The organism is Micrococcales bacterium (assembly GCA_016703125.1).
Classification (GTDB): domain Bacteria; phylum Actinomycetota; class Actinomycetes; order S36-B12; family UBA10799; genus JADKAV01.
Genome location: JADJCR010000003.1, coordinates 1 through 57,671 on the forward strand (window position 1 = coordinate 1; position 57,671 = coordinate 57,671).

Consider the following 57,671-nt stretch of genomic DNA (forward strand, 5'->3'; position numbering starts at 1 on the left):
AGTTCAGGGCATCCAGTTCATGCTCGCCGACATGGCCATGCAGATCGAGGCGGCGCGGCAGTTGACCTACTTCGCGGCGGCGGCCGGTGAGCGCGGTGACGAGCGCACCACCTTCCTGGGCAGCGCCGCGAAGTGCCTGGCCTCCGACACCGCCATGAAGGTCACGGTGGACGTCGTGCAGATACTGGGTGGCTACGGCTACGTCAAGGACTATGCCGCAGAGCGGTTCATGCGCGACGCCAAGATCACGCAGATCTACGAGGGCACCAACCAGATCCAGCGAATGGTGATGGCCCGCAGCCTGTTGAGGTAGCCGCCTCAACCGCAGAGGTCGTCGCCGGCGGTGCGGGGCTGGTCGGATTGCGTCGGGTCCTTCACGGACACCTGCGTCAGTCCGGTGTAATCCGGTCCGACCGTCACCCGGAACGTCGACCCGAGCCCGGGGACCTCGACGGACCGGGTCCCCGGGAGGGCGGTCTGCAGGGTCTCCAGCGACACGTCGTAGCCGGGGTCGTACTCGATCGTGGTCTGCGTGTACGTCCCCGCGACCGGTGCGGCAGCCACCGAATAACCCGCCGTCACGAAGTCGTCGTAGGCGCGGGAGGCGATCTCGCCGGTGCGCGAGCACCTGCACTGATGCTCCGACGGGCCACGTCGACCCCCCGGGCAGGCGGCTTGGGGGATGGGGTGTCGTCGCGCAGGCCGTGAAGATGGCGGACGGCCGCTCACCACGACGTTGCCGATGGCGCCCATGGGCTTCTCGCCCACCACCGGCACCGTGCGGAACGTCACCTGTGCCGGGTCGATGTTCGCCAGCCGACGGGTCAATTCCATGACCTGTGAGTTGTCCAGACTCTGGTCCACGCGCATGCTGCCGAGCATCGGCGACGAATGGCCGTGGCCCGGCCGAATCAGCAGCACCGCGGAACTGGCTGCCTTGCTGACCATGCTGGCGATGAAGCCCTGTTGGCGCTTCATCCGGCCGATGTCCGCGGTGGGGTCGAACTCCCGGGCCCGTACGTAGGCCAGGGCGTCGCGGCCCTTGAGGGTCGAACGCCCCGCGGGCAACTCCAGCCCCGACGGCGGGTCGTAGATGTCCGCCGGCACGCAGACGTCGACGCCACCGAGGGCGTTGACCATCTTGACGAAGCCCGCGAAGTTCACCTCGAGATAGTGGTCGATCTGCAGACCCGTGGCGCCCTCCACGGTCTGCACCAGCAGCGGCGCACCACCGTAGGCATAGGCGCTGTTGAGCTTCTCCTCGGAGGCGTCGTGCGATTGGCCGTTCTCGTCGGTGTACGCGGGGATCGTGGCCAGCGAATCCCTGGGCAGGCTCACCACACTGACTGACCCGTCGGCTCCGACATGGGCCAGCATCATGGTGTCGGTGCGCTTGCCGTAGACGTCCCAGCCGGTGTGCAGCCGCCGCACCTGCCGGTCGGACAGGCCCTCCCGGCTGTCGGACCCGACTACCAGGAAGGTCAGGGGCTCGCCGGGGGCTGGCGCCTCACGCTGATCGGAGAAGGCGTCGATGCGCTGGACCTGGCCGGCGTAGTGCTGCACGGTCGCCCAGCCGGCACCGCTGCTGAGCAGGATGGCGGCGGCGGAAACCGTGGCGAGCAGACGCGCTGGGCGACGGAGCTGCACTGCGAGAGTCCCTTTCATCGAACGGGTTCCACCGTAACTTCGATCCCGCCGATTCCCGGGTATCCGGCCACGGTGCGTCTCCCGTACGCGGCCACGCAGTACCGTCGAAGGCGATGGCTCCCAACGACCTGCAGCCGCCCGTGGGAGTGATCATGCCGGTGCTCAAAGAGGATGAGCACCTGGCCGAGGCGGTCGCGGCCCATCACCGGTCAGGACTACGCCGGGGACCTGCAGGTCGCACTGGCGCTGGGTCCGTCGACCGATGCCACCGACCGCGTCGCCGAGTCGCTGCGTGCCCGGGATCCACGGATCATCCTGGTGCCCAATCCGACCGGCAGGACTCCCGCGGGGCTCAATGCCGCGCTGGCCGCGACGAGCCACCCGATCGTGGTGCGGGTCGATGGGCACGCCCTGTTGCCGAAGGACTACATCAGCACCGCCGTCGAGGTGATCCAGCGGACCGGGGCGGACAACGTGGGTGGCGTCATGGCCGCCGAAGGGGTCAGCGACTTCGAGCGCGCGGTGGCCTGTGCCATGCGCTCGCCGCTGGGGCTGGGGGCCGCGTCGTACCACACCGGAGGCCGGGAGGGACCCGCACCGACGGTGTACCTCGGCGCGTTCCGTCGCGAGGCGCTGGAGCGCGTGGGCGGCTACGACGAGGCCTACGTGCGGGCCCAGGACTGGGAGATGAACCACCGGATCCGCGAGAACGGCGGGCTGATCTGGTTCACCCCCGCCATGCAGGTCACCTACCGGCCGCGCAGCAGTGTGCGGGCGCTGGCCAGGCAGTACCTGCAGTACGGGCGGTGGCGCCGGGAGATCATGCGCCAGCATCCGAGCACGGTCAGCGCGCGGTACCTCGCGCCGCCGGCGGCCGTCACCGGACTGGCGATCACTACTGCTGCAGCGGCCATCGGGGGCCTGGCGGGGTGGCGACGGGCGTGGGTGGGTCTGCTGCCACTGGCCGGCTACGGGGCCGCCGTGGCCGCCGGGGGCTGGCTGATCAGCCGGGGCGAAACCACGGCCGTGCGGGTGCGGGTGCCGCTGGCCCTGGCGACCATGCATGAGCTGGGGTGTGGGCTTCTTGTCCAGCCCAGCCGATTTGCGGTCATGACCGACGTCTCCGCCGTCATCTGTGCTTACGGCGACCAACCCCACCTGCGCGACGTGGTCGCCTCCCTGCGGGCCAGTGAACAGGTGAGCGTGGAGATCCTGGTCGTGGACAACGGCAGCCCGGACTGCGCGGACCTGCCCGACGGCGTGGTCCTGCTGCAGCCCGGACGGAACACCGGGTTCGCGGGTGGCTGCAACCTCGGGGCCCGCCACGCCACGGGGTCGACGCTGGTGTTCGTGAACAGCGACGCCGTGGTCGATGCGCACTGCCTGGCTCTGCTGCACGAGCAGACCGCCGGCGGTGACGTGGTGGGGGCGACGATCCTCGTGGCTGACGAACCCGACACCGTGAACAGTTGGGGCAATCCGGTCCACGTCCTCGGCTTCTCGTGGGCCGGCGGCTACGGCCACCCCGCGGATCAGGCCGCCGGCGGGGCCGTGGCCAGCGTGTCGGGGGCCGTGTTCGCCATGCGCCGGGACACCTACCTGCACCTCGGGGGCATGGATGACGAGTACTTCGCCTACGGCGAGGACGTCGATGTCAGCCTGCGGGCCTGGCTGTCCGGCAGGCACGTCCGGGTCCTGACCGGTGCGCGCGCCTGGCACCACTACGACTTCTCCCGCAACCCGGCCAAGATGTACTTGCTGGAACGCAACCGGTTGATCACGGTCCTCACGACCTACCAGGCCCGCACCCTGGTGGCGCTGGCCCCGCTGCTGCTGGCCGCGGAGGCCGGCCTCTTGCTGCGCAGCCGCGAAGAGGGCTGGGCCGACCAGAAGGTGGCGGGCTGGCGCTGGCTGGCATCCCACCGGCGGTACCTGCGGGCCCGGCGCAACCGATTACAGGGCACGCGGCGGGTGCCGGACGCGCAGTTGCTGACCCGGATGACGCTGTCGCTGGACCCTCCCAGTCGGTTCGGCATGTCCATCCCGGCGAGGTGGCAGGCCGCCATCGACGGCTACTGGCGCCTCATCGGCGCATCCCTGGCCGGGGTGCGCCCTGGCCAGGTGGAACCCCGCGAGCACGCCGAGGCCGGGCATTAGAGTCGGGGCAATGGGTCTCAGCGTCGTCGTCGCCTGCCACAACGTGGCGGAGTTCCTGCCAGCGTGTCTGGATTCGCTGCTCGCCCAGCAGGTTCCGGCCACCCAGGTCATCCTGGTCGACGACGGTTCGACTGACGACACCAGCGGGATATGCCAGGCATACGCCGCCAACCACTCGGGGTGGATGGTCGTGACCGGACCCGGCAGCGGCCCCGGCGGCGCACGCAATCTGGGACTGGCGCACGTGACCGAGGAGTACCTGGCCTTCGTTGACGGCGACGATGTGGTGCCGCCGGAGGGCTTCCGGGTGCTCGCCAACTCGTTGCAGAAGACCGGGTCGGACCTCGCCGCTGGAGACGTCCTGCGCTACGACGGGGTGCACCTGCAGCCCAGTGGCCCGCACCGCAATGCGATCCTCGCCACAAGACTGCGCACCACGATTCACAAGACGCCGAGCCTGATGTACGACACCACGTCGTGGAACAAGGTGTTCCGGACGGACTTCTGGCGGGAGGCGGGTCTGTCCTTCGAGCCGCAGGTGACCTACGAGGACCTTCCGGTGATGATCGCCGCCCACGTGCGCGCCCGCAGCGTCGACGTGCTCAAGGCCCCGGTCTACTGGTGGCGTAGGCGCATCGACGCCGACGCCTCGATCACCCAGCGCCGCGGGGAGTTGGCGAACCTTCGTGATCGCATGGACGCGATCGCGAAGGTCGAGGACCTGCTGGCCGACGACGAGTTCCTGCGCCGCACGCACGACCGCAAAGTGCTCACGTTCGACATCCCGCTGTACCTGCCCTACTACGCGCAGGCCGACGAACAGTACCAGCGCCTGTTCCTCGAACGGGTCGGCGCCTTCGTCGCGGGGGTGGCCCCCGAGGTCATGGCCGAACTCCCGCCGCGCGACCGCGTTCGCTACTGGTTGATACAGCAGGGCCGTTCCGCGGACCTGCTGGAGTTCCTGGAGTTCGAGCGGGACCCGTACGCCGTGCGCAGGACGGTCCCCGCGGACGGGGTCACGTACGCGGATCTGCCGTTCCTCGGCGACCGGGTACCCGATGGACCTGTACGCCTGGGGCAAGGCGCAACCGGTGGCCTCCGAGGTGGAACGGGTGGCGTGGACCGAGGAGGGCCTCTTCGTCGCGGGCTACGCCTATCTGGAGGGCATCGACTCCGGTGGTCCGGACCAGCGCCGGCTGCGGATACGGGTGACCGGGGCTGACGAGCCGTTCACCGTGCCGGTGAAGTGGCACAACCGCGACGACCTCACCGCCAAGGAGCAGTCGGCGGAGGTCACGTACGCCAACGTCGGGCTGTCCTTCACCCTGGGCGTCGACCAGTTGCCCGCCGAGGGCCTGCTGCGGGTGGACGTGGACGTCGCGGCCCCCGGTGGTCGCCGGCGGGTGCCGCTGTCCGGCACGTTCGACGGGGCGGCGCACCTGCCACGGCGGGTGCGGTTGCCCGACGGCCGGGTCGCCGTCGTGCGCTGGCGCGGGGAGTCGTTGGGGGTGGCGGTGTATCCGCCGCGGCCCGTGGTCACCGACATCGAGGTGCCCGCCGACGACCTGCTGCGCGTGCATTTCGACGCGGTGATCGAGGGCGCCGAGGTCCTGGCCCGCCGGCGGGACGACTACGAGGAGGTCCGGGTGCCCATGGCGCCGACGGTCGACCTCGACCTGTCCGCCCTGCCCCCGCTGGAAGCGCTGACCCAGATCGAGTTCGACGTCCTGCTGCAGATCCCGGGGGAGGACGAGGCGCAACCGGCGGTGGTCAGCCCTGCGACCACGGAGCGGCTGGCCACGCCCCAGAACACCGAGTACTACGCGCGAGCCGGCATCACCGGGGGGATGCTGGTCTCCGTACGGGCGCCGCGGCCCCGCTTGCTGGACTGGAATCCGACGCGTGCGGGCATCCGTCTGCACGGTGACCGGCCCGACGGCATCACGACGCTGGTGTTGGAGAACCGCAACGGCGTGCGCAGCGAGTACCCGGTGCAGGTGCATGCCGACCGCTGGCAGGTGGACCTCCCGGCTGACGACGCGGAGGTCTCCGACGGGTTCACCCACCTCGCGGCGGGCCGCTGGAGCCTGCTGACGCAGGACGACGTACCCCTGCATGTGGCACAGGAGCGGCGCGAGAGCATGGTCGAACCGGAGTGGCTGCTGTTCAGCGGGGTCCGGGCCGGTGTGCGTGCCCGCCGCAGCGCTACCGCCTACCTGCAGATCGACCCGGCCGGGGAGATCCGGCCGCCGGGGTTGCACGGCCGCCGGCAGATCGTCGAGGACTACTACCCGAAGCGCCGCCGCAAGCGCACCCGTCGCGTCATCCTCTTCGAGAACTGGAAGGGCAAGCAGTACAGCGACAACCTGCGGGCCATCGACGAGGAGTTGCGCCGCCGCCGCGACCGGCGGCGCCGGGTGTGGGTGGTGCGCGACCACGGTGTGCGCATGCCGAAGGGCGTGGAGACGGTCCTGCGGTTCAGCCCGGAGTACTACGACCTGCTGGCACGGGCCCGCTGGGTCCTGGCCAACGACACCATCGATCCGAGTTACGTCAAACGCGACGAGCAGACCTATCTGCAGACCTGGCACGGGACACCTTTGAAGAAGGTCGGCCAGGACATAGAGAAGGTCAACTTCGCGCGCAAGGGATACCTCGGCACCTTCGCCGAGGAGGCCGCGAAGTGGGACTACCTGGTGTCGCCGAACGCTTACTCCTCGGACATCATGCTGCGGTCCTTCGGCACCCCCCGGCGCGGCCTGCTGGAGACCGGCTATCCCCGCAACGACGTCTTCTACCGGCCCGAGCGGGAGGCGCGGGCGGCTGCAGCCCGGCAGCGGCTCGGTCTGTCCCCGGACCAGCAGGTGATCCTCTACGCGCCCACGTGGCGCGATGACCGGTACGACGACCGGGGCCGCTACATCTTCGACCTGAAGCTCAACGTCGACGCGTTGCGCGAGCGGTTCGGCCAGACCCATGTCCTGCTCCTGCGCGGTCACCACCTGCTGGCCACACGCGCCGGCATACCGGCCGGGGGCGGCTTCGTGCGCAACGTCTCCGGGTATCCGGACATCGCGGACCTCTACCTCATCGCAGACGTCCTGATCACCGACTATTCCTCGGTGATGTTCGACTTTGTGAACACCGGCCGCCCGATGCTGTTCTTCACCTGGGATCTCGACGAATACCGGGACCGGGTCCGCGGCCTCTACTTCGACCTCACCGAGGACCCACCGGGCCCCATCTGCCGCACCTCCAGCGAGGTGATGGCCGCGCTGGCGGACCTGCCGGACGTGCAACAGCAGTACGCCGACCCCTACGGCCGGTTCCGGCAGCGGTTCTGTGCGTGGGAGGACGGGTACGCCGCAGCGCGGGTCATCGATGCCGGCCTGCGCTGAGCCCTGGCGGTCACGACGGGACGTGCCCGTCATGCTGCTGCTGACAGTGGCCACGCTGGTGCTGGCCTGGGTGTTCCGGGCGGTGCTGGTCACCTCCGACCCCTGGCACTACGCACAGGCCGCGCTGGATCTCGGTGGGCACACCTGGATCCCCTCCGGTCTCACCCGCTGGGGGATCATCCTGCCGCTGGTCGGCGTCGCTGCGATGTTCGGTGCCACGCTGCCGACGTTCTACGCCTTCGCGTTCCTGGCCGTGGCCGTGGTGGTGCCGGTCGTGTACGTGCTGGCCCGCTGGGTCGGCCCGCGGTCGTCTCCGCGCTGACCGTGGTGGCCTTCGTCGCCATGCCCCTGATGTTCGTGAACCTCAGCCGTGGCTACCCGGATCTCATGGCGGTCGCGCTCAACGGGTTGACGCTGATCCTCGTGCTGATCGCGCGGGACCGCGACCGGGTCTGGCCGTTGTTCCTGGCCGGACTTGCCGCCGGCTGGGCCTTCGAGGTCCGGGAGACCACGCTGTTCACCTGGCCGGTCTTCGCGGTGCTGATCTGGGGGCTGTCGCGACGCTGGTGGGGATACGCGGGAGTGCTCGCCGGGCTGCTGCCGTGGGCGTTGGTGGACATCGGCTTCTCATGGTGGACGCTGGATGACCCGTTGGCCAAGTGGCACGTTCTGACCGGTTCGGACCTCAATGACTCCACCTCGCCGCTGGACGCCTCCTATCTGGGCCAGCAGCGCTGGTGGTACCTGACCAGGCTCCCCGTGGCGATGGCGCACGAGCCGTGGGGCTGGGCGCTGCTGCTGGTAGCGGCGCTGGGGATCGTGGGCGGGATCGTGCTGCGCGGCCGGGTGGGACTGTACGTCGTCTGGGCGGTCCTGCCGGCGCTGCTGCTCGCCCTGCAGGCGGGGGTTCTGGACCCGCAGCACCCCAGCGTGCGGGTGGACGTCCCCCGCTACTGGCTGGCCTTCCTGCCGGGGCTGACGATCGCCGCCGTGGCTCTGTGTGCCGCGGTGGCACGGCGGTTCCGGTTGCCGGCGTGGGCTGGCGCCGGGCTCCTGGTGATGGTGCTGCTCGTGCCCGGTGTGCGGTTCGCCTCGACCGAACCCACCTTGTATCCCAACAGTGGGGATCTGCCCGAGCAGGTCGTCCGGGTGCTGCCTGACGGCGAGGTGTACACCGACGGCCGGACGATCCGGATCCTGCCCGTCTACCTCGCCAGTGCCGGGCGCAGCGCGAACCTGCGCGATTTCACCCGGCGCGGGCAGACACCACCGCCGGGTGCGTACGTGCTCATCTTCAGCGACACCGACGACACGTGCGAGTTCTGCAAACTGGACTACGACCTGTGGCGGGCCGAGGGGAATCGGCTGCCGCTCGAGGACTACCGGCTGGTCTGGGAATCCCGCGATCGTAAGGCCCGGCTGTACCAGGTGCGCTGACGAGGCGCGGGTCTTTCATAGACTCCTGTCCCATGACTGGCGCCACTCCCATCGAGCCCGGGGAACTCCTGCTGCACGTGGGGTTGCACAAGACGGGTACCACTGCGTTGCAGGTGGCGTTGGCCGACGCCCGCGCCGACCTGGAGGAGCACCAGGTCCGCTACCCGGGCGCGGGAACGTTCCAGCACCGGGCGGCACTCGCCGGGGCCGGCCGGCGCTACGGATGGCAGAACGACGGCGCGCGGGAGGTGCCGAAGAAGTACTGGGACGAACTCGTGGCGCAGTCGGCGTTCGACGGCCGCACAGTGGTCAGCAGCGAGTTCCTCGACGATGTCGACGAGACGACCGCGCGCCGCATGATCGACGATCTCGGCGGGCCGTCGCGGGTCCGCGTGGTCATCACCCTGCGTTCGATCGGTGCGATCCTGCCCTCGGCGTGGCAGCAGCGGCTGAAGGCCGGGTACACCAGCCCGTACCCCCAGTTCCTCAAGTTGGTGTTCGCCGACGAGCAGACACCGAAGGCGCGCAAGTTCTGGTTCCGCCACGACCAGGTCGCCCAGGTGCAGCGGTGGGCGGGTCTGGTCGGGATCGGCCGTACCTACGCGGTGATCATCCCCGATGGCGACCGCCGCGCCATCTTCGGCGCCTTCGAAGGGCTGCTGGATCTTCCGGGCGGTCTGCTGGCAGACCGGCAGATCGCCATCCAGAACCGGTCCATGACCGCACAGGAGGCCGAGTTCGTGCGCCTTCTCAACAAGGACGTGGCCGGCGATCTCACCTGGGACGAGTACACCCGAACCGTGCGGCGCGGCGTGGTCCTCAGCATGGTCGAGCAGCGCCGCCCCGCCCCGGACGAGCCGCGCATCCTCACCCCCGGCTGGGCTGCGGACAAGGCCGCCGACTACGGCCGGCGCTTCGCCGAGGGCGTGGCGGCCAGTGGTGTGACCGTGATCGGTGACCCCGAAGAACTTGCCCGGCGCCCGGCATCGGGTAAGAACAAGCGCCCTGCGTCGCTGTCGATGGATGCCGCCGTGGCCGCCACCGCGGGACTGGTCCGGCGCAGCACCGGCGGCAGCGGTGCAGAGCAGCCGGGCCGGGCAGAGGCGCTACGGATCCTGCTGCGCCGCCGGGGCCGCGGCGGCGAGGCGCCGGAGGGTGCCGAACCGCAGGCCTGACCTTCCGTAGAATCAGGTTCCATGGAGTCGACGATCACCCCCATCGGTGCGGGCGAGGTCCTGTTGCACGTGGGTCTGCACAAGACCGGGACCACCGCCCTGCAGGTGGCCCTGGCCGACGCCCGCGGTTCGCTGGAGGAGCACGGCGTGCGTTACCCGGGCAAGGGCCTGTACCACCACAAGGCGATCCTGGCCGGGGCTGACCGCCCGTACGGCTGGCGTGAGAACGGGGCCCGCATCACTCCGAAGAAGCACTGGAAGAAGATGCTCAAAGAGGCCGACTACCAGGGCCGGACCATCATCAGCAGTGAGTTCCTCGACGACATCGCCCCCGACATCTGCGCCCGGGTGGTCGACGACCTCGGCGGCCGCGAGCGCGTCAACGTCGTGGTGACACTGCGCTCGATCGGTGCGATTCTGCCCTCGGCCTGGCAGCAGGGCCTCAAAGCCGGCGTCACCACCGCGTACAACTCCTGGTTGAAGGTCATGTTCGAGCAGGACCAGACCCCGCGCGCCGAACGGTTCTGGTTCCGCCACGACCAGGTGGCGCAGGTGAAGCGCTGGGCCGACGTCGTGGGGCCGGACCGGACCTACGTCGTCGTCATCCCGGACGGCGACCGCTCGGCCATCTTCACCTCGTTCGAAGGTCTCCTGGGGCTGCCGCCGGGGTTCCTCGCCAACCGTGAGCAGATCATCCAGAACCGCTCGATGACGACCCCGGAGGCGGAGTTCGTCCGGCAACTCAACAAGGAACTGTCCGGGCAGATGTCCTGGGACGAGTACACCGTGATGGTGCGCCGGGCACTGATCCTCAACATGGTCGAGAAGCGGCGACCGGCCGCCGACGAGCCACGCATCCAGACCCCCCAGTGGGCCGCGGACAAGGCCGAGGAGTACGGGCAGCGGTTCGCCAAGGGCATCGCCGAACTCGGGGTGCAGATCATCGGCGATCCCGCCGACCTCGCCGTGCGCCCCCGCTCCGGGGACACCGACCGGCCCGAGGTGCTCACCATCGATGCCGCAGTGGCCGGTACCGCCGGGCTGGTGCTGGAGGCGCTGGCCGAGCGTCGGGCGCTGGAGGAGAAGGTGAAGACTGCCGCGGCTTCGGTGGAGGTGCCGACGCGGCGCAGTCGCTGGACGGCGCGCGGCGCGGCCCGGGCCCTCAAGCGCGGTTTCAGCCGCTGAGGGGTGGCCCGCCGCAAGGGTCGGGGCCACCCGGGTTCAACTCTCGATGTCGAGTTCCTCGAGGTCGCTGACGGTGCGGTGGGGCTCGGCCGGGGTGTTGGGGTCGCCCATCGTCAGGTCGTGACCGGTGAGCATGGTGTCACGCTCCTCGCGCACCCGCCGGCAGGCGTCCATCCAGGCGCGAGTGGCCGCCCCGGGGCTGGTGTCCCCGAAGTAATGGAACGACCATTGCTGCCGCTGCTCCGCCAGGGCCGGGTCGGAGGCCGCCCGGTCGAGCAGCGCGACGATCTCGCCGGCCCGCTTCTTGGTCACGAGCTCCGTGTCGGCGATGTACCCCTCCGTCGGCACCGGGGCCGCCGGATTCGTCGGCTTGGTGACGACGATCGGCTTGCCGGTGGTCAGCCAGTCGATGACCACGGCGCTGATGTCGGCGATGCAGACGTCAGCGGCCTGCAACTGCCAGTCGAAGGTCGGGCTGCTGTCGGCGATGTGACCGGCTGTGGGGTCTGCGGCATTCGCTGCGGCGATCATGGCGTCGACCTCCTCGCGGGCCGTGGCGTGCTCCTCGGAGAACAAACCGGTGCGGGCATGCGGGCGGAAGATCACCCGGTGCCGGGGGGAGGCCAGCAGCGCCCGCATCATGACCACCCCGTGGGAGGCCAGCGAGCTGTAACGCATGCTCGGGCGGTCGCCCTCGGTGGTGGGTGCGTACAGGACCACGGTCCGGCCGTCGTCCGGCAGCGCGGGACCAGTCGTGGCCGGTGGGGTGTCCAGTTGCGGGCGGCCGATACGGATGGTCTTGGCGGCGACGTCGTAGTTGATCAGGTGCGCGGCCAGCCGTTGAGCCGCGGCCTCCCCGGCGATGAAGGAGTAGTCGTAGCACTTGGTCTGGCCGGACACCATGTACGACTTGTCGCTCTCGCCATGGCTGATGAACACATGCAACATCGTGTTGAAGCGCATCATCTGGAAGTTGCGGGTGTTCTGGTTGACGTACAAGGCCATGGAGAAGCGTTGGCGCTCCACCAGGTTCTCCAGGTCCTCCACCCGGGCGGCGTAGACCACAGGGAACGGTGACTCCTCGAGCAGGTCGAGGGCAGCGGTGACCGAACGGCAGACCAGCACCACGGGGGCCTCGGCATCCAGTGTCTTGAGGGGTTCGTACCACTGGCGCAGTTGATACAGGTTGACGGGGCCGTCGGCGTAGTAGACGGCGGTCTGGAAGTGGTCCTCGGGGAGTACCCGGTCGCCGGTCATCGACTCCCAGCGCTCGACCATCGCGCCGGGGGGCTGGGTCAGCACCCGGCGGACGGCCCAGTAGATGTGTTTGGCCCTGCTTGCCATGTCGGGTCTCTCCTAGTGGCGCGCGTTGGCACGCGCCAGGTCGTCGTCGAAGTCGATCTCCACCGCGAAGAGGTCAGAGATGTCCACCGGCGTGAACTTCACGCCATAGCGTTCGATGGCCAGTTCGATCCCGCGCTCGAAGTAGTCCTGCTCGTCGCAGGCCGCCAGGCACTCGATGAGCCTCGCCTTGTCCTTACCCGCCACGAGGTTGATCCCGACGGCCTCGCCGAGGGCGTTCTGGACCTGCTTGCTCAACGCGTCGACGTGCCCATCGGCGTCGACGGTGTACTTGACCTCCTCCTCGGCGACGGTCGCGGTGTTGACGCAGATGACGTTGTCCCCGCGCAGGATGTGCGACTCGAGTCTGGCCAGCACCTGGGGGTCGAAGACCACGTCGCCGTTCATCCACAGCACCGGGCCGTCCGCGGAGAACCGCAGGACCTTCAGCAGACTCTTCGAGGTGTTGGTGGTGTCGAAGTTCTCGTTGTAGACGAACAGGCCGTCCGGGAACGCCTCCAGGATCGACTCGAGCTTGAACCCGACCACCGTCATCACACGCGCCTGCTCGCCGAACACCGAGGTGATGTTGTCGCGCTGCTGTCCCATGATGCTGCGGCCGTCGTCAAGCATGGTGAGGGGCTTGGGCCAGGGGCGGCCCAACCGGGTTCCCATGCCTGCGGCCAGGATCGCGACCTGGATCGTCATCGCCACTCCGTTCTCTGCACTTGGAGTCCATTGTGACGGGCCGGTGGGACCTGCGCCCGCACCGGTTCGGCGGTTCCGGGCAACGGGGCCACGGTTGCTCCAGCCAGGTCGTGCGCGAAGTTGCCGGTGCTACGTTCGCAGCGGAGCGGAAGGGCGGCGTGGGTGACAGCCTCTGTGGTGGTTCTCGGAGACGGTGAGCCACGTCTGCGTGACGTGCTGCCGGAGCAGCCGGTGGCCCCTGCGGGCGACGCCGCTGCGTTGCGCCGGGTCCTGGCTGGCGTGGGCGGTGACGTGGTTCTGGTCGATCCGGCCGCGGACTGCTCGGGGGAGTTCCCGGTGGCCGATGTGTGCCGACCGGGACGAACGGCGGTGCTCGTCGGTGCGGGCGGATCCGTCGCTGTGCGCGTCGCCGGGGGTGCGGTGGTCTCCGCGGGCACGACGCAGGCACCGCTGGCCGATGAGCAGAACCGTGCCGTCGGGTGCCTGCACGTCAGCGCAGCCGACAGGCCGGCCCTCGATCAGGCCCTCGCGGATGTGCCGAATGGTCCACCGGGCGGGCTGTGGGAGCAGATCCTCAGCGTGCTGGTGATGCGCGGCGTCCGGGTGGTCGCCGTCGATGCGGCGCCGTTCGCGATCGGGCAGACGCGCGTCAACCGCGACCCGGACCCCATCCGCCTGCAGGCGCGGCGCTGCGCGCGTGGCGGCGACGGATGGCTGTCCGAGCGGACCGTACGGCCGGTGTCCCGGCGCGTCACCCCGATTGCGGTGCGGCTGGGGCTGGCTCCGAACCTCATCACCGTCATCAGCCTGGCGGCCGGGGCGGCGGCGGTCGCGACGGCACTGACCGGAACGCGCTGGGGTTACCTCGTCACCGCGGTGCTGATGCTCGTCTCCCTGGTGCTGGACTGCGTGGACGGCGAAGTCGCGCGGTGGACCCACCGCTACAGCCGGGCCGGTGCCTGGCTGGATGCGGTGGGCGATCGGGTCAAGGAGTACAGCATCTGGTTCGCAGTGGCATGGTCGGTGGCCCAGCAGCGGTTCTGGCTGCTGGTCCTCGGCTGCCTGGCGGTGTTCACGGCGAAGCACTTCCTCGACTATGGGTGGTCATTGCGCCAGCCCCCGTGGCAGCCGCGGCCGGTGATGGTGGATGCGCTGCCCGATCCCTGGGCGCGCGCCGGTGTTGTGCCGCCGACCGTGCGGCCACCCTCCTGGCGGCGCATCCTGGGGATGCCCATCGCCGAGCGCTGGTTGCTGGTCGCGGTGCTGCTGCCACTGGCCGGGCCCTGGCCCACGTTCGCGCTGCTGGCGTCGCTGGGGGCGGGGTCGTTGCTGTACACGGTGGCCACGAGGATCCGGTGGAGCCACGCGGCCATCGACGCGGGCATGGCCGCGCAGGTGCAGGCCATCACCGACCCGGGTCCGTTGCTGCTGGCCCTGCGCCCGGCGCGGGTCGGATGGGCACCTGCCGCCGGGCTGGGCCTGATCGTGATGCTCGCCGCGTCACCCGGGACGCCCGGGGTGGTCCTGACCGGCTATGTCGTGGCGCTCGGGCTGTACGCACTTGCCTACGGTTCCGGACCGCGGGGACGGCTGGGCTGGATGGCGCCGTCCGTGGCGAGGACCAGCGAGATGGTGGTGCTGGTGGGCCTGGCATGGTCGACTCCAGCGCCGGACGCCGTGGCGGTGTTCGCGCTGCTGGCCGCGGCGGCGTGGCGGCAGTACGACGTGATCTACCGCATCCGCCACCAGCAGGTCCTGCCCGACCGCCCCGCTTGGCTCGCCCTGCTGGGCACCGAGGGCCGGGTGCTGGTCGCGATCGGGCTGCTACTGGCAGTGGGGCCGTCGGCCTGGCTGTGGCTCGCGCTCTACCTCGCGGTGGTGGCCGTCGCCGACTCATTGTGGAGCTGGTTGCGGGCCTGAGGCGTTTCAGACCACCGGCGGCCGGCCGTAGCGGGCCATCTCGGCCACCGTCGACCAGGCGATCGGACGGCGCGGTCCCGGGTCGGTGTGCCATCCCTCGCGGAAGCCCGACCACCAGGCCCGCCAGGCCAGCAGCTCGCGGCGCGACCGGATGCGCTGCACGGCCGTCCAAGTCCCCACATAGGGCAGCCCCACCGGCCAGGGCAGGTTGCGCCTGGCCAGCCAGACGCGGTTGCGGGCGTTGAGGCGGTAGTACTCCGCGTGCCGGCGGGGATCGATGACGGGGTGGTGGGCCACCAGGTCGCCGGCGTACCAGACGATCCGGTCGCAGTCCCAGACCCGCCACGCCAACTCGATGCCCTCGTGGGCGTAGAAGAACGGGTCGGGCCAGCCGCCCGTGCACTCGAAGACCTCGCGGGGGATGGCCACAGCCCCCTCCCACACGCTGAACACGGCGCTGGAATGCCGGGGATCACCTTTGTGCATGCGCGGGATCCAGCGCGTCGGATCGGTGGTCGCTTCCGGGTCGGTGACCCGTGGCTGGATGAGCCCGAAACGGGGGTTCTCGGCGAACATGCGGGACATCCGCAGCAGCGTGTCGGTTTCGGGCAGCCAGGCGTCGTCGTCGAGGAAGAAGATCATCGGCGCGGCCGTCGCGGCCACCCCGGCGTTGCGCCCGGCGGGGATGCCCACGTTGTCCGCCAGGCCGACCGCCCGCACACCGTCGGGCAGTCCGGTGGGTGCCCAGCCGTTGCCGACCACCACGATGTCGGTGGTGACCCCCCGTTGGGCCATGACGGAGCGCACCGCGCGATCGAGTTCCGCGGGTCGCAGCCCCTGGGTCAGCAGGACGACCGCGTAGTCGGTGATCGGTGGCATCAGCTCACGCAGTCGAACGACGTGTCGGCGGTCTTGGGCGCCGAGGTGTCGGTGGGGTCCTTCTTCTGCTTCTTGGTGATCACCGGGGTGATGCCCGAGTAGTCCGCACCCACTTTGAGGACCGTGCGGTTGCCCTCCTTGACCACTGTCTCGGTCGCTCCGGTGGCGTACGCCAGGGTGCGGGCGGCCTCGGCCTGATCGGGGGAGTAGGTGAGCCGGGTCGCCTCGATGTCGGTGTCGGAGGACCGGATCCCGACGACGTTGTACCCCTGGGCCTGCAGGTCGGTGGCGACGACGTTGCCGAAGCCGGGAGTGGGGGTGCCGTTGACGACCACGACGTCGATCGCCTCCGGGGGCACCGTCAGCGGGTCCTGGCCCGGCGGTGTCGTCGGGGGCTCCGGCCAGGGCTTGTCGTTGATGATCGCCTTGAACAGTCTGTTCGCCTTGGGCTGCTCCCACGACACCGTGGACATGTCGTCGTTGTAGACGAACGGCACGGTCACGAACGTGATGTCGGAGGGCCGCAGGTCGACCATGGTCTCGGCCAGGCCCTGGATGTTCTTCAGCGACGACAGGCCCTGGTCCGTGCTCAGTGCCTTGGTGCCGGCGTCGAGGAGTTTGAACATCTTCACCGGGTTGGTCAGCACGCCGGCGCTCGTGACCTTGCGGATCATCGACGAGATGAAGTCCTGCTGGCGCTGGATCCGCTGGATGTCGCTGCCGTCGCCCAGGGACTCGCGGGCTCGTACGAACGCCAGTGCGTCCTCACCGTTGATCGTCTGCTTGCCGGCGGGCAGGTTGAGGCGGGCGTGGTAGTCGTTGACGGGTTCCTTGAGGCACACCTCCACGCCACCCACGGCGTCCACCATTTTCTTGAAGCCGTTGAAGTCCACGACGACGAAGTGGTCGACGTAGATTCCGGTGAGCTCCTCGACGGCCTTGATGGTGCAGCCGGGGCCGCCGATGTCGAAGGCCTCGTTGAAGCGTCCGGTGTAACCGCCCTGCTGCTGGCCTGCTTGTTCTTGCACATCGGCAGTGTCACCAGGGAGTCGCGCGGGATGCTCATGCCGATGGCCCGGGTGCGGTCGCCGGACACGTGGAAAAGGATCGTGGTGTCGCTGCGCTGCCCTGCTATGCCGGCGTTCGTGGCGTTGCCGTACTTCTTGTTGTTGCCTTTGCCGGTGCGGGAGTCCGAGCCCATGACAAGGACGTTCACCGGCTCGGTGGGGGTCATCTGCATGACCGGGCGCTCACCGAGTTGGTCGCGGGTGTCCACGGCGGTGATGTTGCTGTCGAGGCGCTGGTAGAGCACAGCACCCGCAGCTGCGGCGCCGGTGGCCAGCAGCACAAGGGCCGAGGCGATGCCGGCGAGCACGCGGGGCCAGCGACGGCGTCGACGAGCGGCCATTGTCCTCCGATCACGGTGAACCTTCAGAGTACCGCGTGCATGGCGCCACTCCGGGCACCTGTAGCGTGGAATGACCTGTCCGCTGACCTGGCGGGTGCGCCCGGTGGATGCCCCGGGCGTCCGAAATGTGAACAGTTTGTGCGGGAAACCCCTTCGCCACGGCATGGGTTGCGTGATTCCCGTGGTGTGGTCTGATCCACTGTTGCCTCGGAAAGGTGGTGATTTGCGCGTGCGTTCCCGCTTCCCCGTCCTGCTCGTGCTGGTCCTGGGATTCACCCTCCTGCCCATGGCGGACGTCTGGGGCCCGCACCCGGTGCCCACCCGTGTGCAGACCCTGGATCTCGACTCGATCGCCGTGGCCGGTGGTCACGGCATGTCCGGTGTGGACCAGCCGACGGCCTCCCGCAGTGCCGTGGTGGAGACCAAACCCTTCGGCCTGGTGGGCCTGTCCTGGGACACCGCACCCCCGGCCGGTTCGACGGTCAAGGTGCGTGTGCGCGAGCAGTCGGGCTGGACCTCCTGGCTGACGATCCCGTACGACGCCGAACACGGCCCGGATGAGGGCAGTGACGAGGCCGGGCAGGCGCTCGCCGGCACCGACCCGATGCTGACCGGGGAGTCCGACGCGATCCAGGTCTGGGTCCAGACGCCGGACGGGCAGGCCCCCAGCGGCACACGGGTGCACCTGGTGGACACGGACAACGTCGACGTCCAGCCGCTGCCGCCGGCGCAGGCATCGGCCGCCCCCGGCATGCCCCCGATCATCACCAGGGCCCAATGGGGCGCCGACGAGAGCAAGCGCAACCGCGGACCGATCTACTCCAAGGTCGTGAAGGTCGGATTCGTGCATCACACCGTGTCCAGCAGCACCTACACCGAGGCGCAAGCCGCCGCGCAGGTGCGCAACCTCTACGCCTGGTACACCGAGGGCTTGAAGTACTCCGACATGGCATACAACTTCCTCGTCGACCGCTTCGGCCGGCTCTACGAGGGTCGCTACGGGGGGATGGACAAACCAGTCGTCGGCGGGCACACCGCCGGGCTGAACAACGACAGCTTCGCGGTGTCCGCCATGGGCAACTTCGAGGAGTTCAAGCCGGCCGATGCGCAAATGGATGTGATGAAGGAGTCCATCGCCAAACTCCTGGCGTGGAAGCTCGGGCTGAGCAAGCGCGACCCGGGTGGCAAGGACACCCTGATCAGCACCGGGTCGCTGAACTCCGGCTTCTGGGAGAAGGACGAGGTGGCCACCCTCAACCGGGTCTCCGGCCACCGCGACGCAGGAAACACCGCATGCCCCGGCAAGTACTTGTACGCCCAGGTCCCCGACATCCGGGCCCGTGCGGCGCAGATCTACCGCAACGCGGACTCCGAACCACCCCGCGATGAGATTCCCGACCTCATCACGCCCGATCCGGTGACCGACGAGTTCAACTTCCGGGGCGCCGGGTATGGCGACGGGGTCGGTCTGCCGAAGGCCGGTGTCCTGGGTCAGGCGCGCGACGGCAAGAAAGCGGCGGGCATCCTCAAGCACTACCTCGCGGGCGTCGCCGTCACCAGTGCCGACGATCAGCGGGTTCTGCGCGTGGGTCTGGCCAGGGCCAAACGGCTACTGGTGTCCAGCCAGTCGCTCGGCAAGGGCGGCGGGACGTTCCGGGTGGCCAAGGGCAAGACCGCGGTGATCGGCAACAGCCGCACAGACGTCCGGCTCGTCGCCTCCGGCGACGCGGTGCTCATCCAGCGCAAAGCCGGCAAGAAGTGGCGCAGCGCCGGCACGGTGCCCAAGGTGACGGTGAGGTGGGCCGGGACCCGCGCTGCCGGCAAGATGGGTCAGGCGCCGACGTCGGTGCGGGTGGGCTCCGACGTGTTGCGCAAGGGGACCGTGACAGTCACGAACGACGCCGGGCGGCTGCGGGTCATCGGCAATCTGCGGGTGCATGACGAGTATCTGCCATACCTCGACACGGTTTCGCGGGGCTGGCCGGTCCAGGCCCAGCGGGCCATGGCGGTCGTGGCCCGGACCAAGGCCCTCACCGCGGTCTGGAACCCGGATTGCGGATGCCATGTCAGTGACGCCGGTTTCGCCGGTCAGTCGGCGACATCGGCCAAGGGCTACGCCACCTGGCGCAAGGCGGTGGCCAGCACGAGCACCTCCGCAACAGCCGGCTTGACGGTGCAGTACGACGGGGCGCCGGTTGACGTACCGGTGATCGACTCCACAGGTGGGGCCACGCTCAACGCCGCCGACGTCTGGGGCAAAGACGTGGCGTGGCTGCGCAGCGCCTCGGACCCGTGGAGCCTGAAGAAGAAGAACACGACGTACTACACCTGGAACCTGCAGACGCGCCCGCAGGCCGCGGTGGCCCAACTGTTCGGGTTGTCCGATGTCGTCCTGCTCGACCTGCGCACCCGCTTGACCGGGGGTGCGGTGGCGACCGCCACTGCGACAAGTTCGTCGGGGCAGAAGGTTTCCATCACCGGTGAACAGTTGCGCACAGGTCTGGAACTGCCCTCGGCCTACATCGCTCGCAGCGCCACGCAGGCACCGGTCACGGCGACCGCACTGTCCACATCCCTGGCGGGCCGCCGCGGTGGCCCCCCGGTGGTCGTGCAGGCCAGCGACCCCACCGTGGTGGCCCTGGCCGCTGCGTTCGCCGGCGCGACCGGGCGTCCCCTGTTCGTGGTCCCGGGCAGCGGTCCGGGCAAGGCGGCCGGCGCGGCCATCCGCCCGGCCAAGTCCCTCACCGCCGTGGGTGCGTTCAGCGGCACGGCGGTCAAGAAGTTGTCCCGATTGGCCTCGGTCCGCAGGGTGACGGCGTCCGGGCCGGCGGCGCTGTCGCTGCGACTGGCGCGCCTGGAGCAGCGCAAGGACCGGCGGGCGGTCTTCGTCGCGCCCGCTGCGAACCCCGCCGCCATGGCCAGTGCCGCGATGGGTGCTGCCCGCGCCCGGGGTTACCTGCTAACGCTCACCGGCCCGCCGTCCACCCCGGCGCGCAAGTGGGTGGCCGCCCATGCCACCCGCAGCATCGTGGTGGCACCCAAGAAGGAGATCCCAGATGCCGTTGCCGGGCAGTTGCGCAAACCCGTGCGCCTGGGTGCCAAGGACGCCGTGGTGCGCTCGGCGAGGATCGCCGCCCTGGGGTCACGCCATGGCGAGGCCATCCTGGTCGACGTCACCCGAGTGATGGCCGCGGCCACGGCGGCGGCATCCCACCGGGCGGTCCTGTTCGTCACGGGCAAGGCCGGCAACAGCAAGGCCCTGCGATTCCTGCAGGGCAGTCCCGCGATCGCGACCCTGCGCAGCGTGGGGGCGGACCCGGCGGTGCTGACCGCTGCGCGCAGGGCCTGACCCGTCCCGGGGCGGGGCTACGGCACAGCGATAGCAGTGCAGGACTCCTGCGCGGCGTCTCCGTAGACCACCGACGCCCCCACCGCCAGCGGGGCTGCGATCGCGGCCAGCACCCCGACGGTGCTGACCGGATCCAGGTCCGTGGCCAGGCGCCCGCCGCCGGCCAGGCCCACCCGGGCCGCGTACTCACCGGCCAGACCCATGAGGGCCTGCGCGTCGATCCCGGCCAGTCCGCCGGGCCGCGCGGGCCGGGGGAGCACGGATTGATCCGGCATGCCGCGCACATCTGCCGGGAAGAACCAGTCGGCGCTCACACCGGCGGGAGCCGGGGCCATGCCCAGCGGGTCGGCCACGACCACCACGTCCGCGCCGGCAGCACTCCCGACCCTCAGATCGGCCGGTCCCGACAGGACCACCTCCGCACCGGATTCCCACACCGACACCAGCCACACCGCCGTCATCCAATGCAGGGGGAGCGTGATGGCCACCCGGGCCCCCTCGCCGATATCGCATTCCATCTGCAGGTGGTTCACGGTCTTGGTCACCCAGTTGTCGAACGTGATGTGCGACAGTTCGACCCGGCCCTGCGTGCAGTCGGTGATCAACGGAACTGACGGATGGGCGCGCAATGCCGCGGCGCGGGCTTCGACGACGGTGGACACGGGCGCATCCTACGCAGCCCGGGTGGCAGACTGACGTGATGCTGGAGTCGATTCTGCTGGTCGGGGGCAAGGGGACCCGGCTGCGGCCACTGACCATCAACCACCCGAAGCCGATGCTGCCCGTGGCCGGCGTGCCGTTCACCGAGCACCAGATCGCGCTGGCCCGGGCGGCGGGCGTGACCCGTGTCGCTCTGGGGACCTCCTACCGGGCGGAGGTGTTCAGCGACTACTTCGGGGACGGTTCGCAGTTCGGGGTGGCTCTGGACTACCGGGTGGAGGACGAACCCCTCGGTACCGGCGGTGCCATCCGCAACGCTGCCGACGCGCTCACCTGCGGCCCGGATGATCCGGTGATCGTCTTCAACGGCGACATCCTCACCGGCCTGGACATCCGGGCCCTGGTGGACTCGTGGCGACGTGCCGATGCCGATGTGGCGATATACCTGACCAGGGTCGAGGACCCCCGCGCGTTCGGCCTGGTCCCCACTGAGGGGGAGCGGGTGACGGCGTTCTTGGAGAAACCGCAGACACCTGAGGAGATCGTCACCGATCAGATCAACGCCGGCTGCTACGTGTTCCGGCGGCGGGTCATCGACGAGATCCCGGCCGGCCGGCCGGTCAGCGTGGAGCGGGAGACATTCCCGGACCTGCTCGCACAGGGACGCACGGTCGTCGGCCACGTCGATCCTGGATACTGGCTGGACCTCGGGACGCCGCTGGCGTTCGCCCGGGGCAGTGCCGACATCGTCCTCGGGAAGGTGGCCTCGCCGGCCCTGCCCGGCGTGCCCGGGGAGGCGCTCGTGGGCGAGAGCGCGGTGGTCGAGGGGGTCTGCGACGGTGGTACCGCCGTCGGTCGCGGCGCGCGGGTGGGGACCGGCAGCCACGTCACCGGGTCGGTGCTCTTCGATGGCGCCGAGGTCGGGCAGGGGTGTGTCGTGGAGGACAGCATCATCGGTGCGGGTGCCGTCATCGGCGACGGCAGCGTGCTGCACTCGGTGGTCGTCGGGGACGGCGCCCGGATCGGCGCCGGCAACGAACTGCTCGCCGGGGTGCGCGTGTGGCCGGGGGTTGCGCTCGGTGACTGCGCCGTGCGGTTCTCCTCCGATCAGTGACGCACGCACGGCCATGACCGGGCCGGGTTTGCTACACCGAAGATGTGGGTGACAACGTCGCGATCATCATGTCCGGGGCGGCCGCGCGGGGTGCGTTCCAGGCCGGTGCGCTGTCCAGGGTGATTCCGGCGCTGCTGGCAGCCGGGCACCGGCCGAGCCTGTTTCTGGGCACCAGCGTGGGCGCGATCAACGCGGCGATGTGGGGTGCCCTGAGCCACTTGCCGACCGACCAGGCCAGCGAACAGATGTTGGGCATCTGGCGGGACATGGACAGCAAGGGGATCCACCGGCATCCAGCGCGCACGCTGCTGACCGGGGACGGTCCCCGGCTGCTGCTGGCCATGATGGGCATCGGCAACGGTGCCTCGGCACTGCTGGACACCACTCCGCTTGCCACCCGTTCGACCCATCTGGTCGACATGGACCAACTGGCGAAAAACGTCGAGGACGGTCGTCTCGACGGGATCGGGGTCACTGCCACGCGCATGCCGCGCGCCGACGGCGGTCTGGGCGGCCGGGACCGCCCGCGCACTGTCCTGTTCATGCACGGCCCTTCCCTGCCCCTGCACAAGGTGGCCGATCCGGCCAGGGCGGTGGACCTGGCGCCGGGACCGCTGACGTCGCAGCACGTGCTGGCCTCCGCTGCGATCCCGCTGGGGTTCCCCCGGTGAGAATCGACACCCCGCAGGAGATGGCAGGGTGGTACGTGGACGGGGGAGTGCGGCTCAACGCCCCGTTGCGCCCAGCGATCGCGCTGGGCGCCCAACGCCTCGTGGTGATCGACGCGATGCCGAACGACCCCGGCAACCCGCTACCGCCCTCGCCCGACGGTGAGCCCATGCCGCCGCTGTCGGACATCGCAGCGATGTTGTTGGACGCCACGATCGGCAACGAGGTGGCCGAGGACATCCGCCTGCTGCGCACCCGCAACCTCATGCTGGCCCAGGCCATCGCCGCGAACGCCGAAGTGCGTCATTCGGACGGCACGCTGATGGGGGTCACGCCGTATCTGGTGGTGAGCCCGGAACCAGGGCAGTTGCGCGCCCTGGCCGAGGAGGTGGTGACCGCCAAGACCGCGGACCCGGTGCGCAAAGTGCTCAACTCGGTGCCGTTCGCCCTGAGCCGTTCGCTGCGGGCCTTGGGCAACAGCCCCGGGCACATGGAGTTGTTCAGTTACCTGTTCTTCGACCGGGACTACTTCCGGGCCCAGATCGAGGTGGGCATGGCCGCGGCCGATGCGGCCCTGGCCGAGGGCTGGCTGGAGTAGGGCGCGGGGTGCCTACCGCGAGTTCACCGCACCAGCCAGTGCTGCGTGTGATCCGCGGGTGGGCGCTGCGCGGCCGCGGCCACCGGCCACCCGACGGCCACCGCTCCCAGGGGTTGCCAGGAAGCGGGCACGCCCAACTCCCGCTGTACGACCGGTGGGCAGAACACGGTGCTGGAGATCCAGGCCGACCCCAGTCCGAAAGCGGCCAGACTGACGAGCAGGTTCTCCACTGCGGCACCCCCAGCCACCAGGAAAAGGTCGCGCTCGAAACCGCCGCGGCGGGCATCCGGGTAGGGGTGAGCGGCGCCCGCCAGTTCGCTGAATGCCAGCACCACCTCCGGGGCCTGCCACAGCACGTCGCCGCGGCGCAAGCGCTTGGCGACCGATTCCTCGGAGAACCCGTCACCGCGCAGGTCCGCGGCCCACTGCTCGCGCATCGCCGTGAGCACCTGCTCGCGCTGCTGGCGCAGGAGGACGAAGCGCCACGGCCGGGTGTGGTGCGGACTCGGTGCGGTGCACGCGGCCCGCACGGCCTGCTCGATCAGGTCCAGCGGAACCGGCCGGTCGGCGAAGGACCGCACTGTGCGCCGCGCGGTGACCGCGGACTGCCGGGCCAGCGACGTGCCCTCGGAGAACATGTCCTCCTCGCTGGGCCGGATGAGGTCGCGGGCGCTGGACTGCCCGGCGGCGTCGATGCCGCGCACCACGGCCACCGGGGTGCCGCCGGTCTTGCCCTTGACCAGATCCGCCGCCGCGGCGATCTCATCGGCCACGGCCACTTGGGTCATCTCGAGGGTCTGGCCGTTCGTATCGGCGGTTCCCCGCAGGTCACGCACGGCGGTCACGCCCGCCACGCCCAGCGCGAAGTCGGTCACACCGACCCGCCACGGCCGCCCGGCGGTGTCCGTGACAACCACTCCGACATCGGCCCCGAGGCGTTCCTGCAGTGCCATCCGCAGGTTCGCCGCACTGGCGTCGGGGTCGCGTGGCAGGCGCAGCGGCCGGGGGGTGTTGGAGCGGTCCACGCCGGCCGAGGCCATCACCACCCCCAGGTGGTTCTCGACGATCCGCAGGTCGTCGCGCACGGCCACCGTGCGGACGGTGTCGTCGGCGATCGCCGCGTCCCGGTCGGCGACCCATTGCCCCTCGGCCTTGCTCAGGATCTTGGAACTGAGCACCACGATGTCGCCGTCGCGCAGACCAGTGGACCCGTCGGGCCAGGTGATGCCCGGCAGCGCTGCGGCCAGCGAACCGGCCAGGTCGACGCCCTCGTCGTACTCGGGCAGGCCGGCAACCGCCACGACCTGCATCACGTGACCAGCCCCACGGCGCTCCGCGCGAGTCCGGCAGCGGCATCGATGTCGGTCATGAGGGTGGAGGTGGCCAGCGCGCCGCGGATCCCGGAGGGTTCCGGGTCGCCGGTCTCGTACACCCAGCCGTCGAGGATCCCACCGCCCTCGCGGGCGCCGTAATGGGCCGCGACGGACGCCGCATCGGCGGACACCCCGATGACGGCCAGGCAGGTGTCGGCCATGCCCTTGACCGGGCGCCCGCCGACGATCCCGGAGACACCGACCACCGGGGCCGGCCCGGTGGCAACGGCCTCCCGGATGCCGGGCACGGCGAGGATCGGCCCGATGCTCACGACCGGGTTCGACGGGGGCAGCACGATCACGTCGGCGCGCCGGATCGCGTCGAGCACGCCAGGTGCGGGCTGGGCGTCGTCGATGCCGATGAGGCGGAACGCGTGCGCGGGCAGGGCGGCGCGGTGTTGCACCCACCACTGCTGGAAGTGGATGGCTGTGCGGCCGTCGGCGGTGTCGACGACGACGTGAGTCTCCACGCGGTCGTTGGTCATCGGCAGTAACTGCACGCCCGGCTGCCACCGCCGGCACAGCGCGGCGGTGACCTGGTCGAGGCCGTAACCGGCGCTGAGCAGTTGGGTCCGGACCACGTGGGTGGCGATGTCGCGGTCGCCGAGGGTGAACCACAGCGGTGGGAAGTCGTACGCGTCGAGTTCGGTCAGGACGCTGTACGTCTCGTGTGAGCGGCCCCAGCCACGGTCTGCGTCGATGCCCCCGCCGAGTGTGTACATCACCGTGTCGAGGTCGGGGCAGACCTTCAGCCCGTGCAGCCAGATGTCGTCGGCGGTGTTGCCGATGACGGTGATCTCATCCTGCGGATGGGCGGCCCGCAGACCCTGCAGGAAACGGGCTGCCCCGACCCCTCCGGCCAGCACCGTGATCCGCATGCGACCAACCTTTCGAAGACCCCGCCCGATGGGCGCGCGTACGCTTTGCTCGTGACTCTACGTCGGGCCCTCGCGCGCGCAGAACGGGCCGCCTCGCTCGATGTGGGGGAGGTGGCGCAGTTGCTCTCGGCGACCGGTGCCGACCTCGAAACGCTCTGCACGGTCGCCGCCGGCATGCGTGACCGGGCCAGGGACACTGTCACCTACTCGCCGAAGGTCTTCATCCCCGTCACCCGACTGTGCCGCGATCGTTGCCACTACTGCACGTTCGCGACCGATCCGGCCTCGCTGCGGCGCGAGGGGCATGGGCCCTACCTGGAGATCGAACAGGCCGTGGCCATCGCCGCTGAGGGTGCCCGGGCCGGTTGCGCCGAGGCGTTGCTCACACTCGGCGACCGTCCCGAGGACCGCTGGCCGGTGGCCCGTGCCTGGCTCGACGAGCGCGGCTACGACAGCACTCTGGACTACGTCCGGGCCGTGGCGATCGCGGTGCTCGAGCAGACCGGCCTCCTACCGCACGCCAACCCCGGCGTCATGACCTGGGAGCAGATGGCGCGACTGCGCCCGGTGGCCCCCAGTATGGGCATGATGCTGGAGACCACCAGCCAGCGGCTGCACACCACGCCGGGGGCGGTTCACTTCGGGTCCCCGGACAAAGACCCGCAGGTGCGACTGCGGGTGCTCCAGGACGCCGGCCGGCTCGCCGTGCCCTTCACCACCGGGCTGCTGATCGGGATCGGGGAGACGCTCGCCGAACGCGCGGAATCGCTGCTGGCCCTGCGCAGCGTGCAGCGGCAGTTCCACGGGGTGCAGGAGGTGATCATCCAGAACTTCCGCGCCAAGCCCGGCACCGCGATGGCGGGGGTCGCCGACTGCGGCCCGGAGGAATACCTGGCCGCCGTGGCCACGGCCCGGGTGGTGCTGGGGTCAGCGGTGCACGTGCAGGCACCCCCGAACCTCACCGACGCCGAGGAGCTGCACCAGCTGCTGGCCGCCGGCATCGACGACTGGGGCGGGGTGAGCCCGGTGACGGTGGACCACGTCAACCCCGAGCGTCCCTGGCCGAGCATCGAGGTGCTGCGCCGGGTCACGCAGGAGGCGGGTCTGCACCTCGCGGCGCGACTGACGGTCCACCCGGAGTTCCTGGCCCGCGGTGACGCCTGGCTGGACCCCCGGCTGCACCCGTTCGTGTCCGCACTGGCCGACGACCGCGGGCTGCTGGCCGACGGTGCCCGGCCGCGCGGCCGGACTTGGCAGCAGGAGTCCGACTACGGCAGTTTCGCCGCTGGCGGGGCGGGCCGCACCGATCTGGCGCTCACCATCGACATCCGGGGCCGGGACACCGACCGGCGCAGTGACTTCGACACCGCTTTCGGCTCTTGGGATGCCCTGTCGGTGACTCCGTCCGGGCAGGTCGGGACCGGGGATTTCGCCGATGCGCTGGCGCTGGCCGGTGAGGATCCGGGCGCCCTGGCCGACCCGGCCAACGAGCCGCTGGCACTGGCACTTCTCGCGGCCACCGGCGAGCAGGTGGCGCAGGTGGCGCAGGTGGCCGACGAACTGCGGCGGCGGCGGGTGGGCGACGACGTCACGTACGTGGTGAACCGCAACCTGAACTTCACCAACGTCTGTTACACCGGCTGCCGGTTCTGCGCCTTCGCACAGCGGGAGTCCGACGCCGACGCCTTCACCCTCGCCCCCGACGAGATCGCGCGACGGGTGCGCGAGGCCTGGGACGCCGGGGCCACGGAGATCTGCATGCAGGGCGGGATCCATCCGCGGCTGCCCGGCACCGCCTACTTCGATCTCGCCCGCACCGTCAAGCAGGCCGCACCGGGGATCCATCTGCACGCCTTCAGCCCGATGGAGATCGTCAACGGCGCCACCCGCTGCGACCTGAGCGTGCGGGACTTCCTGCAGGAGTTGCGCGACTGCGGCGTCGATTCGATCCCGGGCACCGCCGCGGAGATCCTCGACGACGACGTGCGCTGGGTGCTCACGAAGGGCAAGTTGCCCACGGCCACCTGGATCGATGTCATCAGCACCGCGCACGAGGTGGGCCTGCGGTCGAGTTCGACGATGATGTACGGCCATGTCGACACCCCCGTGCACTGGGTGCGGCACCTGCGCACCCTGCGGGAGGTGCAGGAGCGCACCGGCGGGTTCACCGAATTCGTGGGCCTGCCGTTCGTGCATCAGAACGCCCCGCTGTACCTCGCGGGCAAGGCGCGCCCGGGCTCCACGGCCCGCGAGGACCTCCTCGTGACCGCCCTGGCCCGGCTGTTGCTGGACGGCGCCATCGTCAACATCCAGGTGTCGTGGGTCAAGCTCGGACCCGCCGGTGCCGCCGACCTGCTGCGCGCGGGGGCCAACGACCTCGGCGGCACCCTCATGGAGGAGACGATCAGCCGGATGGCCGGGTCGGCGCACGGATCGGCGGTCAGTGTGGAGCAACTGCGTGACATGGCCGACCGTGCGGGCCGGCCGGCCCGCCAGCGCACCACGACGTACGCGGCGGTCGACCGCGTCAGTTGAGGCCCAGAGGCGATTTCTGGCCATTTGCGGCGTGTCGGCTTGCACTTCATCGCGAGTTATCCACAGATCAGGTCACCTGAACGGACCATTCTGGGCGATCGGGTTGAGAGGCAGACTTACGACCATGTAATTTCAACGGTGTCGTCAGTCGACACCATCAGCAAGATCGCGCATCGGGGCGCGGGAGTGGAGAGAGCAATGCAAGAGTCGATCGTCAGGTTGCCGTTGGCCGAAGTGGAAGAACTCAGCTGGCAGGAACGTGCGCTGTGCGCCGAGACCGACCCAGAATCGTTCTTCCCGGAGAAGGGTGGTTCCACCCGGGAGGCCAAGCGCGTCTGCTCCTCGTGCGAGGTCCGCCGGGAATGCCTGGAGTACGCACTGGAGAACGATGAGCGCTTCGGCATCTGGGGCGGGTTGTCCGAGCGTGAGCGCCGCCGTCTGAAGCGCGCCGCGGTCTGACCCCAAGCAGCTTCATCTTCCCCACTTCTTCCCCGAGAACTGGCAAGCAGTTTCGATTGATCGACAAAGGGTGGCCCACCAGCGTGGTGAGCCACCCTTTGTCATACCCGCGGCTACAGTCGGCCATATGTTGATGCGCGTCGGTCACCGATCCGAGCACGCACCCGCCCACGGCGACGGTGCGGACGTCCGCGTCAGCGTCAGTTGGTCTTCCGAGCCGGCAGCCCGCAAGCGCCTGCGCCGCAGGGACCGTCGCAACCGTGGCATCCGCGGGCCACTGGCGCCGCGGGCGGTGCCCGTCGCCCGCAGTCGGGCGCAACGCTTCGACGAGCAGGTCCTGCTGGCCTGGGACCGACTGGTCGGCGGCAACCCCGAACTGCAGTTCATCGAGATCGCAGTCAGCGACGTGCCGGAGCCCGACCACCCCGCGCTGGCCGTGTTCGATCCCGCGGACGCGGGGTACTCGGCCCGCATCACCGTCTACCGTTGGGCGCTGGAACTGCGCGCCGGGACCCCGGCGGCCCTCCAGGGGCTGATCTGCGACGTCTTGGCCGAGGAGGCGGCGGCGTTCCTCGCCGTGTCGCCGCAGGCCCTCGACTCCGGATACCCGCGTGTCTGAGCCCGGGCGGGGTGTGAACCCCGCTCAGGGGTACCGTGGGGCGGTGAACACCCGCAGTTGCTCGCGGCCCTCGTGCCGGCGACCGGCCGTGTCCACGCTCACGTACGTCTACGCGGACTCCACTGCGGTGCTCGGCCCGTTGGCCACGTTCGCCGAACCCCACTCCTACGACTTGTGTGAGGAGCACTCCGTGCGCCTCACCGCCCCGCGGGGGTGGGACGTGGTGCGCCTGGAGCCGGACCCTTCGGCCCTGGAGCCGTCCCAGGACGCGCTGCAGGCGCTCGCCGACGCGGTGCGCTCAGCGGCGCAGCCGACCCCGCAGGCCCCGGCCGACCCGGAACCCGGACAGGTCACCGTCGGCGGGAAAGGCCACCTGCGGGTGCTGCGCCCCATCGAATAACCTGACGGCCATGAGCCAGTCAACAGCCGGTTACCCGGCCGAACTCGTGTCCGCGGTCATCAAGGCCTACGACGTCAGAGGGCTCGTCGATGAACAGCTCACACCCGCGTTCGTGACGGCCGTGGGCCGGGCGTTCGTCGAGGCACTGGGCCTGCGCGACAGTGGCGCGGTGGTCGTCGGCCATGACATGCGGGACTCCTCCCCGGGCTTCGCGCGGGCATTCGCCGAAGGGGTCACCTCCCACGGGGTGGACGTCACCCTCATCGGCCTGTGCTCCACGGACGGGCTGTACTTCGCCTCCGGGCGCCTCGACCTGCCCGGGGCCATGTTCACCGCCAGCCACAACCCGGCGGCCTACAACGGGATCAAGCTGTGCCTGGCCGGCGCGGCCCCGGTCGGTCAGGACAGCGGGCTCTCCGACATCGCTGACCTGCTCATCAGCGGCATCCCCGAGTACGACGGTCCGGTGGGCCGCATCGGCGAACGCGAGATGCTGGATGAGTACGCCGACTACCTGGTGGGACTGGTGCCCGCGCTGCAACGGCCGCTGCGGATCGCCGTCGATGCCGGCAACGGGATGGCCGGGCTGACCGCACCGGTGGTGCTGGGCAGGCTTCCGGTGGCCGTCGAGCCGTTGTACTTCGACCTCGACGGATCCTTCCCGAACCACGAGGCGAACCCCATCGATCCGGCCAATCTTGTGGACCTGCAGCGTGCGGTGCGGAACTCAGGTGCCGACCTCGGCCTGGCCTTTGACGGTGACGCCGACCGCTGCTTCCTCGTCGATGAGCGCGGAGAACTGGTCAACCCGTCGACGCTGACGGCGCTGATCGCCACCCAGGAACTCGCCCGCGTGCCCGGCGCGCCGGTGATCCACAACCTCATCACCAGCCGGGCCGTGCCGGAGATCATCGCCGAGAACGGCGGAGTTCCCGTGGTGACCAGGGTCGGGCACTCGTTCATCAAGGCCACCATGGCCCAGACCGGGGCGGTGTTCGGCGGGGAGCACTCCGGGCACTTCTACTTCCGGGACTTCTGGCGCGCCGACAGCGGGATGCTGGCGGCGCTGCACGTGCTGTCCAGCCTGGCGGCCACGCCGGTGGGCACGACGCTGTCGCAGGTGCTCGAGCCGTACAGCCGGTACGTGCTGTCCGGGGAGATCAACACCGAGGTGGCCGATCAGGCCGGCGCGATGGCCGCGGTGCGTGACCACTTCGCCGGTCGGGACGTCACCTTCTCCGATCTCGACGGGCTGTCCGTCGACGGTGGCACGTGGTGGGTCAACGTGCGGCCGTCGAACACCGAGCCCTTGCTGCGGCTCAACGTGGAGGCCCCGGACTCGGCACAGATGGAGCAGTTGCGCGATGAGGTGCTCGCCGTCTACCGCGACGGTGACCACGCGGGCGGGCAATAGGGTGGGTGCTGTGAACCTGGATCCCACCCTGCTGGAAGTCCTGGCCTGCCCCTGCCCCGCGCATGCGCCGGTGCAAGAGGTCTCCGATGGCCTGCGCTGCACCGTCTGCGAGGCCGTCTTCGAGGTGCGCGACGGTATCCCGGTGATGTTGCTGGATGAAGCCAGGCCCGGCCCGTCGGGAGTCGTGGGCGTCGCGGATCCAACGTGAGCCTCGACGACACCCTCCTCGACGACCCTGAGGAACTGGTTGCCATCGACCCCCAGCGGATGCTGGCGAGCACCGCTGCTGCCGGTGCGGCCATCCGCGTCGCGCTCGCAGTCGACGGTGACCACGCCCTGGGTCCGTTGACAGCCCAAGGGCGGCCTCGCAGTCTGTGCGTCGTGGGTGCCGGTGGGTCCAGCGCACCGGGAGAGGTGCTGGCCGCCGTCGCAGGTCGCGGTTCGCCGGTGCCGGTCTTCGCCTTCGGGGGTCCCACGCTGCCGGGGTGGGTGGGACCGATGGACCTGGTCGTGGCTGTGTCGGCCTCCGGGCGGACCCCGGAGATCCTGTCGTTCATCGGCGAGGCGCAACGCCGTGGCAGTGCCGTGCTGGGGATCGGCGCGGCCGATTCACCGTTGCAGGAGGTGTGCACCGATGCCCGCGGAGTGTCCTTCTGGCCGGTGTCGCGGCGCAGCCCGATGCATGACGAGCAGAAGGCGCGCTCCCTGCTGTGGGCGCTGTCGGCGCCGCTCTTGCTGCTCGCCGGCGATCTGGGTCTGGTGGCCGGTGCCCGGGAGGGCCTGGCTGCCGCAGCCCAGCGCCTGGACTCCCGCGCGATCGAATGCGGGGTGGGGGTCGCTACCTCGGACAACCCCGCCAAGTCGCTGACCCTGCACCTGACCGCCGGACTGCCGCTGGTGTGGGGCAGTGGGGATGTCGGTGCGGTGGCTGCGCGCCGGCTCGGGCGGCAACTCGCGGAGAACGCCGACTGGCCCAGTGTGGTGGGGGCCTTACCGGAGGCTGCCCGCACGCACGCGGGGCTGCTGGCCGGGCCGTGGGCGGGCCAGGCGGACGAGGTTGACATCTTCCGCGACCGGACTCTCGACGATCAGCTCCAGCCGCGCATGCGGGCGGTATTGGTCCGCGACGCCATGGAACATCCCGACACCGCGGCCATGGCCGAGGCCGTCGTGCAGACTTGCGAACGGCTCGGGGTGTCCTACCAGGTCGTGTCGGCAGTGGCCGGTCACCCCATCGAGCAGTTGGCCGACCTGATCGCCGTGATGGATTTCGCGAGCATCTACGCGGCCCTGATGCAGCGCCGCGATCCGTCGTCCAGCGCCGAGGACATCGACCCGCGGTTCGGGCGGACCCGGCCGACCGGGGGAGGGTGACGGGGATGGAGATCGTGCGGGGGCATCTGCAGTCCTACGACTGGGGTGGCACGGACGGGCTGTCGGCTTGGACGGCACCGACGGGACGGCCGCAGGCCGAACTCTGGTTCGGCAGCCACCCGAACGGGCCGTCCCCGCTGCGGGATGCGCCGGGTGCGGCATCGGCGCCGATGCCCCTGCTGACGAAGTTGCTGTCCGCGGCGCGCCCGCTGTCGATCCAGATCCATCCCCCGGCGGCGATGGCCGAAGCGCAGTACGACGTCCAGCAGGCCGATCCCGGCGCACCGCGGCTGTTGTCGGATCCTTATGCGAAGGCCGAGATCCTCATCGCGCTGGAGCCCTTCGAGATCCTCGGCGGATTCCGGGATGCGCGCCAGAGCGCAGCCGTTCTCAGCGCCCTGGGTCCCGGCCTGGGCCGGGCCGCGGCGGCGGCCACCTCCGGCGACATCAAGCAGTGTGTGCGGACCTTGCTGACGTTGGGCATCGACGACGTCTTCGTCAACGCGGCGCGACTGCCGGAGGCGTTCCTGACGGCCGGATTGTCCGCCCACGATGCGGCAGTGATCGACGAGGTGGTCCGGTGTTTCCCCGGGGATCCGGGTGTGTTCGTGGCGGCACTTCTGTCCGCTCGCACCCTGGCTGCAGGGGAGGCCGTGTATGTCACACCCGGCACGGCCCACGCCTACGTGCGCGGCACCGGCATCGAGGTGATGACCAACAGCGACAACGTGTTGCGCCTCGGCCTGACGACGAAGACCGTCGCGGTCGATGCCGCACTGGCGGCGATGTCCGTGGCGGCCCGCCCTCACCTGGTCGCCAGGCAGTCCGTCCAGGGAGTGGACACCTACGCCCCGCAGGGTGCTCCGTTCATCGTGAAGGTGCTCACCGGCACGCGGGCGGTGGCCGCGACCGGCGCGGGTCGCACGCTGCTGTGCCTGGACGGGACGGTGACGGTGGCCGGACTGTCGCTCGCGGCAGGTGAGGCCCTTCTGCTCGGTCCCGACGATCCCGACGCCGAGGTGAAGGCGGACGGCCGCGCGGTACTCGCGAGCGACGTGGCCTGACATCCGGCCGGTGCGGTGCGGCAGGATGGCCAGGTGAGCACCGAGGGTGGCACCAAGGCCGTGATCGCGGCGCTGGGTGCCAACGTCGGGATTGCGATCTCCAAGTTCGTGGCCTTCGTGCTGACCGGTTCGTCATCCATGCTGTCGGAGGCGATTCACTCCCTGGCAGACAGCGCCAATCAGGTGCTGCTGCTGGTGGGTGGCAAGCGCGCGCGGCGCGTGGCCGACCGGACCCACCAGTTCGGTTACGCCCGCGTGCGTTACGTCTACGCCTTCGTGGTCTCGATCGTGTTGTTCCTGGTCGGCGGCATCTTCAGCCTCTATGAGGGATTCCACAAGTTCACCCACCCGGAGGAACTGCGCGACGTCGGTATCGCCATCGCCGTCCTGCTGATCGCCATCGCGCTGGAAGCGTTCTCCTTCCGGACCGCCTTGCGCGAGGCCAACCGGTCCCGCGCAGGGCGCGGCCTCCTGCGTTACGTCCATGACGCCCGGCAGCCGGAACTGCCGGTAGTGCTGCTCGAGGACTCCGGCGCACTGGTCGGCCTGGTGTTCGCGCTCGTCGGGGTCGGCATGGCCACGATCACCGGCGACGCGCGCTGGGACGGCATGGGCGCCATGGCGGTGGGCACCCTTCTGGTTGTCATCGCGGTTTTCCTGGCTTTCGAGATGTCCAGCATGCTGGTGGGCGAATCCGCGCTGCCCGAGCAGGAGGAAGCCATCCGTGCCGCGCTGGCGGGGGCGCCGGGCATCGACCGCGTCATCCACCTGAAGACCCTGCACGTGGGGCCCGACGACATCCTGGTGGCGGCCAAGATCGCCATCCGCGGGCAGGATGACGCGGCCACCATCGCGCGCGGCATCGACGGAGCCGAGGCGTGCGTGCGTGAAGCCGTGCCCAGCGCCCGGTACATCTACCTCGAGCCGGACCTCGACCGCTACGCCGCGGGTGGGCAGGACGAGGGGCGCTAACCGGCACGACACTGTCCACATCCTCCTGCGCCGTATCGAACAGGTGTTCTATACTGAGTTATGCCCGGAACCGCACCCACCCCCTCCGCGGCCCTGGACCAGCTCAGGGCCGGGTTCCGGGCGATGTCCGACCAGGGGCACCTCGACGACCTGCACACCGCGGAGCAGGCCCGCAGGCGCGCCGACGCGGTCCACGCGGTGCGGGTCGCCGAGCTGGCCGCCCGGTCGCAGGCGGCCAGCCGTGGCATCGGGGGTGCCGGCACCGAGGAGATCGGGTGGCTGCTCGGGCTGTCCAGCCGCGCCGCTGCCCACCTGGTCGGTACCTGTGAGGACCTGGTGTCCCGCCCGCTGGTGTTCGACGGGTTGCACCAGGGCCTGATCGACCGCACCCGCGCCCTGAAGATCGTGCACCTGCTGGCCGAGGTCCCCGACCCGGCCCGTGAACGCCTGGAGGCCCGGGCCATCGGCTACGGCACCGAGCACACCACCGCCCAGCTGCACCGGTACCTGCTGCGCCTGACCTGCGACCACGACCCCGACGAAACCCTGCGCAAACAGGCCTTGGACCGCCGCGGGGTCGCCCTGATCCGGCGCGGGCACGGCATGACCAGCATCTGCATCGACATCTCCGCCGAACACGCCGACGCGTTCATCCAAGGCCTGGACCACTACGCCAACAACCACCACCCGGACCCCTACGACCAAGGCCCGAACCGCAGCCTGGAGCAGCGCCGCGCCGACGCCCTGGTCGGGCTGATCACCGACCGCACCACCTGGGACGTGCACGTGGCCATCAGCATCCCCGCCGACATGCTGATGGGCGTGGAAACCGCCGGCGCGGACCTCAACGGCTCCCCGGTCACCCACGCCCTGGCCCTGCACCTGGCCTGGTCCCCCCGACGCCCGCTGACCCGGCTGGTCACCGACCCGCTTACCGGATCCCCCTGGACCCCGGCACCACCCGGTACGAGATCCCGAAGAAACCTACGCCACGCCATCCGGCTGCGCGACCAGACCTGCCGGTGGCCCGGCTGCACCCGCAAGGCCGAATACACCGACACCGACCACGTCATCCCCCCACCGACTGTCCGGGCACACCAGCGCCGACGGCCTGGTCTGCCTCATGCCGGCACCACCACCGCCTCAAAACCTTCGGACACTGGAAGATCCACACCAAGTCCACCTACGCCCTCGACCTGCGCATCACCGCACCCCTGGGCACCACCCGCACCACCAAACCCCCTCAGCACCCACGACGAGACTGAACCGTTACGCCGCAATGGCACACTGGTGCGCGAGGTGATCGAGTGACCAGCCAGATCGCGCCTGCCACGGCCGTGCAGTCCCCCTACCCGGGGGCCTCCGATGCGGCTGTCGCCGCATGGTGGCAGGGCGTGCGCATCCGGCGCCCCAGCTGGGGCGTTCCGGACTTCTTCATCGCCGTGGCGGCCTGGCTGGTGTTCAGCGTGGTGTCCGGGATCCCGATCCTGCTTACCGGCGAGGGGACGGCGGTCTACGCCTGGATGCTCCTGGTCGGCGTCGTGGTGCCGTGGTTCGGGATGGGCGGATGGCCGTGGCTGATCAGCCGTCTTCGCGGCAACGGCGTGCGACTGGACTTCGGCCTGCGCGTGCGCTGGTCGGACATCGGGTGGGGCGTGTTGTTCGGTATCGGGGCGCTCGTGGTCGCCAGCATCATCGCCGTGATCCTCACCGCCATCTTCGGCGAGTTCGACTCCAGCGCCGGCGAGGTGGCCACAGCCCTCAACGACTTCCCGATAGCCCGATTCCTGTTCGCGCTGGCAGTGGCGTTCGGGGCCCCCATCGTCGAGGAGCTGTGTTACCGGGGGTTGCTGATCACCAGCCTGCTGAAGCGGGGCATGAGCCGCTGGCTGGCGGTGGTGATCAGCGCCGCACTCTTCGCGGTCATGCACCTCGAACCGATCCGTTTCGCGCTGCTCTTCGCGATCGGCCTCATGTTGGGCTGGGCGCGCGTGCACCGGAACAACACCACCACGTCGATCGTGGCCCACATGATCAACAACCTGCCCGGCGCCATCGGCATCCTGTTCCTGCTGTAGTGGCCATGCTGTCTGCAATAGTGGCAACGTGAAGGGACGCGTATTGGTCGTAGACGATGATCCGGCTCTGTCCGAGATGCTGGGGATCGTCCTGCAGGCCGATGGTTTCGAACCGTTCTTCGTCGCCGACGGTGCGCGGGCCCTGGAGGCGTTCCACCACACCCGGCCCGACCTCGTCCTGCTCGACGTGATGCTGCCCGGCAAGGACGGCATCGAGGTGTGCCGGGCGATCCGCGCGGAGAGCGGCGTCCCGATCGTCATGCTGACGGCCAAGACGGACACGGTCGATGTGGTCCTCGGACTGGAGTCCGGTGCCGACGACTACGTGGTCAAGCCGTTCAAGGCCAAAGAACTCATCGCGCGTATCCGCACCCGCCTGCGCCGGCTGGAGGACGCCAAGCCGGAAGTCCTGCACCTTGGTGACCTCACGATCGACGTGGCCGGACACAGCGTGCGCCGCGGGGACACGGCCATCGAGCTGACGCCGCTGGAATTCGACCTGCTCGTGTGCCTGACCCGCAAGCCCTGGCAGGTGTTCAGCCGGGAGGTGCTCCTGCAGGAGGTCTGGGGCTACCGGCATCCCGCCGACACCCGCCTGGTCAACGTGCACGTGCAGCGCCTGCGGTCGAAGATCGAGCGCGACCCGGAGAATCCGGAGCTGGTCCTGACCGTGCGCGGGGTCGGGTACAAGGCGTGCGACGACACGGGCTGACCGGTGTTCACCGCGCTGGCCCACAGGTGGCGCCGCTCGTTGGCCTTCCGCGTCGTCGCGTCGACGCTCGTGGCGGGCACCCTGCTGGTGGGCGTGAGTCTGGGCCTGCTGTTGATCCGGGTCACCAACGGTCTGGTGGACGCCAACACCAGCAAGTCCATCGCAGAGGCCAACGTCGGCCTGGCCGCCGCCCAACAGGTGGTGCTGCAGGCCAGTGAGGGCGGGCCACCGGCACCCAGCGAAGGGCTCGCCGACTCGGTGATGAACGCGCTGCTGACCGGCAGTGAGGGCGGCACGGCCTTCGAGGTGCTCCTGCTCGACGGATCGTCCGCGGCCGATGTTCAACTGCCGGAACGTGGGACGAACCTTGTGCTGGTCGCCAGCGTCCCGACCGACATGCGCACGACGGTGCAGGCCGACGGGCAGGAGGTGTGGACGTTCACCACGGTGCGCTACGTGAACGCACAGGAGGAGCCGGGGCTGGTCGTGGGAGCCCTGCTCCCGCTTGGCGGCGAGACCGCCTATGAGGTGTACTACCTGTTCCCCTACGGCGAACTGCAGGGGACGCTGGACCTGGTCCGGTCCACCGCACTTCTGGCAGGCATCCTGCTGGTGGCCTTGCTGGCGCTGCTGATGTCTCTGATCGCACGCCATGTCGTGCTACCTGTCCGGCAGGCCGCGCGCACCGCAGAACTGCTGCGAGCCGGGCACCTCGAGCAGCGCCTGCCCGTGCGCGGTGAGGACGACCTCGCCGCCCTGGCCCTGTCGTTCAACGACATGGCGGCGTCCCTGCAGACGCAGATCCGGCAGTTGGAGGATCTGTCGAGGCTGCAGCAGCGGTTCGTGTCCGACGTGTCACACGAGCTCCGCACGCCGCTGACGACGGTGCGGATGGCCTCGGACGTCATCTACTCGCAGCGCGCTGAGATCCCCGCCCAGCTCCGGCGCAGCAGCGAGTTGCTGCATGACCAGCTCGACCGGTTCGAACTGCTGCTGGCCGATCTGCTGGAGATCAGCCGGTTCGACGCCGGCGCGGCGCAGCTGGAGACGGAGGCTGTGGACGTCCGCGACATCGTAGGAGGCGCGGTCTCCGCTGCCGAACCGCTGGCGCAATCACGGGGTTCCCGCATCGATCTCGACCTGCCCGACGCTGCCTGCGTGGCTGCCTGCGATTCGCGCCGGATCGAACGCATCCTGCGTAATCTGCTGTCCAATGCGATCGAACACGGTGAGGGCCGGCCGATCGAGGTGCGGGTGGCCGTCGGGGAGGCGGCGGTGGCGGTATCGGTGCGCGACTTCGGCCGCGGACTCGACGACGGCGACCTGGACCGTGTATTCGACCGCTTCTGGCGGGCTGACCCTGCCCGTGCCCGAACCTTGGGGGGCACCGGCTTGGGGCTGTCCATCGCGATGGAGGACACGCGCCTGCACGGCGGCCGGCTCGCAGTGTGGGGCCGGCCGGGGCAGGGGGCGCTGTTCCGGCTCACGCTGCCCCGGGTGGCCGGCCAGGCGCTGCCCAACGCCTCCCCGCTGCCACCCGATCCGACGGTGGTGGAGGGATGAGGGGGCCGGCATCGGTGCTGGCGGCGGCCCTGCTGCTGGCCGGTTGTGCACAGGTGCCCACCAGCGGCCCGGTGGTCGAGGTGGATCAGCAGGTCCCCGAGGTGGGGTCGACCAGCTTCGTGCGAGTGCTGGCCCGCCCACCGCGCAACGGGATGTCCCCCACGCAGATCGTGCAGGGGTTCCTCGATGCCGCATCGGGTTTCGAGGACGACCACTCCGTCGCCAAGATGTACCTGACGCCGGTGGCCGCCCGGCAGTGGCACCCAGCGGCCGGGGCCCGGGTGTACGGCAACGGCACGGAGACCCTCGCCCCGGACGCTGAGGGCGACGTCACGCTGACGGCAGCCCGGGTCGCGGCGATCTCCCCCCGCGGACAGTACGTGCCAGCGCCCTCGGATGCGGTGCTGAACGAGGAATTCGGGCTCGTGCAGCAGGACGGCCAGTGGCGCATCGAGAGCGTCCCCCAGGGCCTGCTGCTGTCCCGGGCGGCGGTCGAACGGTCGTTCCGGGAGTACCAGACGTACTACGTGGCCCAACCGGGCGGCATCCTGGCGCCAGACCCGGTGTTGTTCGTCAGCAGCCGGAGCGACGTCGTCGAGGGTCTCGTGCGGGCGCTGCTGTCCGGCCCCGGCGCCTGGTTGCGGCCATCGGTGGCTACTGGATTCCCGCCGGGGACGACCCTCAACGCAGTGACGGTCAGCGACGGCGTGGTGCAAGTGGACCTCTCGTCGGCCGCCGGTGCCGCCGACGACCTGGCGCGCCAGCAGATGTCGGCGCAGTTGGTGTGGACGTTGCGCCAGGTGCCGTCCATGCGCGGGGTGACGATCACGGTGGACGGGCTGCCACTCACGGTGCCGGGCGCCGAAGTCGTACAGCCGCGCACCTCCTGGCCGCAGTTCGACCCCGACGGGTTGCCGGCCGGTTCCCCCTGGTACCTCATCAGAGGCGGACAGGTGCTGACCATGAACACCGGCACGGTCGCGCAGCAGGTCCCGGGAGCAGCCGGCAGTGGTGATCCCGTGGTCCGGCAGCCGCTGGTCAGTCTGGACGCGTCGGCCATCGCCGCCACCGATGAGACCGGGGGGCTGCTCACCACGGGGACCGCGGACGATGCGAAATGGCGCCGGGCGCGCACGTCGGGGACCAGCGCCGGTGGGTCCTGGGACCGGACCGGATTGCTGTGGCTGCCCGACCCGGATGTCGGGGTCCAGGTGGTCAACGTGCTCGGCACCCAGAAGGTGCCGATCAAGCTGACTCAGGTGCGATCGGTGCAGGTGTCCCGCGACGGGTCCCGGGCCATCGTGGTCGCCGGCCCGCCCGGCGGTGCCATCGCGTACCTCATGCGCGTGGATCGCACGAGCGGTCCGCCGACGCTGTCGTCCCCGCGGGTCCTGGCCACTGGTCCGGTGGTGGCGGCGACCTGGTCGTCGGCGACCGAGGTCTGCCTGCTCGTGACCCCGCCGGACCAGCCGGCGCAGGTGGCCATGGTGGATCTGGGCCTGTATTCCGCGCGGTTGCTCGGCGGCCCGCCGCGGGCGCGCACGGTGGCCGCGGCCCCCGACCGGCCCGTGCTCTCGGGCACCGCCGACGGTCAGATCTGGCAGTTCAACGGCAGCACCTGGACCCCACTGACCGCCGGGCGGCAGCCGCGCTACCCGGGTTGAACGGGCCGGTCGTCCCCAGATCCCGTGTGGGCATTGCGGCCGGTGCCCAGCAGAGAGACGCTTGAGGTATGACCTGGCGTGACGCTGTGCTCGCCACGGCGTTGGGCGCGACCTGTGTGGGCTGCTCCCGTCCCGGCCGGCCCTGGTGCCGGCAGTGCTCCGAGGATCTGCAAGCACGGGTGGATCCGCGCGAACTCGGCACCGACCCGTTGGTCGTCGCGTGCAGCGGCTACGCCGATGTCCTGCCGGCGGCCATCGTCGCCTTCAAGGACCGCGGGGTGCGCGCCCTGCGTCCGCAGTTGGGCGCGGTCCTGGCCGTGGGGCTCATCGCCGTGGTACAGGACCTGGGCCCGGCGGCGGTCGTTCCCGTGCCGTCGGCGCCGGCCGCGGTGCGGCGACGCGGGTTCGACCATATGGCGCAGTTGGCCCGCCATGCCGCCGGCCTGGCCGGGCTGGAATGCCGGTCCGTGCTGCGGGCTAGCAGGCGCCGGGATCAGGCCGGACTGGGATTCGCCGCGCGCCGGCGCAATCTAGCAGGGACCGTCCGGGTCGCCGGGGGATCGGGAGCCGTCATCCTGGTCGACGATGTTCGCACGTCGGGGGCCACGCTGACCGAGTGTGATGGTGTCTTGCGGCGTGGCGGCTACACGCCGTTAGCCCACGTGGTCATCGCCGCAGCGATGCCCGACCCGCCGTGCGGTGTGGACCGGGAACGGGTTAGCGTGAATTGTTCAACGGGGGTGGCACAGAAGGAGGACTGTCGTGAGTGACGTCGCCGAGATCGTGGTGCATGGACGACATGTCGAGGTGTCGCGGCGATTCCGCGAGCACGTCCACAGCAAACTCGAGCGCATCGACAAGTTCGGCATTCCGCTGCGCCGGGTGGACGTGGAGGTCTCCAAGGAGGCCAACCCGCGCCTGGCCGACCGGGCGTTCGAGGTGGAGTTGACCACGCGGGCCAACGGGTCCGTGATCCGCGCGGAAGCCGCTGCCTCCGACAAGTACGCAGCCCTCGACATCGCCTACGGACGCCTCGAGCAGCGCCTTCGCCGGGCCGCTGACAAGACCCGGTTCCACCGGCACGGTGCGGAGGCCGTCCGCAGTCCGCGGGCAGCCGGCCTGGACAATCTGGAGACTCCGCCCGCCGAGGTGGATGCCGTGGCGGACGAGCCGGACGACACCGTCTGGGAGCAGGGCCCGGTCATCGTGCGCGAGAAGAGCCACGAGACGGTGCCGATGACCGTGGAGCAGGCGGTCACCGAGATGGAGATGATCGGCCACGACTTCTTCCTGTTCATCGATGAGAAGTCCGGTGATCCGGCGGTCGTCTACCGCAGGCGCGGTTTCGACTACGGCCTGATCCGCGTGCACACCGCCGACGAGCGTTCCGAGGAGTCCGCCTTACCGCACCGCCCCGGCGTCCCGGACGCACGGTGGTCCTGGATCCGGAGCCGTTGTTCGCCCACGGGGTGTCGTCGGTGCTGTGCGGGTTCGTCAACCCCGATCCGGTGGTCGGGGTGTGGGGATCGTCGATCGCGTGGCCAGGCGCGGCAGGGGTGGCCATCATCGGTGTCCGCCGTCATGCCGACGGCGATACCGAAGTGGTCCTGTCGGCTCTGCGGTCGGGCACCCCCACGATCATGCTCGGCGTGCCGGGGTCCGAGCGCCACGTCGTCGAACTGCTGCGCGCCGGGGCCAAGGAGATCCTGGCGCGCGACTGCGCCACCGCCGATCTGGTGCACGCGGTGCAATCGCTGCGCTGGGACGCGCCCGTGCCGCGCCGGTCGGCCGCGACCGGTCCCACCGACCCGACCGCGCGGGAACTCGAGGTCATCGCGTTACTCGCGCAGGGGATGAGCAACCGGGAGATCGCCACGGCACTGTTCATCAGCGAACACACGGTGCGCAACCACCTCGGTCACGTCTTCGCCAAATTGGGGGTGTCCTCACGGACACAGGCCGTTGTGCGTGCCGGTCAACTCGGCTGGCTTCGACTGCCGGTGTTCTGAGGAGCGAGTCACAGCCACCCGGCCGGCAGCGGGTCGTCCGTGAGGCGGTGGCCTGTCGCCTGCAGGTAGCGGCGGGCAGCCGCTATCGCGGGCGGCGGCGCATCCTTGGAGACCACGTGCAATCCGCTGACCGACCGCACGGCGAGCACCCATCCGCTGTCCATGCCCCCGACCGCCGTGCGCGCCACCCACACCGCGACGGCACTGCTGGCCAGGGGCCGCAGGTCCGGGGGCACATCCGCGGCGGCCACCGGTTGCACCTGCCACTGCCCGGCCACGAGTTCGGGGGCGTCCGCCGGGGCCGTCCAGCCGCCCACGACGCAGTCCACGAGCCGGCCCCGCTGCACCAAGGCCTGCCGGCGGTGGCCCTCGATGGTGAAGCCGGCCTTCGTCGCGACCCGCACGGAGGCATCGTTCCCGGCCAGCGCCTGCCAGTCGATGCGCTGGTAGCCCGCTGCGGCCAACTCCTCGCGCACGGCGACCAGGGCGGCCGTGCCCACCCCGCGCCCCCGCGCCCAGGGCGCCACCCAGTAGCCGATCTCGCCGACGGGTCCGGGCATGGTGGCGCGCGTGTTCCGGACGCCGATGACCCCGTCCAAGCCGGTCACGTCGATCGCCCAGACGTGGTCCTCGCCGGCGCGGGTGCGCAGGAACTCGTGGGCGTCCTCGATCCCGTACGGCTGGGGGATCTGCGTCCACCGGGCGATCTCAGGGTCGGTGCAGGCCCGGGCCAGGGCTTCGGCGTCCGTGGCAAGCAGCGGCCGGAGCCTACCGTCGGGCATGTCGAGGGTGTCGCGGATCACGACCTCATCCCACCACCGCAGGGGTCACGTACGATGCAGAGGTGCGAGTTCTAGACAAGATCCTGCGGGCCGGCGAGGGCAAGGTCCTGCGCAAGCTCAAGGCCATCAGCGTGCAGGTCAACGCCCTCGAGGACGACTTCCGGGCGATGAGCGATGATGAGTTGCGCGACCTCACCCCGGAATTCCGGTCCCGGCTGGAGAGCGGCGAGACCCTCGACGACCTGTTGCCCGAGGCGTTCGCTGCGGTGCGGGAGGCGGCCTCGCGCACGCTGGGGCAGCGGCACTACGACGTCCAGATCATGGGTGGCGCGGCCCTGCACCTCGGGAACATCGCCGAGATGAAGACCGGTGAGGGCAAGACGCTGGTCGCGACACTCCCGTCGTACCTCAACGCGCTGGCCCGCAAGGGCGTGCATGTGGTCACGGTGAACGACTACCTGGCCGAGCGCGACTCCGCGTGGATGGGCCGGGTGCACCGGTTCCTCGGCCTGGAGGTGGGGGTGATCCTCGCCCAGATGACCCCCGAGCAGCGCCGCAAGGCCTACGCCGCGGACATCACCTACGGCACGAACAACGAATTCGGCTTCGACTACTTGCGCGACAACATGGCGTGGAGCGTCGACGAGATGGTCCAGCGCGGCCACTTCTTCGCCATCGTCGACGAGGTCGACTCCATCCTCGTCGACGAGGCCCGGACGCCGCTGATCATCAGCGGACCGGCCGACCAGTCGCCGAAGTGGTACTCGGACTTCGCCAAACTCGCCCGGCGCCTGAAGAAAGACGACGACTACGAGGTCGACATCAAGAAGCGCACGGTCGGCATCCTCGACCCAGGAGTCGCCAAGGTCGAGGACTGGTTGGGCGTCGACAACCTCTACGAGACCGTGAACACCCCGCTGGTCGGGTTCTTGAACAACTCCATCCGCGCCAAGGAACTCTTCGAGCGCGACAAGGAATACGTGGTGCAGAACGGCGAGGTGCTCATCGTCGACGAGCACACCGGCCGCATCCTGGCCGGCCGGCGCTACAACGAGGGCCTGCACCAAGCCATCGAGGCCAAGGAGGGTGTGGAGATCAAGGCCGAGAACCAGACGCTGGCCACGATCACCCTGCAGAACTTCTTCCGGATGTACGACAAGCTCTCCGGCATGACCGGCACGGCCATGACCGAGGCTGCGGAGTTCAACCAGATCTACAAACTCGGGGTGGTGCCGATCCCGACGAACCAGCCGAACGTGCGGGTGGACCTCTCCGACGTCATCTACCGCACCGAGTCCGCGAAGTTCGCCGCCGTCGTGGAGGACATCCACGAGTGCCAGGAGAAGGGCCAGCCGGTGCTGGTCGGCACGGCCAGCGTGGAGAAGAGCGAGGTCCTCTCCTCGCTGCTGCGCAAGGCCGGTGTGCGCCACGAGGTGCTCAACGCGAAGTACCACGAGCGGGAGGCGTCGATCGTCGCCGAAGCCGGGCGCAAGGGCGCGGTCACGGTGGCCACGAACATGGCCGGTCGCGGTACCGACATCATGCTGGGCGGCAACCCCGAGCTGATCGCCGCCGCCCATCTCGAGGCCCGCGGGCTCGATCCCGTGGAGACTCCGGAGGACTACGAGGCGGCCTGGCCGGATGCTCTGTCGAAGGCTGAGGAGTCGGTGCACTCCGAGCACGACGAGGTCACCGCTCTCGGCGGCCTCTACGTGCTGGCCACCGAGCGACACGAGTCCCGCCGGATCGACAACCAGTTGCGCGGCCGCGCCGCCCGGCAGGGCGACCCGGGCACCACGCGCTTCTACCTGTCGCTGGAGGACGACCTCATGAAGCGGTTCAACGCCGCGATGGTCGACGCGTTCCTCACGCGGTTCAACGTCCCCGACGACGTGCCGATCGAGGCGAAGATGGTCTCGCGCGCGATCGCCAGCGCGCAGGGCCAGGTCGAGGCGCAGAACTTCGAGATCCGCAAGAACGTCCTCAAGTACGACGAGGTGCTCAACCGTCAGCGGCAGGTCATCTACGCCGAGCGGCAGCGCGTCCTGCACGGCGAGAACCTCGAGGACGAGGTGCGCACGTTCCTCGACGAGACGATCTCCGGCGCGGTGACGAACTTCACCGCAGAGGGGTACCCGGAGGACTGGGACCTCGAGCAGTTGTGGACCCAGTTGGAAACCCTTTACCCGGTGGGCGTGTCCATCGCCGGACTGGAGGCCGAGGCCGGTGGCGAGCGTGCCGGGCTCAGCGCCGACTTCCTGATCCAGGCGCTGCAGGACGACGCGCAGGCCGCCTACGACCGGCGGGTGGCCGAACTCGGCGAACCGGTGATGCGCGAACTTGAACGGCAGGTGATCCTCAACGTCCTGGACCGCAAGTGGCGCGAGCACCTCTACGAGATGGACTACCTGCAAGAGGGCATCGGCCTGCGCGCCATGGCCCAGCGCGACCCGCTGGTGGAGTACCAGAAGGAGGGCTACGACCTGTTCGTCGCCATGATGAACGGCATCAAGGAGGAGACGGTCGGCTACATGTTCCACGTACAGCCGACGGTCGCTGGTGAGGAAGAGGGCGAGGAGGCGCAGGAGGCCGAGGAGAGCCCGCACCTGGTGGCACCGGGTCTGGAGCACGAGCGGCCACGTGAGGTCCAGTACTCCGCACCGACCCTCGACGAAGACGTCCCCGCCCAGGTGCAGCGGGGCACGCTCGACGGCGGCACGAGCGGCGGGCCCAACGGCTCGCGCAACCTGCGCGACACCGACCCGCGCTTCCAGAACGTCTCTCGCAACGCCCTGTGCCCCTGCGGCTCCGGCAAGAAGTTCAAGCGCTGCCACGGGGACCCGCGCCACGCCGGCTGAGCCCTCACAGCACAGCGACACTCACGCACCGCCACCGCCCGTGGCGGCGGTGCAGGCGCAGGGTCAGCGCCCGGGTGCGCTGCGGGCACCCCACGACGGCAGCCACCTCGAGGTTGTCCTCGCCGAGTGGCTGGGTGCGCACCGTCAGGACAGTGCCCTGGCGCAGCCGCGGATCCGGTTGTGGGGCACGCAGGGCCTGGAATACCACTGGGCTCACATGATTGACCAGCGTCGCCACGGCGCGCTTGCCGGCGAGCACCTCGACGACCGACTGGGCCAGTGCCCGCACCCACTGCTCGCGCGGTTCGGAGCCCTCCCGCACCAGATGCAGGTGGCGGTGGCGGGGCGGGTGCGGGACGGGGATCCACGTCTCGATGCTGGCCAGTGCGTGTGTGGAGGTGGTCATATGAATGCTCTTTGCTGTCGTTTGATGATGTTTGCGGCTGTTTGATCGACTATACGATCTGCGGTGGATGTGCGGTTAGGCTCTGTGGATATGCAGCAGGAATGGCCGGACCTGACCGCCGAAGAGGTGCGCGCGACGGCCATGGACCGGCTGGATCTGCACTACGAGCATCAGGATGCCCTGGCCGTCGAGCGTGGGGGCCGGGACCTCATGCAGCACTTGAGCCGCTTCTCCCGGCTACAGGCGGTCATCGGTGAGACGACGATGACCGGCGACCTGGTGGCGCTCGGCGGGGACTGGGTGCAGATCACTTCGGGCGTGTTGCGCCCAGGCGCATGCGACGAGATCCGTCCGCTCGGTCGTGGCTCGGGACTGCAGCCCGGACCGCTCAGTTTCCGGCAGTCCGTGCGGCAGTACGCCGGCCGGGTGCCGCGAGAGGTCGTGCTGGTCGGTGGCCGGGTCCTGCTGGTCGGCCTGGACTGGGTGGCGGCGGACTTCCTGCACGTCCGCGTGGCCGGGCGCCCGACCCTGGTGCCGCTATCCCAGGTCGCTGCTGTGCTCGGTACTGTCCAGTAGCGCCGCGGTCTGCTCGTAGGCGCGCTGGATGTATGCCTCGAGTTCTCCGGTCTCCACACGCCACTGGCCGCGGCCACCGACCTTGATCGCCCGGAGTTCACCGCTGCGCACGAGTGCATACGCCTGCGCCGACGAGATGTTGAGGGTCTCGGCCACATCGGCCAGCGTCAGGAACCGCACGCGACGATCCTCCCACATCGCATAATGGCCGGGGAGTGCACGCGGACAACCTGGGGACACGGTGGCGCTGACATTGGTGCTCGGCCGCACCGGGCAGGTGTGGGAGGAGCCTCTGCTGGCGCAGGCGCGCGCGGCCGGCGAGAGTGTGGCCGAGTGTCGCACGGTGGTCGACCTGCTGGTGACCGCCGAGGTCGAAGCGCCACGCCTGATCGTGGTCGCGGAGGACTTCCCGCGGCTGTCCGAGGCGCTGTCCCGGCTGCGGGGTCTGACTCCGGTCGTGGTCGTCGGCCGGGGACCGGGCGCCGATCGCGCACCGGAGCATGCGGACCTCGTCGCGCTGCACCAAGCGGTGAACGCGTCGGCGGCTGCCACCGGCCGGCTGATCACGGTATGGGCGCCCCCCGGGGCCTGGGGCGCCACGAGCGTGGCCGTGGGTCTGGCGCGCAGCCTGTCAACTCGCGACCGGACCCTGCTCGTCGACGCCAACGTCCACGCCCCCGGCATCGGGGACGTGCTCGATCTGCCGCTCGGGGGACTGCTGCACGCCTGCCTGGCCGCCGATCGGGCGCGCCGCAGTTGCCCGCCCAGGATCTGTCGGCCACCTTGGCCGTGCTCACCGGAGTGGACCCCTCGATGTACCCCGCGGCCCATCCCGGTGCGCTGAACCACGTGCTGGACCTTGCCCGGGCGCGCCACCGCTACGTCGTGGCCGACGTGGACTCGGCGATCGATCCGGCCGGCGAGATCGGGCTGGTGCCGGACTGGACGACAGCCACGGCGGTGTGCCTGCAAGCCGCCGATGACGTGGTTGTGGTGGTGGGGGAGGGCCGCGTGGCGCAGCAGCGTCTCTGGCGAACCCTGCCGGCCGTGGCCGATGTGCTGCGAGGACGCGCCACCGTGGTGGTGAACCGTTGCGCCGACCCCCGGCGCAGCACCTCTATGCTCGCCCAGCGGCTCGGTGAATACCTACCGGAGGCCGCCGTCGGTTGGATCGGTGACCGTATCGACGACCGGGCTCTGGCGCCCATCGTGGCCGAACTCGCTGACGGCGCGCGCGCGGGCGCCGGATAGCCTGGATGTATGGCACTTTCCGGACTCGTCGTCGACTGGGGCGGGGTGCTGACGATCGGCATGCGAGAGGCCATGGGGGCCTGGGTGGCCGAGGAATCGCTGGATGTCGACGCCTACATCGGCGTGATGCGCGAGTGGCTGGGTCCCGAGTACGGATTGGAGGCCGCCTACAACCCGATCCACGCGCTGGAGAAGGGCGAGCTGGAGGTGCCGCAGTTCGAGCAGCACCTCGCCGCGGCGCTGTCTGCGCGCATGGGCCAGCGGATCGAACCCGACGGGCTGCTGCGGCGGATGTTCCGCTACTTCCACAACAGTCCGGACATGATCTCGCTGGTGCGCCGGGCGCGGGAGCACGGCATCCGCACGGCGCTGCTGAGCAACTCTTGGGGCGACAACTACCCCGACGACCTCTTCGACGGCATGTTCGACGCCGTGGTGATCTCCGGCCGGGTGGGGATGCGCAAACCCGACCCGCAGATCTTCGAGTACACGCTGTCCGAACTGCGCCTGCCGGCCGAGCAGTGCGTCTTCGTCGACGACCTGCTGCCCAACGTGCACGCGGCCCGGGCGCTGGGATTCGTGGCCGTGCACCACACGGACTACCCGACGACCGCCGAGGAACTCGACGCCCTGTTCGGCAGGACTCTGTCCCGGTGAGCCGAGGGAGTCCGCTGCCGGGTGGAAGAATGGGAACACCTAGGAAAGGCGGGGACTCGTGCCGGATCGCCTGAGTGCCGTCGATGTGTCGTTCTTCTACCTCGAGGAGGAGACCACGCCCATGCATGTGGGCGAGGTGCTCATCTTCCAGGCGCCCACCGGGGGTTTCGACTACGACCGCCTGGTCACGCTGATCCGCCGCCGCATCGCGTTCGTGCCGCGGTACCGGCAGCGCGTGCGCTGGGTGCCCGGGGGGCTGGCCAATCCGGTGTGGGTGGACGACCAGGACTTCGACGTCGCCTTCCACGTGCGCCGCTCGGCGCTGCCGTCGCCAGGCACCGAGGCGCAGTTGCGCGACCTCGCCGCCCGCATCATGAGCCGGCCGCTGGACCGCAGCCGCCCGCTGTGGGAGGTCTACCTGGTCGAGGGCCTCGAAGGTGGCCGATTCGCCATCCTCACGAAGGCGCACCACGCCATGATCGACGGCGCCGCGGCCGTGGACATCGCGCAGGTCATCCTCGACCCCAGCCCGGACCACAAGCCCACTCCGGATCTGCACTGGAACCCCTCCCAGGAGCCCAGCGGGGCCGAACTCGTGGCCGGTGCCGTGGTCGACACCGTCCGGCGCCCGGCGGTCGTCGTCGACCACGTCCGCAAGAGCCTGGCCGATGTCAGCCAGTCCGCGGCCAGTGCCGTACGCCAGGCCGGGGGTGTGGTCACGGCGATGTGGAGTGCGGCCAGGACCCCCGCGGAGAGCCCACTGAACGTCCCGATCGGCGCCCAGCGCCGGTTCGGCACCGCGACGCTGAACCTCGAGGACTTCAAGGCGGTGCGCCAGGCCCACGGCGGCACGGTCAACGACGTGGCGCTGGCAGTGGTCGCCGGCGCGCTACGGGCATGGCTGATGACCCGTCAGGAGACCGTGGGCACTCGGCACACGATCCGGGCGATGGTGCCGGTCAGTGTGCAGGAGGCAGGCGACCGGCGCCCCGGCAACCGGGTGGCCGCGTTCATCGTCGACCTGCCCACCGGCGAGGCCGACCCGGTGGTCCGGCTCAACCGGATCAGCTTCGAGATGGCCCAGCACAAGGAGGGCGGTCACATGGTGGGCGCCGAGAGCCTCGTCGCGCTGACCGGTTTCGCCCCTCCCACGCTGCACGCCCTCGGCGCGCGGCTGGCCGGAGACCTGTCCCGACGGGTCGCCAACATCGTCGTGACGAATGTGCCCGGCCCGCAGACTCCGTTGTACGTGGCCGGTGCCGAACTGCTGGGCGCCTACCCGGTGCTGCCGCTGGTGAAGGGCATGGCAGTGACCGTCGGCCTGACGTCCTACAACGGCGGCGTGTTCTTCGGGCTCAACGCCGACCGCGACGCCATGGACGACATCGATGTGCTCACCGCCTGCCTGTCCGAGGCGATGGACGAGTTGCTGGAGACGACACGCAAGGCGCGTACCCGAGCAAAACGCGCCCGGAAGGAATAGGCTCCGGCGAGCAGCGTTTTTACTTCGCGCTGTGAAACGTGGACTGGAGGGATCGGCCATGGCCAGTGTCGCCAGCCCCCGTCGCGGCCTCGTGCTGGGCGGAGGGGGCATCCTGGGGGCCGCGTGGATGGTCGGTGCGCTGAAGGCCGTCGAGGAGATCCACGGGTTCGACCCGCGCACCGCGGACTACATCGTCGGGACCTCCGCGGGCTCGGTGCTGTCCGCACTGCTCGGTGCCGGCGTCAGCGTCGAGCAGCTCATCGACAACCAGCGTGGCAACTCGATCACGGCGGGCCCGCTGGCCGGCTACACGTGGGATTACGAGAAGGCCACAGGCGGGCACCGGCCGGGTCTGCCGCGCCTGCTCGGCCCAGGCAGCGGCAAGTTGATCCGGCGCTCGTTGGCAGGCCGTGCGCGCCGGATGCCACCCACCGCCGTGCTCTCCGCCTTCCTGCCCGTGGGCAAGGGCTCGCTGGAGCGGGTGGGGCACCTCGTCGAGGCCTTCACGCCGTTCGGCGAGTGGTCGCCGCACGACAACGTGTGGATCGTCGCACTGGACTACGAGAGCGGCCGGCGGGTGGCCTTCGGTCATGACAACGCGCCCAGAGTGCCGTTGTCCGAGGCGGTCATGGCCAGTTGCGCCATCCCGGGCTGGTTCCGCCCGATGACCATCGACGGGCGCACCTACATCGACGGGGGCGCCTGGTCGGCCACGTCGGCGGACCTGCTGGCCGGGCTGGACCTCGACGAGGTGTACGTCCTGGCTCCCATGCTGTCGTTCGCGATGGACCAGCCCGGAACGGTACTCGGTCGCGTGGAGCGGCGGTGGCGCGTGCAGGTGACCAAGCGGTGCCTGACCGAGGTGGACAAGGTGCGCGCCGGCGGCGCCGCGGTGACCATCCTCGGGCCGGGTCCGGAGGATCTCGAGGCGATGGGCGCCAATGTGATGGACAACAGTCGCCGCCTCGGTGTCCTGGAGACCTCGTTGCGGACGTCCGTGGAGGCCCTGCGCGACCCCGATCGGGTGGGTCCCGACCACCTGGCCGACGTCAGTTGATCCGCGCCTACGTGCCCAGCACGCTGCCCGAGGTGCAGGCCTGGTACCAGGCGGGCGCGGTGCCGGCCGGCACCCGCATCGACGTGGTGACCGCGTCGCTGCGGGAACTGCACCCCGGGGCCGACGACGAGGAACTGGAGTTCCTGGCGACGAAGGCTGCCGAGGAGGTGTCTACCGTCGCGGCCATGACGTCGGGGCGCCGTCGCGCGACGCTGGCGGTGGACCTCGGCGCCGATGCCGCGACCCGGGTGCCGGGGGAGTCGACCGCCATGACGACCCTGGTCGACGTGCCCGTAGCGGCCTGGGCCGCCCTGTTCGTCGACGACCTCGAGTGGTACGCAGTGGACGAGATCCCGCACCTGCAGTAAGTCGCCACAACGCTGGCATAGATGCGAGGATCGGGCCATGGATGCCGTCACCGCGATCCCTCCCATCGAGAACGAGCCGAACCGCCTCTACGAGCCGGGGTCGCCGCAACGGGTGTCCCTGCAGGCCTGTCTGGCGCAGTTGGGAACACAGGGTCCGATCGACCTGCCCATGTGCATCGACGGGCAGTGGACGATGGGCTCAGGGTCCCGGATCAAGGTCGTGCAACCGCACGCGCACAAGCACACGCTCGGCACGATGAAGAACGCCACTCGCAAGGACGCCGCCGCCGCTGTCGAGGCGGCGAAGAAGGCGGCTGTGGGGTGGCGCGCGATGTCCTTCGACGACCGGGCGGCGATCTTCCTGAAGGCAGCCGATCTGCTCGCCGGGCCCTGGCGGGACACTCTCAACGCGGCCACGATGCTCGGGCAGTCGAAGACGGCTTTCCAGGCCGAGATCGACGCGGCGTGCGAACTCATCGACTTCTGGCGGTTCAACGTGAAGTTCGCGGCGCAGATCCTGCGCGAGCAGCCCACCTCCGGCCCCGGCGTCTGGAACCAGACCGACCACCGGCCGCTCGAAGGTTTCGTCTACGCCATCACGCCCTTCAACTTCACTGCAATCGCCGGTAACCTGCCGACGGCCCCGGCCCTGATGGGCAACGTCGTGGTCTGGAAGCCGGCGCCCACGCAGCAGTTCGCCGCGAACTACCTCATGCAGTTGCTGCTGGAGGCGGGGCTGCCGCCGGGCGTGATCAACATGGTCACCGGCGACGGGATCGCGGTGTCCGACGTCGCCCTGTACGACCCCGACCTCGCCGGCATCCACTTCACCGGGTCGACCCCGGTCTTCCAACTGCTGTGGCGCACGGTGGGCGAGAACATCGACAAGTACCGCAGCTACCCGCGCCTGGTCGGCGAGACCGGCGGCAAGGACTTCGTGTTCGCCCACCCCTCGGCCGACCCCGACGTCCTCACCACGGCCTTGATCCGCGGGGCGTACGAGTTCCAGGGACAGAAATGCTCGGCGGCGTCGCGTGCGTACATCCCGCGAAGCGTCTGGAAGCGCATGAAGGACGACTTCCTCGGCAAGGTCGACGGGCTCACGATGGGTCCGGTCACGGACTTCAGCAACTTCATGGGTGCGGTCATCGACAACAAGTCGTTCGCGAAGGTGTCCGGCGCGATCGACCGCGCGCACAAGAACGCCGAGGTGGACGTCGTGGCAGGAGGTACGTACGACGACAGTGATGGCTACTTCATCCGCCCGACCGTCGCGGTGAGCAAGGACCCGGCCAACGAGTTCTTCACCGACGAGTACTTCGGTCCGCTGCTCGGCGTGTACGTCTACGACGACCGCCGCACCGCTGCGGTGATGGAACAGATGGAAGGCATCGCGAAGTACGCGCTCACCGGGTCGATCATCGCCCAGGACCGTGCCGCGGTCGCGCACGCCCGCGATGTGCTGCGCTTCGCGGCCGGCAACTTCTACATCAACGACAAGCCCACGGGAGCCGTCGTGGGCCAGCAGCCGTTCGGCGGCGCCCGGGCGTCCGGGACCAATGACAAAGCCGGTGCCGCGCAGAACCTGTTGCGCTGGACCAGCACTCGGTCGATCAAGGAGACCTTCGTGCCCCCGACCGACCATTCCCACCCCCACATGAAGTAGGTCACGCGTGAACGACGACTCTCTGACCGATCTGTTGGACTCCGCCCGGAAGGTGGCGGACAAGGCGCACCCGGTGGAGTTCGAGGTCGACCTCGGTGACTTCCTGCCCCGCTTCTACGAGGACGTGGCTCCCGAGGACCTCCTCACCAAGGACCCCATGGATCTGGTGGGGCCAGCCACCCACATGTTGCGTCTCGGCGCGAACCGGCCGCAGGGCACCGCCGTCGTCGACGTCTTCACGCCGACGATCGCCGGCAACGAATGGACGTGCGGGCACACGGTCGTGCAGGTCATCACCGACGACATGCCCTTCCTGCTCGATTCGGTGGTGGCTGCCATCACCGCGCAAGGCAGGTCCTTGCACCTCGTGGCCCACCCGATCTTCGCGGTGGAGCGCGACGTGGCCGGGGGGTTGCGGGCCGTCCTGCCGGTGGGTCCGGACGACGCACCCGAGTCCGCGACCCGGGAGTCCTGGATCCACCTGGAGATCGACCTGGTGTCGGACCCGCAGGCGCACCACGCCCTCGAGGAGGCCCTGCATTCGGTCCTGCGCGATGTCCGGGAGGCCGTCGAGGACTGGCAGCGGATGACGTCGCAGGCGCTGGAGCTGGCCGACGAGTTGCGGGCGGACCCGCCCGCGAGCGTGGCCGCCAAGTACAGCGAGGAGGCCGCGGAGTTCCTGCAGTGGCTGGGCGAAGGGAATTTCACGTTCCTCGGGTACCGCACCTACGACCTCGTGCGCGATCCCGACCCCGTGGCGCTGGTCAGCCAGCCGGGGACCGGGCTCGGGCTGCTGCGCTCGGACCGCACCCAGTCGCAGTCGTTCTCGGACATGCCACCCGCGGTGCGGGCGCATGCCACCGAGGCCCGGGTGCTGGTGCTCACCAAGGCGAATTCGCGGTCCACAGTGCACCGCCCGGTGCCGCTGGACTACGTGGGGGTCAAGCGCTTCGACGCCGACGGGCAGGTCATCGGCGAGCACCGCTTCATCGGACTGTTCACCTCCAGCACCTACAACCAGAGCGTCACGCAGATCCCGGTGCTGCGCCGCCGCGTCGAGGAGTTGTTCGAACTCACCGGCTTCCCCGCCACCAGCCACAGTGGCAAGGACCTGCTGCAGTTCTGCGAGACCTACCCGCGCGACGACTTCTTCCAGACCGACTCGGAGGAACTGGCCCCGATCGCGCGCGCCGTGCTACAGATCCATCAGCGCCGGCAGACGCGGCTGTTCGCCCGCCACGACCGCTACGGCCGCTACGTCTCGGCACTGGTGTACCTACCCCGGGACCGCTATAACACGACGGTTCGCGAGCGGGTCCAGAGCACGCTGTGCAAGGCCTACGGCGGCGCGTCCGTGGATCACTCCGCGCTGCTCACCGAGTCGGTGCTCGCCCGGCTGCACATCGTGGTGCACATGCCGCAGGGGACACCTATCCCCGAGGTCGACGAAGTCGCGCTGGAGCGGGAACTGGCCGATGCGGTGCGGTCCTGGGAGGACCTGCTCATGGACGCGCTGGTCACCGGGGTGGGGGAGGAACGCGCCGGCGAACTGGCTGCGAAGTACTCCGGCGCGTTCCCCGAGGCGTACAAGGAGGACGCGCTGGCCCGCGAGGCCGTGGCGGACATCCTGAACCTCGATGCCCTCGGCGAGTCGGGCATCTCCGTGGCGTTGGCGCAGCCGGCTGTGGCCGCTTCCCTGCGCGACCGCCGGTTCACGATCTACCGCGCCGGCCCTGCGGTGTCGTTGGCCTCCGTGATCCCGATCCTGAACGGGTTCGGGGTCGAGGTGCTCGACGAGCGCCCCTACAACGTCACCGGCCGCGACGGCGTGGAACGGTACATCTACGACTTCGGCCTGCGCCTACCGGAAGGCGATCTCCCCGACGAAGACGGTTTCACGTGGCGTTTCAGCGACGCCTTCCTCGCCTGCTGGTCCATGCATTCCGACGCGGACCGCCTGAACACGCTGGTCACCACCGGCGGCCTGGACTGGCGCGAAGTGGCGGCGGTACGGGCCTGGGTCGAGTACGCCCGGCAGATCGGGTCGCCGTTCTCCGCGCAGTACATGACCGAGGTGCTGATATCGCATACCGACATCGTGAATCTGCTGGTGAACCTGTTCGAGGCGCGGCAGGACCCGGTCAACCATGATGACCTGAAGGCCAAGAGCATCCACCAGGAGGTCCTTACCGCGCTGGATTCCGTGGCGTCGCTGGACGACGACCGTGTCATCCGGCAACTGCTCGGGATCGTGCTGGCCATTCTGCGTACCAACTACTACCAGCGCCTGGACGGTGCTCCCAAGCCCTGGCTGTCGTTCAAGATCGACCCGCGCGAGGTGCCGGGGATGCCGCTGCCACGGCCGCGGTTCGAGATTTTCGTGACCTCCCCGCAGATGTCCGGGGTGCACCTGCGGTTCGGCCGGGTCGCCCGCGGCGGCCTGCGCTGGAGCGACCGGCGCGAGGACTTCCGCACCGAGGTCCTGGGCCTGGTCAAGGCGCAGATGGTCAAGAACACCGTGATCGTGCCGGTCGGGTCCAAGGGCGGGTTTGTGGTGAAGAACCCACCTCCGGCGGCCAACCGGGAAGCGTTCATGGCCGAGGGTATCGACTGCTACAAGACCTTCATCAGCGGACTGCTCGACCTCACCGACAACCTCGTCCAGGGCCAGGTCGTTCCCCCGCCGGACCTGCACCGGCGCGACGGCGACGACACCTACCTGGTGGTGGCCGCCGACAAGGGCACGGCGACGTTTTCCGACATCGCCAACGCGAAGGCTCGGCCGACTACGGCTTCTGGCTCGGCGACGCGTTCGCCTCCGGCGGCTCGGTGGGCTACGACCACAAGGCGATGGGCATCACCGCGCGCGGCGCCTGGGAGTCGGTGAAGCGTCACTTCCTCGAGATGGGGGTGGACACCCAGAGTCAGGAGTTCACGGTCGTCGGGGTGGGCGACATGAGCGGCGACGTCTTCGGCAACGGCATGCTGTTGTCCGAGCACATCCAGCTCGTGGCCGCTTTCGACCACCGTGACATCTTCCTGGATCCCGCACCGGATCCCGCCGCCTCGTTCGGCGAGCGCAGGCGTTTGTTCGAGATGGCGCGGTCCAGCTGGCAGGACTACGAGCCCGGGCTCATCAGTGCCGGCGGCGGGGTGTTCTCGAGGTCGCTGAAGTCCGTGCCCATCAGCAAGCAGGTGCGCAAGGTGCTGGGGCTCGGGGACGGTGTGAAGAGCATGACCCCCAACGACCTGCTTCATGCGATCCTGCAGGCGCCGGTCGATCTGCTGTGGAACGGCGGCATCGGGACCTATGTCCGGTCCGAGTCCGAGAGCGACTCGCAGGTGGGTGACAAGGCCAACGACGCGATCCGCGTCACCGGTGCGCAGCTGCGCTGCAAGGTGGTGGGCGAGGGCGGCAACCTCGGCATGACCCAGCTGGGCCGCATCGAAGCGGCCGAACACGGCGTGCGCCTGAACACCGACGCCATCGACAACTCCGCGGGCGTGGACACCAGCGACCACGAGGTCAACATCAAGATCCTGCTCGACCGGATCGTGCACGACGGCGACCTCACAGTGAAGCAGCGCAACGAGTTGCTGGCGGCGATGACCGAGGATGTGGCCGATCTGGTGCTTGCCAACAACTACTGGCAGAACATGCTGCTGTCCAACGGCCGGTCGCAACAGGGCGCCTTGTTGCCCGTGCACCAGCGGGTGATGGCGATCCTCGAGGAGCGAGGTCTGCTGGACCGGCGCATCGAGTTCCTTCCCGACGACGATCAGATCTCCGAGCGCATGAAGCAGGGCC

At 69.8% G+C, this 57,671-nt stretch carries 51 protein-coding genes and 2 pseudogenes (1 of these 53 running past the window's edge); 41 read left to right on the forward strand and 12 right to left on the reverse strand.

What is annotated here, in order from left to right:
- A partial coding sequence (locus IPG68_04315; GenBank protein MBK6762533.1) for an acyl-CoA dehydrogenase occupies positions 1 to 313 on the forward strand: 313 nt, incomplete at its 5' end.
- Positions 314 to 318: 5 nt separating this feature from the next.
- Here the strand turns inward: IPG68_04315 and IPG68_04320 are convergent.
- Positions 319 to 1,665, reverse strand: coding sequence for an LCP family protein (locus tag IPG68_04320; protein ID MBK6762534.1), 1,347 nt, complete (start codon positions 1,663 to 1,665; stop codon positions 319 to 321).
- 134 nt (positions 1,666 to 1,799) lie between these two features.
- Between IPG68_04320 and IPG68_04325 the strand changes: the two are divergent.
- The 8 genes and pseudogenes from IPG68_04325 (at position 1,800) to IPG68_04360 (ending at position 10,999) form a co-directional block, all read left to right on the forward strand.
- Positions 1,800 to 2,761 (forward strand): annotated as a pseudogene (locus IPG68_04325) (glycosyltransferase family 2 protein).
- Positions 2,758 to 3,804 (forward strand): glycosyltransferase family 2 protein, encoded by a 1,047-nt coding sequence (locus IPG68_04330; protein ID MBK6762535.1) that lies wholly within the window; start codon positions 2,758 to 2,760, stop codon positions 3,802 to 3,804. Before IPG68_04325 ends, IPG68_04330 begins: the two are co-directional and overlap by 4 nt.
- Before the next feature lie 10 nt (positions 3,805 to 3,814).
- Positions 3,815 to 5,026 (forward strand): glycosyltransferase, encoded by a 1,212-nt coding sequence (locus IPG68_04335; GenBank protein MBK6762536.1) that lies wholly within the window; start codon positions 3,815 to 3,817, stop codon positions 5,024 to 5,026.
- Positions 4,917 to 7,202, forward strand: a complete 2,286-nt coding sequence (locus IPG68_04340; protein ID MBK6762537.1) for a CDP-glycerol glycerophosphotransferase family protein — start codon at positions 4,917 to 4,919, stop codon at positions 7,200 to 7,202. Before IPG68_04335 ends, IPG68_04340 begins: the two co-directional genes overlap by 110 nt.
- A 31-nt stretch (positions 7,203 to 7,233) precedes the next feature.
- Complete coding sequence (locus IPG68_04345) at positions 7,234 to 7,524, forward strand: hypothetical protein (GenBank protein MBK6762538.1); 291 nt, start codon at positions 7,234 to 7,236, stop codon at positions 7,522 to 7,524.
- Positions 7,525 to 7,529: 5 nt separating this feature from the next.
- Entirely contained in the window at positions 7,530 to 8,639 is a 1,110-nt protein-coding gene (locus IPG68_04350; protein MBK6762539.1) for a hypothetical protein, read from the forward strand.
- Positions 8,640 to 8,671: 32 nt separating this feature from the next.
- Positions 8,672 to 9,814: a hypothetical protein gene (locus IPG68_04355; protein ID MBK6762540.1), complete on the forward strand. Its 1,143-nt coding sequence runs from the start codon at positions 8,672 to 8,674 to the stop codon at positions 9,812 to 9,814.
- Between the two features lie 21 nt (positions 9,815 to 9,835).
- On the forward strand, positions 9,836 to 10,999 hold the full coding sequence (locus IPG68_04360; GenBank protein ID MBK6762541.1) for a hypothetical protein: 1,164 nt from the start codon (positions 9,836 to 9,838) through the stop codon (positions 10,997 to 10,999).
- 36 nt (positions 11,000 to 11,035) lie between these two features.
- Here the strand turns inward: IPG68_04360 and IPG68_04365 are convergent, their stop codons facing one another.
- A complete protein-coding gene (locus IPG68_04365; protein MBK6762542.1) occupies positions 11,036 to 12,343 on the reverse strand; it encodes a CDP-glycerol glycerophosphotransferase family protein in 1,308 nt (435 codons plus the stop codon).
- A gap of 12 nt (positions 12,344 to 12,355) precedes the next feature.
- A complete protein-coding gene (locus IPG68_04370) occupies positions 12,356 to 13,048 on the reverse strand; it encodes an NTP transferase domain-containing protein (GenBank protein ID MBK6762543.1) in 693 nt (230 codons plus the stop codon).
- Positions 13,049 to 13,210: 162 nt separating this feature from the next.
- Between IPG68_04370 and IPG68_04375 the strand changes: the two genes are divergently transcribed.
- Positions 13,211 to 14,968: a CDP-alcohol phosphatidyltransferase family protein gene (locus IPG68_04375; GenBank protein MBK6762544.1), complete on the forward strand. Its 1,758-nt coding sequence runs from the start codon at positions 13,211 to 13,213 to the stop codon at positions 14,966 to 14,968.
- Between the two features lie 6 nt (positions 14,969 to 14,974).
- On the opposite strand, the gene IPG68_04380 is transcribed toward IPG68_04375, so the two are convergent.
- Together IPG68_04380 and IPG68_04385 are read right to left on the reverse strand one after the other, a co-directional pair.
- On the reverse strand, positions 14,975 to 15,847 hold the full coding sequence (locus IPG68_04380) for a glycosyltransferase family 2 protein (GenBank protein MBK6762545.1): 873 nt from the start codon (positions 15,845 to 15,847) through the stop codon (positions 14,975 to 14,977).
- On the reverse strand, positions 15,847 to 16,875 hold the full coding sequence (locus IPG68_04385; GenBank protein MBK6762546.1) for an LCP family protein: 1,029 nt from the start codon (positions 16,873 to 16,875) through the stop codon (positions 15,847 to 15,849). The genes IPG68_04380 and IPG68_04385 overlap by 1 nt, the downstream gene beginning before the upstream one ends.
- Between IPG68_04385 and IPG68_04390 the strand changes: the two genes are divergently transcribed.
- Together IPG68_04390 and IPG68_04395 are read left to right on the forward strand one after the other, a co-directional pair.
- The gene (locus IPG68_04390) at positions 16,864 to 17,154 is read left to right on the forward strand and encodes a hypothetical protein (GenBank protein ID MBK6762547.1); all 291 of its coding nucleotides are present in this window, start codon (positions 16,864 to 16,866) and stop codon (positions 17,152 to 17,154) included. The genes IPG68_04385 and IPG68_04390 overlap by 12 nt on opposite strands.
- 330 nt (positions 17,155 to 17,484) lie before the next feature.
- Positions 17,485 to 20,604 (forward strand): N-acetylmuramoyl-L-alanine amidase, encoded by a 3,120-nt coding sequence (locus IPG68_04395; protein ID MBK6762548.1) that lies wholly within the window; start codon positions 17,485 to 17,487, stop codon positions 20,602 to 20,604.
- 17 nt (positions 20,605 to 20,621) lie between these two features.
- Here IPG68_04395 and IPG68_04400 read toward each other — a convergent pair whose 3' ends face one another.
- Complete coding sequence (locus IPG68_04400; protein MBK6762549.1) at positions 20,622 to 21,266, reverse strand: hypothetical protein; 645 nt, start codon at positions 21,264 to 21,266, stop codon at positions 20,622 to 20,624.
- A 38-nt stretch (positions 21,267 to 21,304) separates the two neighbouring features.
- Here IPG68_04400 and IPG68_04405 point away from each other — a divergent pair, with 38 nt between their 5' ends.
- From IPG68_04405 to IPG68_04415, 3 genes are read left to right on the forward strand one after another with little or no spacing between them, the layout of a single operon-like run.
- A complete protein-coding gene (locus IPG68_04405) occupies positions 21,305 to 22,378 on the forward strand; it encodes an NDP-sugar synthase (protein MBK6762550.1) in 1,074 nt (357 codons plus the stop codon).
- A gap of 44 nt (positions 22,379 to 22,422) precedes the next feature.
- On the forward strand, positions 22,423 to 23,049 hold the full coding sequence (locus tag IPG68_04410) for a patatin-like phospholipase family protein (GenBank protein ID MBK6762551.1): 627 nt from the start codon (positions 22,423 to 22,425) through the stop codon (positions 23,047 to 23,049).
- Positions 23,046 to 23,645, forward strand: a complete 600-nt coding sequence (locus IPG68_04415; GenBank protein MBK6762552.1) for a hypothetical protein — start codon at positions 23,046 to 23,048, stop codon at positions 23,643 to 23,645. The genes IPG68_04410 and IPG68_04415 overlap by 4 nt, the downstream gene beginning before the upstream one ends.
- A gap of 23 nt (positions 23,646 to 23,668) precedes the next feature.
- On the opposite strand, the gene IPG68_04420 is transcribed toward IPG68_04415, so the two are convergent.
- Together IPG68_04420 and IPG68_04425 are read right to left on the reverse strand one after the other, a co-directional pair.
- Entirely contained in the window at positions 23,669 to 24,955 is a 1,287-nt protein-coding gene (locus IPG68_04420) for a coenzyme F420-0:L-glutamate ligase (protein MBK6762553.1), read from the reverse strand.
- Positions 24,955 to 25,896 (reverse strand): 2-phospho-L-lactate transferase, encoded by a 942-nt coding sequence (locus tag IPG68_04425; GenBank protein MBK6762554.1) that lies wholly within the window; start codon positions 25,894 to 25,896, stop codon positions 24,955 to 24,957. Before IPG68_04425 ends, IPG68_04420 begins: the two co-directional genes overlap by 1 nt.
- Between IPG68_04425 and IPG68_04430 the strand changes: the two genes are divergently transcribed.
- The 15 genes from IPG68_04430 to IPG68_04500 all read left to right on the forward strand — a co-directional run bounded on the left by IPG68_04430 (position 25,828) and on the right by IPG68_04500 (position 41,520).
- Positions 25,828 to 28,431, forward strand: a complete 2,604-nt coding sequence (locus tag IPG68_04430; protein MBK6762555.1) for a bifunctional FO biosynthesis protein CofGH — start codon at positions 25,828 to 25,830, stop codon at positions 28,429 to 28,431. The two genes, IPG68_04425 and IPG68_04430, sit on opposite strands and share 69 nt — an antisense overlap.
- Positions 28,432 to 28,629: 198 nt before the next feature.
- Positions 28,630 to 28,890 carry a WhiB family transcriptional regulator gene (locus IPG68_04435; protein MBK6762556.1) on the forward strand — a complete coding sequence of 87 codons (261 nt, stop codon included), beginning with the start codon at positions 28,630 to 28,632 and terminating at the stop codon, positions 28,888 to 28,890.
- Between the two features lie 127 nt (positions 28,891 to 29,017).
- The gene (locus IPG68_04440) at positions 29,018 to 29,509 is read left to right on the forward strand and encodes a peptidase (protein MBK6762557.1); all 492 of its coding nucleotides are present in this window, start codon (positions 29,018 to 29,020) and stop codon (positions 29,507 to 29,509) included.
- A 43-nt stretch (positions 29,510 to 29,552) separates the two neighbouring features.
- Positions 29,553 to 29,909: a DUF3499 domain-containing protein gene (locus tag IPG68_04445; GenBank protein ID MBK6762558.1), complete on the forward strand. Its 357-nt coding sequence runs from the start codon at positions 29,553 to 29,555 to the stop codon at positions 29,907 to 29,909.
- A 10-nt stretch (positions 29,910 to 29,919) separates the two neighbouring features.
- The gene (locus IPG68_04450) at positions 29,920 to 31,323 is read left to right on the forward strand and encodes a phosphomannomutase/phosphoglucomutase (GenBank protein MBK6762559.1); all 1,404 of its coding nucleotides are present in this window, start codon (positions 29,920 to 29,922) and stop codon (positions 31,321 to 31,323) included.
- Positions 31,324 to 31,333: 10 nt separating this feature from the next.
- Positions 31,334 to 31,531: a hypothetical protein gene (locus IPG68_04455; protein ID MBK6762560.1), complete on the forward strand. Its 198-nt coding sequence runs from the start codon at positions 31,334 to 31,336 to the stop codon at positions 31,529 to 31,531.
- Positions 31,528 to 32,697 (forward strand): mannose-6-phosphate isomerase, encoded by a 1,170-nt coding sequence (locus tag IPG68_04460; protein MBK6762561.1) that lies wholly within the window; start codon positions 31,528 to 31,530, stop codon positions 32,695 to 32,697. Before IPG68_04455 ends, IPG68_04460 begins: the two co-directional genes overlap by 4 nt.
- 5 nt (positions 32,698 to 32,702) lie before the next feature.
- Complete coding sequence (manA, locus tag IPG68_04465) at positions 32,703 to 33,761, forward strand: mannose-6-phosphate isomerase, class I (GenBank protein MBK6762562.1); 1,059 nt, start codon at positions 32,703 to 32,705, stop codon at positions 33,759 to 33,761.
- Between the two features lie 33 nt (positions 33,762 to 33,794).
- Complete coding sequence (locus IPG68_04470) at positions 33,795 to 34,733, forward strand: cation diffusion facilitator family transporter (GenBank protein MBK6762563.1); 939 nt, start codon at positions 33,795 to 33,797, stop codon at positions 34,731 to 34,733.
- A 60-nt stretch (positions 34,734 to 34,793) separates the two neighbouring features.
- Entirely contained in the window at positions 34,794 to 36,044 is a 1,251-nt protein-coding gene (locus IPG68_04475; GenBank protein MBK6762564.1) for a DUF222 domain-containing protein, read from the forward strand.
- A complete protein-coding gene (locus IPG68_04480; protein MBK6762565.1) occupies positions 36,041 to 36,811 on the forward strand; it encodes a CPBP family intramembrane metalloprotease in 771 nt (256 codons plus the stop codon). The genes IPG68_04475 and IPG68_04480 overlap by 4 nt, the downstream gene beginning before the upstream one ends.
- 28 nt (positions 36,812 to 36,839) lie before the next feature.
- Positions 36,840 to 37,523 (forward strand): response regulator transcription factor, encoded by a 684-nt coding sequence (locus IPG68_04485; protein MBK6762566.1) that lies wholly within the window; start codon positions 36,840 to 36,842, stop codon positions 37,521 to 37,523.
- Positions 37,524 to 37,526: 3 nt separating this feature from the next.
- Positions 37,527 to 39,086 (forward strand): HAMP domain-containing histidine kinase, encoded by a 1,560-nt coding sequence (locus tag IPG68_04490; protein ID MBK6762567.1) that lies wholly within the window; start codon positions 37,527 to 37,529, stop codon positions 39,084 to 39,086.
- Complete coding sequence (locus IPG68_04495) at positions 39,083 to 40,750, forward strand: GerMN domain-containing protein (GenBank protein ID MBK6762568.1); 1,668 nt, start codon at positions 39,083 to 39,085, stop codon at positions 40,748 to 40,750. Before IPG68_04490 ends, IPG68_04495 begins: the two co-directional genes overlap by 4 nt.
- 68 nt (positions 40,751 to 40,818) lie before the next feature.
- Positions 40,819 to 41,520 carry a ComF family protein gene (locus tag IPG68_04500; protein ID MBK6762569.1) on the forward strand — a complete coding sequence of 234 codons (702 nt, stop codon included), beginning with the start codon at positions 40,819 to 40,821 and terminating at the stop codon, positions 41,518 to 41,520.
- Here IPG68_04500 and IPG68_04505 read toward each other — a convergent pair.
- Positions 41,468 to 42,121: a hypothetical protein gene (locus IPG68_04505; GenBank protein ID MBK6762570.1), complete on the reverse strand. Its 654-nt coding sequence runs from the start codon at positions 42,119 to 42,121 to the stop codon at positions 41,468 to 41,470. The two genes, IPG68_04500 and IPG68_04505, sit on opposite strands and share 53 nt — an antisense overlap.
- Before the next feature lie 269 nt (positions 42,122 to 42,390).
- Between IPG68_04505 and IPG68_04510 the strand changes: the two genes are divergently transcribed.
- Positions 42,391 to 42,759, forward strand: coding sequence for a response regulator transcription factor (locus IPG68_04510; protein MBK6762571.1), 369 nt, complete (start codon positions 42,391 to 42,393; stop codon positions 42,757 to 42,759).
- 8 nt (positions 42,760 to 42,767) lie between these two features.
- On the opposite strand, the gene IPG68_04515 is transcribed toward IPG68_04510, so the two are convergent.
- Positions 42,768 to 43,562, reverse strand: a complete 795-nt coding sequence (locus IPG68_04515) for a GNAT family N-acetyltransferase (protein MBK6762572.1) — start codon at positions 43,560 to 43,562, stop codon at positions 42,768 to 42,770.
- Between the two features lie 41 nt (positions 43,563 to 43,603).
- Between IPG68_04515 and secA the strand changes: the two genes are divergently transcribed.
- Entirely contained in the window at positions 43,604 to 46,399 is a 2,796-nt protein-coding gene (gene secA / locus IPG68_04520; GenBank protein ID MBK6762573.1) for a preprotein translocase subunit SecA, read from the forward strand.
- A gap of 4 nt (positions 46,400 to 46,403) precedes the next feature.
- Here secA and IPG68_04525 read toward each other — a convergent pair whose 3' ends face one another.
- Entirely contained in the window at positions 46,404 to 46,805 is a 402-nt protein-coding gene (locus tag IPG68_04525; GenBank protein ID MBK6762574.1) for a hypothetical protein, read from the reverse strand.
- Positions 46,806 to 46,895: 90 nt separating this feature from the next.
- Here IPG68_04525 and IPG68_04530 point away from each other — a divergent pair, with 90 nt between their 5' ends.
- Positions 46,896 to 47,381, forward strand: coding sequence for a hypothetical protein (locus tag IPG68_04530; protein MBK6762575.1), 486 nt, complete (start codon positions 46,896 to 46,898; stop codon positions 47,379 to 47,381).
- Here IPG68_04530 and IPG68_04535 read toward each other — a convergent pair.
- Positions 47,343 to 47,579: a helix-turn-helix domain-containing protein gene (locus tag IPG68_04535; GenBank protein ID MBK6762576.1), complete on the reverse strand. Its 237-nt coding sequence runs from the start codon at positions 47,577 to 47,579 to the stop codon at positions 47,343 to 47,345. The genes IPG68_04530 and IPG68_04535 overlap by 39 nt on opposite strands.
- A 43-nt stretch (positions 47,580 to 47,622) precedes the next feature.
- Between IPG68_04535 and IPG68_04540 the strand changes: the two genes are divergently transcribed.
- The 8 genes and pseudogenes from IPG68_04540 to IPG68_04575 form a co-directional block, all read left to right on the forward strand.
- The gene (locus tag IPG68_04540) at positions 47,623 to 48,225 is read left to right on the forward strand and encodes a hypothetical protein (GenBank protein ID MBK6762577.1); all 603 of its coding nucleotides are present in this window, start codon (positions 47,623 to 47,625) and stop codon (positions 48,223 to 48,225) included.
- Positions 48,195 to 48,632 carry a hypothetical protein gene (locus IPG68_04545; protein ID MBK6762578.1) on the forward strand — a complete coding sequence of 146 codons (438 nt, stop codon included), beginning with the start codon at positions 48,195 to 48,197 and terminating at the stop codon, positions 48,630 to 48,632. The genes IPG68_04540 and IPG68_04545 overlap by 31 nt, the downstream gene beginning before the upstream one ends.
- Positions 48,633 to 48,641: 9 nt before the next feature.
- Complete coding sequence (locus IPG68_04550; protein ID MBK6762579.1) at positions 48,642 to 49,289, forward strand: HAD family phosphatase; 648 nt, start codon at positions 48,642 to 48,644, stop codon at positions 49,287 to 49,289.
- Between the two features lie 58 nt (positions 49,290 to 49,347).
- A complete protein-coding gene (locus IPG68_04555; protein MBK6762580.1) occupies positions 49,348 to 50,772 on the forward strand; it encodes a wax ester/triacylglycerol synthase family O-acyltransferase in 1,425 nt (474 codons plus the stop codon).
- A gap of 31 nt (positions 50,773 to 50,803) precedes the next feature.
- Positions 50,804 to 51,829: a patatin-like phospholipase family protein gene (locus tag IPG68_04560; protein ID MBK6762581.1), complete on the forward strand. Its 1,026-nt coding sequence runs from the start codon at positions 50,804 to 50,806 to the stop codon at positions 51,827 to 51,829.
- Entirely contained in the window at positions 51,826 to 52,197 is a 372-nt protein-coding gene (locus IPG68_04565; protein ID MBK6762582.1) for a hypothetical protein, read from the forward strand. The genes IPG68_04560 and IPG68_04565 overlap by 4 nt, the downstream gene beginning before the upstream one ends.
- Before the next feature lie 37 nt (positions 52,198 to 52,234).
- Positions 52,235 to 53,863 carry an L-glutamate gamma-semialdehyde dehydrogenase gene (pruA, locus tag IPG68_04570; GenBank protein MBK6762583.1) on the forward strand — a complete coding sequence of 543 codons (1,629 nt, stop codon included), beginning with the start codon at positions 52,235 to 52,237 and terminating at the stop codon, positions 53,861 to 53,863.
- A gap of 7 nt (positions 53,864 to 53,870) precedes the next feature.
- Positions 53,871 to 57,671 (forward strand): annotated as a pseudogene (locus IPG68_04575) (NAD-glutamate dehydrogenase) (it continues 1,034 nt past the right edge of the window).

Coding starts and splice junctions, on each gene's coding strand:
- IPG68_04320 (MBK6762534.1), bottom strand. CDS start 1,665: ATGAAAGGGACTCTCGCAGTGCAGCTCCGTCGCCCAGCGCGTCTGCTC.
- IPG68_04330 (MBK6762535.1), top strand. CDS start 2,758: ATGACCGACGTCTCCGCCGTCATCTGTGCTTACGGCGACCAACCCCAC.
- IPG68_04335 (MBK6762536.1), top strand. CDS start 3,815: ATGGGTCTCAGCGTCGTCGTCGCCTGCCACAACGTGGCGGAGTTCCTG.
- IPG68_04345 (MBK6762538.1), top strand. CDS start 7,234: ATGCTGCTGCTGACAGTGGCCACGCTGGTGCTGGCCTGGGTGTTCCGG.
- IPG68_04355 (MBK6762540.1), top strand. CDS start 8,672: ATGACTGGCGCCACTCCCATCGAGCCCGGGGAACTCCTGCTGCACGTG.
- IPG68_04360 (MBK6762541.1), top strand. CDS start 9,836: ATGGAGTCGACGATCACCCCCATCGGTGCGGGCGAGGTCCTGTTGCAC.
- IPG68_04365 (MBK6762542.1), bottom strand. CDS start 12,343: ATGGCAAGCAGGGCCAAACACATCTACTGGGCCGTCCGCCGGGTGCTG.
- IPG68_04370 (MBK6762543.1), bottom strand. CDS start 13,048: ATGACGATCCAGGTCGCGATCCTGGCCGCAGGCATGGGAACCCGGTTG.
- IPG68_04380 (MBK6762545.1), bottom strand. CDS start 15,847: ATGCCACCGATCACCGACTACGCGGTCGTCCTGCTGACCCAGGGGCTG.
- IPG68_04405 (MBK6762550.1), top strand. CDS start 21,305: ATGCTGGAGTCGATTCTGCTGGTCGGGGGCAAGGGGACCCGGCTGCGG.
- IPG68_04420 (MBK6762553.1), bottom strand. CDS start 24,955: ATGCAGGTCGTGGCGGTTGCCGGCCTGCCCGAGTACGACGAGGGCGTC.
- IPG68_04430 (MBK6762555.1), top strand. CDS start 25,828: ATGGGCGGCCCGCAGACCCTGCAGGAAACGGGCTGCCCCGACCCCTCC.
- IPG68_04425 (MBK6762554.1), bottom strand. CDS start 25,896: ATGCGGATCACGGTGCTGGCCGGAGGGGTCGGGGCAGCCCGTTTCCTG.
- IPG68_04435 (MBK6762556.1), top strand. CDS start 28,630: ATGCAAGAGTCGATCGTCAGGTTGCCGTTGGCCGAAGTGGAAGAACTC.
- IPG68_04440 (MBK6762557.1), top strand. CDS start 29,018: ATGTTGATGCGCGTCGGTCACCGATCCGAGCACGCACCCGCCCACGGC.
- IPG68_04450 (MBK6762559.1), top strand. CDS start 29,920: ATGAGCCAGTCAACAGCCGGTTACCCGGCCGAACTCGTGTCCGCGGTC.
- manA (MBK6762562.1), top strand. CDS start 32,703: ATGGAGATCGTGCGGGGGCATCTGCAGTCCTACGACTGGGGTGGCACG.
- IPG68_04475 (MBK6762564.1), top strand. CDS start 34,794: ATGCCCGGAACCGCACCCACCCCCTCCGCGGCCCTGGACCAGCTCAGG.
- IPG68_04495 (MBK6762568.1), top strand. CDS start 39,083: ATGAGGGGGCCGGCATCGGTGCTGGCGGCGGCCCTGCTGCTGGCCGGT.
- IPG68_04500 (MBK6762569.1), top strand. CDS start 40,819: ATGACCTGGCGTGACGCTGTGCTCGCCACGGCGTTGGGCGCGACCTGT.
- IPG68_04510 (MBK6762571.1), top strand. CDS start 42,391: ATGCTCGGCGTGCCGGGGTCCGAGCGCCACGTCGTCGAACTGCTGCGC.
- IPG68_04525 (MBK6762574.1), bottom strand. CDS start 46,805: ATGACCACCTCCACACACGCACTGGCCAGCATCGAGACGTGGATCCCC.
- IPG68_04530 (MBK6762575.1), top strand. CDS start 46,896: ATGCAGCAGGAATGGCCGGACCTGACCGCCGAAGAGGTGCGCGCGACG.
- IPG68_04535 (MBK6762576.1), bottom strand. CDS start 47,579: ATGTGGGAGGATCGTCGCGTGCGGTTCCTGACGCTGGCCGATGTGGCC.
- IPG68_04545 (MBK6762578.1), top strand. CDS start 48,195: ATGTACCCCGCGGCCCATCCCGGTGCGCTGAACCACGTGCTGGACCTT.
- IPG68_04550 (MBK6762579.1), top strand. CDS start 48,642: ATGGCACTTTCCGGACTCGTCGTCGACTGGGGCGGGGTGCTGACGATC.
- pruA (MBK6762583.1), top strand. CDS start 52,235: ATGGATGCCGTCACCGCGATCCCTCCCATCGAGAACGAGCCGAACCGC.